This is a genomic window from Streptomyces sp. NPDC041108 (assembly GCF_055592645.1).
Genome location: NZ_JBVIYK010000009.1, coordinates 57,672 through 113,178 on the forward strand (window position 1 = coordinate 57,672; position 55,507 = coordinate 113,178).

Consider the following 55,507-nt stretch of genomic DNA (forward strand, 5'->3'; position numbering starts at 1 on the left):
GGTTGCCCTGACGGGGTTCGGGTTGCCGTGGGTCGGGCGGAACTCCTCGTTCGGGTGGTGGGGTTTTCCACAGTCGGCCGGTGATCCACAGGTCTCGGCGGGCTTCGCCGCGAGACCTCATCGTGGGACCGCCAGCCGATCTCACACAGCAGGTGGTGGTCCCTATGTCCTGTCCCTCGCCCGAGCCGTCACCCCGGCCGACTCACGTGCACGCATCCCCGCCCTCGTCGACAGCCCCGTACGTACCCGGGCGGGTTCCCTCCTGGGCCGTCGGCCCACCGGGTGCCGACGCCCCTCCCACCTGCGAGGTTCCGCACTTCGCGCCGCTCAGGGTGCGCGGTGGGGCGCACCGGCTCCGTCGTCTCGCCCGCTGCCGACGACGGGCCCTGGCCGCGGGCCTGGCGGTGACCGCGGCGGCCCTGCTGGTGACGGGAGCGGGGGCCCGGGAGCCCGGACGGGTCAGGGGCCACCCCGTGTCCGGTCCGGTCCCCGAGCGCCCCGCCTCCTCGGAGACGGTGACCGCGCCGGTACGCATCGCCGACGGCGCGACGGTACGGCTGCTGCGCCCCGGCGACCGCGTCGACGTGATCGCGGCCGAGGAGTCGGCGACGGGCGCCGGTGCCGCACGGATCGTCGCCCGCGGCGCCCGTGTGTCCAAGGTGCCGGCCGCCGACGCCGCCGAGAGCGGAGCCCTGGTCGTCCTGACCGTGCCCCGCCGCACCGCGGCCCGGCTGGCGGGCGCGGGCGCCACATCCCGGTTGGCGGTGACGCTGTGGTGACGTCGGGGCCCACGATGATGGGACCCGACTGGACACAGGTGCCGGGCCCTGCCGTAGGTTGCGGAGTCATTTGTTCCACAATCAGCGCGGAAGGGCCTCGTGGTGAGCAAGCAGAAGGAGCCGGGCGTCTGGGAGGGCTTCAAGGCCTTCCTGATGCGGGGGAACGTCGTCGACCTGGCCGTCGCCGTGGTCATCGGCGCGGCCTTCACCAACATCGTCAACGCGGTGGTGAAGGGCGTCATCAGCCCGCTGGTGGGGGCGTTCGGCACGAAGAACCTCGACCAGTACCGGTCGTGCCTGAAGGGCCCCTGCACGGTGGCGGCGGACGGGACGGTCACCGACGGCGTCGCGATCCTCTGGGGCACGGTGCTGAACGCGACGCTCACGTTCCTCATCACCGCGGCCGTCGTCTACTTCCTGATGGTGCTTCCCATGGCCAAGTACCTGGCCCGTCAGGAGGCCCGCCGCAAGGCGAAGGAGGGCACGCACGAGGTCATCGAGGTGACCGAGCTGGAGGTCCTGAAGGAGATCCGCGACGCCCTGGTGGCCCAGCGCGGTTCGGGTCACGACCGCACCTAGCGGCGGCGTTCGCAGCGCTCGGCCGACGGTGTCAGAGGTGGTGGGGCGGCTTCTCGTCGAGGAAGCGCCTCAGGTCGGCCGCGCTGTCGCCGCCGTCACCTGGCCGCTCGCCCCACCCGTGGTCCGTGTCGTCGGACGACGGCCGGCTGAACGGGTCGTCGAAGACCAGCGCGGCCTTGGGGTCACGCGGTTCAGGGGCGGGAGCGGTACTCATGCCTCCAGAGTACGGCCCCGGCCCCGGCCGACGGCCGGCCGCGGCCCCCTCCCCCGGCCCGTCCACGCGTCCGCCCGGCCCGTCCACGCGCTCGCCGAGCCCGTCCCCGCGTCCGGCCAGCCCCTCCGCGCGTCCGCCGGGCACCTCCGCGCACTCCGTCGATCCCTCCGGGAACTTGTGCGCACCCGAGCGAGAATTCCGCCGGGCCATCTGGTGTGCTTGGCCGCATGACGTCCCGTTCCACGCCCTCGACCCCCTCGGCTCCGGAACCGGCCCCGGGCTCCGGCACGGCCTCGGCCGCGCCCCGGGCCTCGTCGTCGGCCTCGGCCGCCGCCCCTTCCGGCATCGGCCGGGCTCCGGTGCGCAGGCTGGTCGCACGGGGGCGAGGGGAGGAGCACCGGGTCGCCTCACCGCTGGAGCTCCTCTTCGACCTGTGCTTCGTGGTCGCCGTCGCCCAGGCGGGCGTCCAGCTGGTGCACTCCGTCGCGGAGGCGCACGCGGCCGAGGGCATCGCCAACTACGCGATGGTGTTCTTCGCGATCTGGTGGGCCTGGATGAACTTCACCTGGTTCGCCTCGGCGTACGACAACGACGACGTGCCGTACCGGCTGGTGACCCTCGTCCAGATCGCCGGTGTGCTGGTGCTCGCCGCCGGGGTCACCCGGGCCTTCGAGGACCACGACTGGCTGCTGGTCGTGCTCGGTTACGTGATCATGCGACTGGCGATGACCGCGCAGTGGCTGCGGGCCGCGCGGACCGCGACGGGCCCCGAGCGCACCACGGCCCTGCGGTACGCGGGCGGTGTGGCGCTCTGCCAGATCGGCTGGCTGGGGCTGCTGGTCCTGCCGGAGCCGGCCAGACCGTGGCTGTTCCTGGTGATGGCGATCGCGGAACTGTGCGTCCCGGTGTTCGCGGAGAAGGGCTTCCAGACGTCCTGGCATCCGCACCACATCGCCGAGCGGTACGGCCTGTTCACCATCATCGTGCTCGGCGAGACGATCCTGGCGGCGACGGTCGCCGTGAAGTCGGCGGTGGACGACGAGGACGCGCTGGGCGAGCTCCTGCCGATCGCGGCGGGCGGACTGCTGATCGTGTTCTCGGCGTGGTGGGTCTACTTCACCGTTCCCATCCACGGCCATCTGCGCTCCGGCAAGGAGAGCTTCCTGTGGGGCTACGGCCACTACCTGATCTTCGCCTCGGCGGCCGCGATCGGTGCCGGGCTGGAGGTCGCGGTGGAGCAGGCGGTGGGCAAGGCGCACATCTCCACACTGGCCGCGTCCGCCGCGGTGACCCTGCCGACGGCGCTGTATCTCCTCTCCGTGTGGGCGCTGCACGCCCGCCACTACAAGGTGGGCACGACCCGGCAGGCCGTTCTGCCGCTCTCCGCGCTGGCCGTGGTCGGGTGCACGTTCCTGGGGCACTGGGCGGTCCCGGCCGCCGGCCTCGTGGCCGCCGCGACGGTCGCGGTCGGAGTCGCGCTCTCCGCCAGGGACCACCGCGCCGAGGAGACCCTTCAGGCCCCCGGGACGGACCCGGCCCACCGCACCGGTGACGCTCATGGCAGTTGACGCGCTCACCGACGTAGCCGGCCTGCGGGTCGGTCACGCCACCCGGATCGGCGAGGGCTGGCTGACCGGGACCACGGTCGTGCTGGCCCCGGTGGGCGGCGCGGTCGCGGCCGTGGACGTGCGCGGGGGCGGGCCCGGCACCAAGGAGACGGACGCGCTCGACCCGCGCAACCTGGTGCAGAAGGTCGAGGCGTTGGTGCTGACCGGCGGCAGCGCGTACGGGCTGGACTCGGCGTCGGGCGTGATGGCCTGGCTGGAGGAGCGGGGGCGGGGCGTGCGGGTCGGCCGCGACCCGGCGCACGTGGTGCCGGTGGTGCCGGCCGCCTGTGTCTTCGACCTGGGGCGGGGCGGGGACTTCGGGGCCAGACCGGATGCCGCGCTCGGCCGGGCCGCGGTCGAGGCGGCCGACGCGAGCGGGCCGGGCGCCCCGGTGGCGGAGGGGTGCGTGGGTGCCGGGACGGGAGCGACGGCCGGGCTGCTCAAGGGCGGCATCGGCACCGCGAGCACCGTGCTGGACTCGGGCATCACCGTGGCCGCGCTGGTGGTGGCCAACGCGGCGGGCTCGGTGACGGACCCGGAGACGGGGGTGCTCTACGGGGAACTGTTCCAGGGACGTACGGCGTATCCGGCGCCGGAGGTCCATGAGAGCGCGCGGCGCCGGCTCGCGGAGGCGTCCGCGCAGAGTCCCCCTCCCCCGATGAACACCACGCTGGCCGTGGTCGCCACCGACGCCGACCTGACCCGCGCCCAGGCCCAGAAGCTGGCCGGCACGGCCCACGACGGCATCGCCCGCGCCGTGCGTCCCGTGCATCTGCTCAACGACGGGGACACGGTGTTCACCCTGGCGACGGGCGCCCGGCCGCTGTCGCCGCAGGCCGGCCCCCTCGCCCTCAACGCCCTCCTCGCGGCGGGGGCCGACCTGGTGACGCGGGCGATCGTACGGGCGGTACGGGCCGCCGAGTCGGTGGACGGGCCGGGGGGCGCGTGGCCGTCGTACGGGGAGCTGTACGGAAACAACGGGGAGGAGTGAGGGGGAGGCGAGACGGGGGGCGAGGGAGATGAGCGGTGGGGAGGGTGGGGGGAGGGAGGGGGCGAGGGGGACCAAGGGGGTCAAAAGGGTCTGAGGGGTCGGTAGTTCCAGCGTTCAGCGGGTGCCGCCGGGGGCGATTGTCCCGGTTCTGTCACGTGATGCCGTCAGGCGGGAGTCAGCGGGAACCCGCCCGGCCGCCGCTCGCTCTCTCTCCACGTAACGGAGCGGAGCACGTAGATCACGCGGATCACGCGGACGCGAAGAAGCTGGAGCAGATCGTGACAAGGCCGAAGATTGCTGTACGGCGGGCACTGGGGACCTGTGCCGTGCTGGTGGTCGGTGCGCTGACCCTCACCGGTTGCGGCGGGGACGCCCAGGCCGACAACAAGAGTGGCGGCAAGGGGACTTCGGCCGAGGACGCGGTGGCGCGGATCACGATCTCGGCGAAGGACGGGTCGACGGGCGCGTCCATCAACGCGACCGGGGTGAAGGTCAGCGGCGGCAAGCTGACCCAGGTGAAGATGACCGCCGTCGAGGGCGGCGCCGCCGTGGCGGGCGAGATAGCGGCGGACGGGCGGTCCTGGAAGCCGAAGGAGCAGTTGGAGCGCGGCACGAAGTACCGGATCTCCGCCACCGCGAAGAGCGCCACCGGGAAGACGGCGGCGGCCAACTCCATCTTCACGACCGTGTCGACGGCCAACAGCTTCATCGGGACGTACACCCCGGACAACGGCACCACGGTCGGGGTCGGGATGCCGGTGTCGTTCACCTTCGACAAGGCCATCACGGACAAGAAGGCCGTGCAGTCGCACATCAAGGTGACGTCGAGCAGCGGGCAGGAGGTGGTCGGGCACTGGTTCGGGGCGCAGCGTCTGGACTTCCGGCCCGAGGAGTACTGGAAGGCCGGTTCCAAGGTCACGATGAAGCTGGACCTGGACGGCGTGGAGGGCGCGAACGGCCTCTACGGCGTGCAGGACAAGACGGTCACCTTCACGGTCGGGCGCGCACAGGTCTCCACGGTGGACGTGAACACGCAGACGATGACGGTCGAGCGGGACGGGAAGACGCTGAAGACCGTGCCGATCTCGGCGGGCGCCGCCGCGAACCCGACGTACAACGGCCAGATGGTGATCTCGGAGAAGTTCCGGCAGACGCGGATGAACGGGTCGACGGTGGGCTTCGGCGGTGAGTACGACATCGCGGACGTGCCGAACGCGATGCGGCTGACCACGTCGGGCACCTTCGTCCACGGCAACTACTGGTACAACCGGGGCAACCCGCCCTTCGGGCGCGAGGGCACCAGCCACGGCTGCATCGGCCTCGCGGACGCCCAGGGCGCGAACGCCGACACGCTCGGCAAGTGGTTCTTCGACAACTCCCTGGTCGGTGACGTGGTGATCGTGAAGAACTCCCCGGACAGGACGGTCGCGCCGGACAACGGCCTCAACGGCTGGAACATGCCGTGGAGCGAGTGGACGGCCGGAGACGGTATCTGACCACTCTGCTCAGCTGGTTCGTGGGGCCGCGCGGGAACAGACCGCGCGGCTCCGTCGTTCAACGGGCGTACGTTTTCTCGGTTCCCGGACATGATGTCCGACCGAGGGGCTACGGTATGCACCCACAAGGTGACATGCAGCAACGCCGGGAGAAACCTTGAGCGTTCCGTACGAGACGGCAGCGTACGAACCACCCGAGTCGCCCGAGTCTCCTGAGGAGCACCTCGCGCGGCTCCTCGGCCGCGCCCTGAACTCCTTCGAGCTGCCCGACGAGACGATCCGGCAGCTGGACTGTGCCCTCGCCCACGACAGCTCGCTGCACTCCGCGCACTACAGTTCGGGGCTGCACCGGACGACGTACCGGCACACCTGGCTGCTGGCCGACGGCTCCGCCGTCACTCTGTGGGAACTGGTGCACAACACGGCGCTCGGCAGTGACATCCAGCACGAGGTGTACACGGACGAGGAGGAGCTGCGGGCCGCCACCGCGCGCCTGCCGCTGCCGCCGGACGCCGCCGACTTCGAACTGCCCGCCGTCGTGGAGCTGGCGGCGTTCCCCGAGCCCCGCCACGAGTACGTGCCGGACGACTCGGCGGACCACGCCCGTCGCCTGCTGCGGCGCGCGGAGAACCCGGATCCGCCCGGGGACGAGATCGCCACGCTGTTGCTGCGCACCGCGTTCGCGCACGAGATCACCCAGGCCTTCGGCCGCCCGCACCGCCCCGCGCGGCACGGCCGGCCCGGCTTCAGCTTCTCGCTCTACGAGCACGCGTTCCTGCTCACGGACGGGCAGGAGATCTCCCTGTGGGAGGTCGAGCACACGGCCACGGCGGACGGACGCCATATGTGCGAGGTGTACGCGACGGAGGACGCGGCCCGGGACGCGATGGAACGGCGGGCGGGGACGCTCGGCTAGACGCCACCGCCGCTCGGACGGCGTAGGGGCGCCCGAGCGGCGGTGAAAGGCCCGGGCGGCGGCGAAAGGCCCCGGCGGCAGTGAAAGGCCCGGTCGGTGACGGCTCAGGCGAGGCGGTCGTCGCTGAACTGGCGGGCCAGGAACGCGAAGGCGTCCTGCTCCGCCGGGGTCAGCTCCACGTGCTCCACGTACGGGCCCCTGCGGCGCTGGTGCGGCAGGCCCCACCCGCGCTGCCCGCGCCGGCCGTTCAGGGTGGCGAAGCGGCCTCGGTGGACCTGGTGGTCCCGGTTCAGTACGCGGACCAGCAGGGCGACCCAGATGACCGACGCGAGGGCGAGGGCGGCCAGGCCCAACGGCTGGAGGATCGACACGTGCTCAGGCATGCCGTCCAGTAGACACCACAGGATGGGACTTCGGGCCCGGACCGTGACGTATCTCGCAGGTGTGGCGTACACATCATACGCACGGCAAAGCGGCGCAAAGGGGCGCGTGGAGTGAGGGGGCGGGGGCGGCCCTCCGGGACGCGTGAGGCCGCGGCCCCCCGTCGGAGGGGGCCGCGGCCTGCGTACGGTCACGGGTTCAGGCCGCGACCGGCTCCTTCGTCCGCTCCTCGGCCGCCGCGGATGTGGAGTCGGCCGCCGTGCCCGCCGGGGCCTTGCGCATGCCCTTCAGGAGGATGACCAGGCCGGCCGTGACGACCGTGCCGACCGCGATGGCCAGCAGGTAGAGGAGCGGCTTGCCGATCAGCGGGGTGACCCAGATGCCGCCGTGCGGTGCCCGCAGGGTCGAGCCGAAGGCCATGGCCAGCGCGCCGGTGACCGCGCCGCCCGCCATGGACGCCGGGATCACGCGCAGCGGGTCGGCGGCCGCGAAGGGGATCGCGCCCTCGGAGATGAACGAGGCGCCGAGCACCCATGCCGCCTTGCCGTTCTCGCGCTCGGCGGTGGTGAACAGCTTCTTGCGGATGGTGGTGGCGAGCGCCATGCCCAGCGGCGGGACCATGCCGGCCGCCATGACGGCCGCCATGATCTTCATCGCGGAGTCGCTGGGGTCCTGCACGGCGATGCCGGCGGTGGCGAAGGCGTAGGCGACCTTGTTGACCGGGCCGCCCAGGTCGAAGCACATCATCAGGCCGAGCAGGACACCGAGCAGGACGGCGTTGCTGCCGGAGAGGCCGCTCAACCAGTCCGTCATGCCCTTCTGGGCCTGGGCGATGGGCTTGCCGATCACCACCAGCATCAGGAAGCCGACGACCAGCGACGAGATCAGCGGAATCACGACCACCGGCATGATGCCCCGCATCACCGGTGGGATCTTGACCCGCTGGATGCCGAGGACGACCGCGCCGGCGATCAGACCGGCGACCAGGCCGCCGAGGAAACCGGCGTTGATGTCGGCGGCGATCATGCCGCCGACGAAGCCCGGCACGAGACCCGGCCGGTCCGCCATGCCGTAGGCGATGTATCCGGCGAGGACCGGGATCAGGAAGCCGAAGGCGACGGCACCGATCTGGAACAGCAGGGCCGCCCAGCTGTCGATCTGGAGCCAGTCGAAGTGCTCGGTGACCGGCTTGGCCTGGTTGATCTCCCAGCCGCCGATCGCGAAGCCGAGGGCGATCAGCAGACCGCCGGCGGCGACGAAGGGGACCATGTAACTCACGCCGGACATCAGCCACTTGCGCAGCTTGGTGCCGTAGCCGTCGCCGGACTCGCCCGCGCGGTCGACGGGGGTGCCGGGCCGGGCGGCGGCCGTGACCTCGCCGCGCTCGGCCTTCTCCCGGACCTCGGCGATCAGTGCGCCGGGGCGGCTGATGCCCGCCTTCACGCCGACGTCGACGGTGGGCTTCCCGGCGAACCGGTCCTTCTCCCGTACGGGCACGTCGTGGGCGAAGATCACGCCGTCGGCGGCGGCGATGACCGCCGGGTCGAGGCGGGAGAAGCCGGCCGAGCCCTGCGTCTCGACGACGAGCTCGACGTCACCGGCGTCCCGGCCCGCGTTCTCCAGCGACTCGGCGGCCATGTAGGTGTGCGCGATGCCGGTGGGGCAGGAGGTGACGGCGACGATACGGAAGGGGCGGGCTTCGGCGGGGGCGGTCGCCGCCGGGGCGGCCTCGGCCGGAGCGGTCCCGGTCGCGGAAGTCCCGGTCGGAGCAGTCCCGGTCGCGGAAGTCCCGGTCGGAGCAGTCCCGGCAGCGGAGGTCGCCGCCGGGGTGGCCTTCTCGGGGGTGGTCGCCGCTGGGGTGGTGCTGACCGCGGCGGCGTCGGGGGAGGCCGTTCCGCCCGACGCCGCCGCGGAGTCTTCGGTGCCCTCGGCCGCGTCGTCGCCGGTGGCGTCGCCCCGGATGAGCGCGGCGGCGTGGGCCGCGTCGTCCACGGCGCGCAGCGCGTCCGTGAACTCGGTGTTCATCAGCTGGCGGGCGAGGGAGGAGAGGATCGTGAGGTGGGCGTCGTCGGCGCCCGCGGGCGCGGCGATCAGGAAGATCAGGTCGGCGGGGCCGTCGGGCGCGCCGAAGTCGACGCCGGCCGCGCTGCGGCCGAAGGCTAGGGTCGGCTCGGTGACATGCTCGCTGCGGCAGTGCGGGATGCCGATGCCGCCGTCGAGGCCGGTCGGCATCTGCGCCTCGCGGGCGGCCACGTCGGCGAGGAAACCGTCCAGGTCGGTGACCCGGCCCTTCGCGACCATGCGCTCGGCGAGGGCACGCGCCGCCGCTTCCTTCGTCTCGGCGGACAGGTCGAGGTCGACCAGGTCCGCGGTGATCATCTCGCTCATCGCGGGCTCCTTCGCACGCGTATCGCCCGGGGGATGTGGTGGGCGGGGGTGGGGACGGAAGAGTGGGGGGCGGCATGGGCCAGGAGGTGTGGCCGGGGGTCGTGTCGGTGTGCGGCGGCGGGTAACGCAGAACGAAGGTTCGTTCGCGGGCCGTCGACGGCGGCGGTGGCGCGAGGAGCGGGGAGGCCCCCTCGGCCAAAATGAACGTTCGTTCGCGATTCCCGCATCATGACACCGGCTCCCTCAGCACCCGGTCCGCCGGCACCTCGGCCGTGACCGTCACCGCCGCCGGGTCCAGGTCGCGCGGTGTCGGCATGACGCTGCCCGGGAGCTGGACGGCCGCTGCGCCGTGGGCGACGGCCGAGGCGAGCGCCTCGGGGCCCTGCCCGCCGGCGATCAGGAAACCGGCGAGGGAGGAGTCGCCGGCGCCGACGTTGCTGCGGACGACGGCGACACGGGCGGTGCCGAACCAGGCGCCCGAGGCGTCGACGAGGAGCTGACCGTCGGCGCCGAGGCTGGCCAGCACCACGCCGGCCCCCATCTCGCGGAGTTCCTCCGCGGCCTTGACGGCGTCGCCGACCGTGGCGAGGGGGCGTCCCACGGCCTCGGCCAGTTCCTCGGCGTTGGGCTTGACGACGTCGGGGCGTTCGCGGAGCGCGGCGAGCAGGGCCGGGCCGGAGGTGTCCAGGGCGATGCGGGCGCCGGCCGCGTGGGCGCGGGCGACGAGTTCGGCGTACCAGGACGGGTCGAGGCCGCGCGGGAGGCTGCCGCAGCAGGCGATCCAGGAGGCATCGGCGGACTGGGCGCGGACCGCTTCCAGGAGGAGTTCGCGCTCGGCGGCGGACAGTTCGGGGCCGGGTGCGTTGATCTTCGTCAGGACGCCGTCGGCCTCCGCGAGGGCGATGTTGGAGCGGGTCGCCCCCGCGACCGGCACTCGGGCGACCTCGATGCCCTGGGCGTCGAGCAGGTCGGCGACCAGCGCGCCCGGCGCTCCGCCGAGGGGCAGCACGGCCACGGTGCGGCGGCCCGCGGCGGCGACCGCCCGGGAGACGTTGACGCCCTTGCCGCCCGGGTCCATACGCTCACCGGTGGCCCGGATGACCTCGCCTCGGTCGAGGGAGGGGACCTCGTAGGTGCGGTCGAGGGACGGGTTCGGGGTGACGGTGAGGATCATGAGCGGTCTTTCCGGCCCGTGGTGGAGCCGCCCGCGGGTTCGGCGCCCGGGACGCGCAGCACCTCGGTGCCCTTGCGTTCGATGGTGAGGGCGTCGTCGTGGTTCAGCCCGCTGTCGGTGATGAGCAGGTCCACGTCGGTCAGGTCGCCGAAGCGGGCGAAGTGCTCCTGGCCGTGCTTGGAGGAGTCGGCGAGCAGCACCACGCGCCGGGCGGCGGCGACGGCCGCGCGCTTCACGGCGGCCTCGGCGAGGTCGGGCGTGGTCAGGCCGCGGTCGACGGAGAAGCCGTTGGCGGCCACGAAGAGCACGTCCGCGCGGATCTCGCCGTAGGCCCTGAGCGCCCAGGCGTCCACGGCGGCGCGGGTCCGGTGGCGGACACGGCCGCCGACCAGATGGAGCTGGATGCCCGGGTGGTCGGCGAGGCGGGCGGCGATGGGCAGGCTGTGCGTGACCGCGGTGAGCGCGGCCTCCAGCGGGATGGCGGCGGCGAGGCGCGCGATGGTCGTACCGGCGTCGAGGACGATCGTGCCGTCGTTCGGCAGTTCGGCGAGGGCCGCCTGGGCGATGCGGTCCTTCTGGTCGGCGGCGGTGCCCTCGCGTTCGGTGAGGTCGGGCTCGAAGTCCAGGCGGCCGGCGGGGATCGCACCGCCGTGCACGCGCTGCACGAGGCCGGCGCGGTCGAGGGCCTTGAGATCCCGGCGGATCGTCTCGGCCGTGACCTGGAACTGCTCGGCCAGCGCCATCACGTCCACCCGGCCACCGTCACGCGCGAGCCGGAGAATCTCCTGCTGCCGCTCGGGTGCGTACATGTCCGTTCGCCTCCGACTGATGCCCGACTCTGTGGTTTCGCTCGGATGCTACGCCGGGATGTCCGGAAAGTAAACAGGTTCGTGCGTGATACGGGCACGGACGGACATGGACGGGCATGATCGGGCAGAGGCAGGCGGAGGCGTGCGGGGTGGTGTGGGTGCAGGGGCACGGCGCGCGTGGCCAGGCGCGGGAGCGCAGGACGCGCTGATCGGGCGGGCGCCGTGCGATGGGAGCGGGGGTACGACAAGGGGCGAGGGCCTACGACGGGAGCGGGCGTACGACGGGAGCGGGGCGGGCGCCCCGTAAGGCCCCGCCCCGCTCCCGTCACCGCCCGGCCGAGCAGCCCCGCTGCTCGGCCGGTCAGCGCACCGGCTCACCGTCCTCCGCCGCCACCTCGGTCTCCGCCGCCCGCCTCGGCAGCGCGAACATCAGCAGGAAGATCGCGAACAGGACCGCGGCCACCCAGCCGAGGGCGTACTCGAAGGCGTCGACGAAGGCGGGGCCGATGTCGGCCGGGGCGAGGTGGTCGTCCATGACACCGAAGAAGACGACGGCGACCAGGCCGAGCCCCAGCGCGTTGCCCATCTGCTGGACCGTGCTGATCAGCCCGGACGCGGACCCGGCGTGCTCACGCGGCACCCCGGAGAGGATCGCGTCGGTCAGCGGGGCCACGATGAGCCCCATGCCCGCCCCCATCACGACCAGCGGGAGGGCCATCTGCCAGGGGGTGATGGCGAGGCCGTAGTGCGCGGAGGCGCCCAGGTACAGCAGGACTCCGGCCGCCATCAGCAGCGCGCCCGCCTGGAGGACCTTGCGCCCGAAGCGCGGGACGAGCTTCTGGACCGAGACGCCGGCCGCGACCGACACGGCGAGGGAGAACGGGACACCGGTGAGACCGGCCCGCAGGACGCTCCAGCCGAGGCCGGTCTGCAGGTAGAGCGTCCAGACGAGGAAGAACACACCGAGGGCGATGCCGAAGACGGTCTGCACGGCGATGCCCGCCGCGAAGCTCTTCACCCGGAACAGCGACAGTTCGATGAGCGGGGATCCGTCACGCGCGGTCTTGCGCCGCTCGTACGCCACCAGCGCCGCGAGCACGACCAGCGAGCCGGCCATCGAGACGTACCCCCACAGCGGCCAGCCCAGCTCCCGGCCCCGGGTGAGGGGGTAGAGCAGCATCAGCAGACCGGCGGTGACCAGCGCGACGCCCACGAGGTCCAGCTTCAGGGCGTGCGGGGCCCTGGACTCGGCGATGAAACGGCGGCCCAGGATCAGGCCCGCGACACCGACCGGAAGGTTGATGAGGAAGATCGCCCGCCATTCCAGGCCGAGCGGGTTCCACTCGATGAGCAGGGCGCCGAGCAGCGGGCCGGAGACCGCACCCAGGCCCACGATCGCCCCGAACAGGCCGAACACCTTGCCGCGTTCGTGCGCCGGGAAGGTCGCGTGCACGATCGACAGCACCTGCGGCACCATCAGCGCGGCGGTCGCGCCCTGCGCGATCCTCGCCGCCACCAGCATCTCCGGGTTCGCGGCGAGGCCGCACAGCGCGGAGGCGAGCGTGAAGCCGCCGATGCCGAGGAGGAAGATCCGCCGACGGCCGTGGATGTCGCCGAGCCTGCCGCCGGTGACGAGACCCGCGGCGAAGGCGAGGGCGTACCCGGCGGTGATCCACTGGATCTGGCTGAACGAGGCGTGCTCGCCGCGCTGGATGGAGGGGATGGCGATGTTGACGATGGTGACGTCGACGAGGTCCATGAAGGCGGCCGTCATGACGACGGCGAGGGCGATCCAGCGCCGTCGGTCGGCGTCGGGGGGTGAGGGGAGCCCCGTTTCGGTGGCGGTGGTCGGGTCACCGGCGGTTGATCGGGGCTGGTCGCGCAGTTCCCCGCGCCCCTTCAGGGCGCTCGTTGTCGAGGTCATGGTGTGAAGGTAGAGGTCGAGTAGGTCAGATCGTGTCCTAGTTCTCCGGCATGCTCGGGGCATGACTACGGACACCCCGGCGCGGCTCCTTCAGCTCCTCTCCCTCCTCCAGACGCCCCGTGAGTGGCCGGGCGGTGAACTCGCCGACCGGCTGCGGGTCTCGCGGCGGACCGTCCGGCGGGACATCGACCGGCTGCGCGAGCTGGGCTATCCGGTACAGGCGACCATGGGCGCCGAGGGCGGCTACCGGCTGGTGGCGGGGAAGGCGATGCCCCCGCTCGTCCTGGACGACGAGGAGGCCGTGGCGATCGCGGTCGGACTGCGGGCCGGGGCCGGGCACGCGGTGGAGGGCGTGGACGAGGCGTCCGTACGGGCGCTCGCCAAGATCGAACAGGTCCTGCCGTCGCGGCTGCGCCACCGGGTCTCCACGCTGCAGGCCGCCACCACTCCCCTGACCAGCGGCGACGGAGCGACGGTCACCCCCGAGACGCTGACCGTGATGGCCTCGGCGGTGGCCGGCCGGGAGCGGCTGCGCTTCGCCTACCGTTCCGGTGACGGCACGGACTCACGGCGCCACTGCGAGCCGTACCGGCTCGTGTCGACCGGCCGCCGCTGGTATCTCGTCGCGTACGACCTCGACCGCGCCGACTGGCGCACCTTCCGGGTCGACCGGGTCGAGGAACCCTTCGCCACCGGGGCCCGGTTCGCGCCGCGCGAGCTGCCGACGGGGAGCGCGGAGGAGTATCTGCGGCAGTCGATGTACCGGCGGCAGGAGACCTACGCGTTCGACGTCACCTTCGCCGCGCCCGCCGAGTTCATCGCGGCCCGGCTGCCCCGCTGGCTGGGTACGCCCGAACCCGTCGACGAGCACAGCTGCCGGCTGCGGGCCTCCGTCGGCGATTCCGTGGAGTGGCTGGCCGTACGGGTGGCCATGGTCGACTGCGAGTTCACCGTGCATGAGCCGCCCGAACTGATCGGGTATGTAAGGGAGTTGGGTGCGCGACTGACCCGGGCGGCGGGCGGCGCCGAGGAGTGAGGCGCGCGGCGAGGGTTCCTCGGGCGCTATGACGTGCGGGCTTGGCCTTCGCGACGCCTCCGGCGGAGAAGGCCCGCTGTGGCACAATCTGCCGTTCGGGTCACCCCGGGGTTCAGGTCCGGGGTGGCCCTTCGTTCTGCCCGGCCCGGCGAACGGAAGGAAGCCGGGCCTCGGCGCCAGGGGGGGGAGGCGCCGAAGCCCGGCTCTCGGAAAGTCCCGGCGCTGGGGGGAGAGCGTCGGGACTTGGCTTCGGATGGTCTCGGGGCGGTGCGGTGCGGTCGGGGCGCGGCGATGGCGGTGAGGGCGTGCGAGGAACGGCCGCGCGGGGCGTCTCGGTGCGTGGTGTGCGGTGTGCGGTGTGCCTCCGACTCCCTCGAACTCCGGGTCCCGGGCCTGACGGCTCCGGGCCCGGTGAAGTCGTGGGCCCGGAAGTCTTGTGCCCCGGGATCGGGGAGTTGAAGCGGCGCACTACGGCCAACCGGCGGTACAGAAATGGCCAAGTCCCGGCCGGGGCACGGCGATGGGCGGACCGCACGGTGGACCAAGCCCCGCTGCGGCCCCAGGGGTTGGGCCGTACGGGGCCTTTGGTCCGTACCGGGCGACGGTCGCCGTACCGCTCCTCGAACGGGTCGGGAACGGGTGGAGCAACGGACCCTGGAGACGGGTCGGGTCCATCCGTTCAGGTGGTCCGTTCAGGCGGTCCGTTCAGGCGGTCCGTTCAGGCGGTCCGTTTCAGGCGGTCCGTTTCAGGCGGTCCATTCAGGCGACCGCGTCGAAGCCCGTGTCGCGGGCGAGCTTCTTCAGTTCGAGCAGGGCGTGCTTCTCGATCTGGCGGATCCGCTCGCGGGTGAGCCCGTGCTCCTTGCCGACCTCGGTGAGGGTGCGCTCGCGGCCGTCCTCGATGCCGTACCGCATCTTGATGATGGACGCGGTGCGCTGGTCGAGGCGCCCGATGAGGCCGTCCAGCTCCTCACTGCGCAGCAGCGTGAGCACGGACTGCTCGGGCGAGACCGCGGAGGTGTCCTCCAAGAGGTCGCCGAACTGGGTGTCGCCGTCGTCGTCCACCGACATGTTCAGCGAGACCGGGTCGCGGGCCCAGTCGAGGACGTCGGTGACACGGTCCGCGTTGGAACCCAGCTCGGCGGCGATCTCGGCGGGCTCGGGGTCGCGCCCGTGCTCGCGGTTGAACTCGCGCTGCACACGGCGGATCCGGCCCAGCTCCTCGACGAGGTGGACGGGCAGCCGGATGGTGCGCGACTGGTCCGCGATCGACCGGGTGATGGCCTGACGGATCCACCAGGTGGCGTACGTCGAGAACTTGAAGCCCTTGCGGTAGTCGAACTTCTCCACCGCGCGGACCAGACCCGCGTTGCCCTCCTGGATCAGGTCGAGCAGTGGCAGGCCGCTGCGCGGATAGCGTCGGGCGACGGCCACGACGAGGCGCAGGTTCGACCGTATGAAGATGTCCTTGGCCCGCTCGCTGTCGGCGACGAGGGCTTCGAGCTCTTCGCGGGTCGCCTCCGCCTTGGCCTCCTCATCGCCGTCGAGGATCTGCTGGGCGAACACGCCCGCCTCGATGACCTGGGACAGCTCGACTTCCTTGGCGGCGTCGAGCAGCGGTGTACGCGCGATCTCGTCGAGGTACATGCCGACCAGGTCGCGGTCGGCGATCTCGCCGCCAGAGGCGCGAACGCTGCGAGCCGCGTCGGTCCGGCCGGAGGCGGACGAACGACGAGCGGCGACGGCACGGGTTGCCATGCGTGCTCCCTTGCGATGGTGGGCTGGCAGGGTCGTATCTGTTCCTACATGTGTCTTGATGCGGCCGCTCGGACACTCTCCCGAGTGCCCTGCTTCCGAAGGAAACAACGACTGGAATCAGGACAGAATTCCCAACCCGTCCCACTATTTTTCTGATCTTGCAGTACCCTGTGCCGCCACAAGGGGAGGCGAGATGTCCGGTGAGTCCGCAGAGGTGCAGGTCAGGCCAGGAGTCGAGACCGACCTCGCTGCTCTCACCGACATCTACAACCACTACGTCCGTGAGACGCCCATCACATTCGATACCGCTGTCCTCACTCCGGAAGAGCGCCGTCCTTGGCTGCTCTCCCACCCTGAAGACGGCCCGCACCGCCTGATGGTTGCCACCGCGAAGGACTCACAGCGGATTCTCGGGTACGCCACGAGCAGCGCGTTCCGCCCGAAAGCGGCGTACGGGACCTCGGTGGAGGTGTCGGTGTACCTCGCCCCGGACGCGGGCGGCCGGGGCGTGGGCACACTGCTGTACCGGGCCCTTTTCGCGGCGCTAGCCACTGAGGACGTCCACCGCGCCTACGCCGGCATCGCCCAGCCGAACGAGGCGTCGACACGGCTGCACGAGGGGTTCGGGTTCCGGTACGTCGGCACGTATCGGGAGGTCGGGCGGAAGTTCGGGCGGTACTGGGACGTGGCCTGGTACGAGAAGGGGCTCTGAAGGCTGCGGGCCGGGCTACCGCTCGACGGGCGACGGCTCGACGGACGGCGGCTCGGTGGGCAGAGACTCCCTCATGGTCTTCGCGGTGGCGGTGGGGTCATAGCCCTCGGGTACCCCCTCGACCAGGATGATGTCGCCCGTGATGTGCCGTGACCGCAGCGGGGCGATCTCCTGGTACGCGGGCGAGTCCCACCAGTTCCGCGCCTCGGCGATCCCGGGGAAGCCGATCACCACGACGGCGCCCGGCCAGCTGCCCTCCTTCACCTCGTGCTGGGCGACATGCACGAGAAAGCGGCCGCCGTACGGCTCGAAGGTGGCGGGGATGCGCTCGATGTACTCGGCGATCTCCGGGTGCGGGGCGGCGTCCCTCAGGTGGGCGATGGCGTAGGCAGGCATGAGGTGGAGTCCTTCCGGTCGGCCGGGCTCGGGTGGGCGGGCGGGCGACGGGACTCGAACGAGCCTCACCGCTCCGACTCCGACGAGCCTGGCAGGCGGACGGGCCGGGGTCGATGACCTCTCGGGTAAGGGACCCCACCGGCCCGTACGCCGGTGAGCCGCCCGGGCGGACCAGAGGGAGGGGCCAGATGGACCGGCCAGATGGACGGGCCAGATGGACGAACGCCCGACGCGCCATCTAGAGGAGTTGCCTGCACCGACCGCTTGAGCCGACCGCTTGAGCCACTGACTATCCGAACTGCACCGACCGCTTCGCCAGGCCCAGCCAGAAGCCGTCGATCACCGACCTCTGGGCGTCCAGCTCGCCGGCGGCCTCGGCCGCGCCCATCGTGACGAAGAGGGGGGCGAAGTGCTCCGTGCGGGGGTGGGCCAGCTGCCCGGCCGGGGACTTGTGCAGGAAGTCGAGAAGGGAGTCCCAGTCGCGGGATTCGAGGGCCCGGTGGCCCCAGTCGTCGAACTCGGCGGACCAGGCGGGGGTGCCGGCCTGGCGGAGGGCGGCGAGGTTGTGGGTGAAGAAGCCGGAGCCGATGATCAGTACGCCCTCGTCACGGAGGGGCGCGAGCTTGCGGCCGACGTCCATCAGCTTCACCGGGTCGAGGGTCGGCATGGAGATCTGCAGGACCGGGATGTCGGCCTCCGGGTACATCTCCACCAGGGGGACGTACGCGCCGTGGTCCAGGCCCCGGTCGGGGATGTCCTGGACGGGGATGCCGGGGGCCTGGAGCAGCTTGCGGACCGAGGCGGCCAGCTCCGGGGCGCCCGGGGCGGCGTACTGGACCTGGTAGTAGTGCTGGGGGAAGCCCCAGAAGTCGTAGACCAGGGGGATGGTGCTGACCGCACCGAGGGCGAGGGGGGCCTCCTCCCAGTGGGCGGAGATCATGAGCACGGCCTTGGGGCGGGGCAGGGTCGCGGACCAGGCGGCGAGTTCGCCGGGCCAGATCGGGTCGTCGGCGAGCGGCGGGGCCCCGTGGCTCAGGTACAGGGCGGGCATGCGCTCGACGGTGGCGGCGGACATAGGGGTGACTCCCTCAACACACGCGACGCACCACGACACACGCGCCTCGGCGGGGCCCGGTGGTCGCTTCTGTCTCCTTGGATGCGCCTGGCTCACCAGGCGCTTGAGACTCCTACTAACTCCCCAGTAGTTGAAGTCTCAATATTTGTGGTTTCACCTTACATCTCTATAGTTCAAAATTCAAGAAGGGGCCTCGTACAGTGGGGGCATGAAGACCGCATCCACTGAGGAAGAACCCCGCTGGCTCACCGCCGAGGAGCGGCGCACCTGGCTCGCCTATGTGCACGCTACGACCTTGCTGGAGGACCACCTCGACCGCCAGCTGCAGCGTGACGCGGGCATGCCACACCTTTATTACCACCTGCTCGTAGTCCTGTCCGAGGCTCCGCAACGGCGGCTGCGGATGACCGAGCTGGCGATGCAGACGAAGATCACGCGATCGCGGCTGTCCCACGCCGTGGCCCGGCTGGAGAAGAACGGGTGGGTGCGGCGCGAGGACTGCCCGTCGGACAAGCGGGGCCAGTTCACGGTACTGACGGACGGCGGCCAGGAGATGCTCGGCCAGAGCGCGCCCGGGCATGTGGGCGCGGTGCGGCAGGCGCTGTTCAACCGCCTCTCGGACGAACAGGTGAAAGCACTCGGCGAGATCATGGGGATCGTCGCGGAGGGGCTGCAGCCGAGCGAGGCGGGGGCGGACCTGCCGTGGCTCCGGTAGCACTGCGCCGGGTTTAGCGACGGGGTCGCTGCCACGTCCGTGGGAGGGCTCGGGGGCTTGAGGGCTCGGGGGCTTGGGGGCGCACAGGGGGGCGTGGGGGTGTTGGGGCTCGTGCGGTGCCTGAGGGTCCGCGGGGTCTTGGAAGTCCGTAGGGTGCCTGGCTGCCTTGGGGGTGCCTGAAGGTCTGCGGGGTCGTGGAGGTTCGTGGGGTCCGTGGGGTCGCGGGCCCGGGACGTGCCTGGAGGTCCGGGAGGTCCGGGAGGTCCGTGGGGTCGCGGGCCTCTGGGGCTGACTGTGCGTCGTGGCCGAGAGGGCTTGAGGCGCCGACGCTGCAGGGCTTCCGCAGGGCTGCGCCCATCGGCGGCTGTGCGTCGCGTTTGAGGGGTTGTCGGCGTCGGGCGCCGTCAGCGGCGCCGGGGGCGCGAGGCGGCCGCACGGCGAGGGTTGGGTCGTCGGCGCGGGGTCGGGCTCGTGACAGTGGGAGGGGCGGGGCAGGGGGATCGCCCCTGCCCCGCCCCTCCCTTTCCGTCAGTCCGGCGCCGTACTCAGTGGGCGATCACCGGGACCTTCAGCTCGTCCGTCGCGTCCTCGTCCGATCCCGTCGCCGTCATGTCGGGCTTGCCCGTCGTGACGAAGGTGAAGGCGATGGTGGCGGAGACCACCAGGATGGCCACGGCGAACCAGATGGCGTTGGTGTAGCCGTGGACCATGCCCTGGAGCTGGACCAGCTGGGCGGCCGGCTTCGAGGTGGCCGAACCGATGTGGTCCGCGACGTAGGACGTGGTCGCGGAGGCGGCGATCGTGTTCAGCAGCGCCGTACCGATGGCGCCGCCGACCTGCTGCGAGGTGTTGACCATGGCGGAGGCCACGCCCGCGTCACGCGGTTCGACCCCGTACGTCGCCAGGGACATCGCCGGCATGAACGCCGTACCCATACCGAGGCCGAGCAGGAGCTGGGCCGGCAGGAGCAGACCCGCGTACGAGGAGTCGACCTCCATCTGCGTCAGCAGGAGCATGCCGAGGCCGGCGACCAGGAAGCCGGGGGCCATCAGCAGGCGCGGCGCGACCCGGGTCATGAGGCGGGTGCCGATCTGGGTCGAGCCGGTGATCATGCCCACGATCATGGGCAGGAAGGCGAAACCGGTCTTGACCGGCGAGTACCCCTTCACGATCTGCAGGTAGTAGGTCAGGAAGAGGAACAGGCCGAACATCGCGATGATCGCGAGGCCGAGGGAGAGGTAGACACCGCCGCGGTTGCGCTCGGTGATCACGCGCAGCGGCAGCAGCGGGGCCTTGACCTTGGACTCGACGAACACGAAGGCCGCGAGGAGCACCACCGAGGCGACGAACAGGGTGATCGTCATCGAGTCGCCCCAGCCGTCGGACTCGGCGCGGGTGAAGCCGTAGACCAGGGAGACCAGGCCCAGGGTGGACAGGACCACGCCGGGGATGTCGAGCGGGGAGCGGTTGCGGCCGCCCGCCGGCTCACGGATGACGAAGTACGCGCCGACCGCCGCGATCACCGCGAACGGGATGTTGACGAAGAACGTCCAGCGCCAGTCCAGGTACTCGGTGAGGAAGCCGCCGAGGATCAGGCCCACGGCGCCGCCACCACCGGCGATCGCGCCGTAGATGCCGAACGCCTTGGCGCGCTCCTTGGCGTCGGTGAACATCACGGCGAGGAGGGAGAGCGCGGCGGGCGCGAGCAGCGCGCCGAAGGCGCCCTGGAGCGCGCGGGCGCCCAGCATCATCGCCTCACCGGTGGCCGCGCCGCCCAGCGCGGAGGCGCCGGCGAAGCCGATCAGACCGGTGACGAAGGTGCGCTTGCGGCCCCACAGGTCGGAGATGCGGCCGCCGAAGAGGAGCAGACCGCCGAAGGCCAGCGCGTAGGCGGTGATGACCCACTGACGGTTGCCGTCGGATATCCCGAGGTCCTGCTGGGCGGACGGAAGGGCGATGTTCACGATGGTCGCGTCGAGCACGACCATCAGCTGGGCGAGGGCGATGAAGACGAGCGCTTTCCAGCGGCTGGCGTGCGCGTCGTCCTGCTGATTCTGCCGATTCTGCTTCTGCTGATCGGCGGCCGGTCCGGATGCTCCGGAGGCGCTGCGGACTGATTCGGACATGGGGGTACCCACTTCGGGACTTCGTGACGGAAAGATCGGTATCGGTGACGGATAAGGGCGTCGAGGGGGAGCGGCTTGTCGTCGTCGACAGCCTCGGGGTCAGCGAGTCAGGACGGGTGGCTCCCGCTCTCTCGGACGGATGACTCAGGTCGGATGACTCAGGACGGATGACTCAGGACGGATAGGTCGGCCGGGTCGGCTGGGTCGGCTGGGTCAGGAGAAATGTTCCGGGTCAGGACGGGCAGGGCCTCCGTAGGTCCTCCACGGTCACCGGGGCGCCGGGCAGTTCGGAGGGGGCCGGGGCACGCAGGCCGTCCAGGAACAGTTGCAGATGCCGGTGCAGGAACCGGTCGACGCCCGCGCACTGGGTGCCGGCCGGGGGCCTGCTGAGCTGGCTGACGGCGATCATCAGGTCGCCGACGCCCACGTCGGATCGGAGCTGCCCGGCGTCCCGGGCGCGCTTCATGATCCCTTCGATCTGTTCCTCCAGCCGCTCGCGCGCCGCCTCCAGGTCGGGGTGGTGCCGGTCGAACGCGTTCTGGATCATCGGGCAGAGCGCACTGATCCGCTCGTCGGCCGAGATGTGCACGAAGCGCGAGAGCGCCTCGAACGCGTCACCGGTCTCGGTGAGCGCGGCCTCGGCCGCCAGGGCCGTACGGTCCATGACGGAGCAGACGACCTCGCGGACCAGCGCGTCCCGGTCCGGGAAGTTGCGGTACAGCGTGGCGTTGCCGACGCCGGCCCGGCGGGCGATCTCGTCGAGCGGCACATCGGCGCCGAACTCCACGAACATCTCCCGGGCGGCGCCGACGATCCGCTCCCGGTTGCGCAGGGCGTCGGCCCGGGGGCGGGACACCTTGCGACGTACGGCGGTGGCGGTCTCCACGGCGTACTCCTCTGCTGCTGATCCAGTGGTGTGGGGGGCACCCGGTGACTATCCGGGGATGGAGTCCCCGTTTCGCTCGGACACAAGGCTAAACGGGGAGACGATCCCCGGTTATTTCCCCTCACCGAAGACTTTCCCTGTGACCTGAGTCACACAGGGATCGCGGAGGGAGCGCGCGTGGACGACGCCTCCTCCCGGCGCGGATCAACAGCCGCGCATCCGTGCGCCGATGCCCACGTTCGGCCCTTCCAGCGCGCGCCCGCGCACCCCTCGCCAGAGGGTGATCGGAAGAGGACAGCCTCGTCACGGACGGCTGCCGTGGAGCGAAGGGCGCGTGGATGCAGCAGCCGTTCCGCAGAGACGGGATACCCGCGCGCCGGGTGCGTCCGCACCGGACACGTTCGCGCCGGATACGTCCGCGCCGGGTCGTCGCGCTCGCCTCCGTCACCGCCCTCACGCTCGCGGTCACCACCTCCGCAGGCACCGGGCAGCTGGTGGCGAAGGGGACGACGAGGGCCGCGGGCGCCACGGCCCTGGTGCGCGGCTCGGCGCTCGGCCCCTGCATGATCCGCGGCCCGCTCAGCACCCAGATGTCCGAGGGCATCCCCACCCCGCCCGGCTACGCCCGCTCCACCGGCACGGTCCGCGCGCTCAACCTGATGATCGACTTCTCCGACGCGCCCGGCGAGGGCAGCGCGATGGACCGCTTCGCGGAGTTCGCCCCGCAGACCCAGAAGTGGTTCAGGACCAGCAGTTACGGCCGTATCGACTACCGCCCCGAGGCGCCGCTCACCGAGTGGCTGCGGATGCCGAAGTCCTTCCGCTCGTACGGCATAGAGCGCGGCGCCCCCTTCGACCCCGGCTACCGCCGGCTGGTCCAGGACATGGTGCGGGCCGCCGATCCACTCGTGGACTTCCAGTCGTACGACCTGATCAACGTCCTCGTCACCCCGAACGCGGGCCCCTCCGCCCTCGACACGGTCCTTTCGGTGACCTTCGCCGGCAACCGGGAGGCGCCGATCGCGGACGGCGTGCCGGTCGCCAACGCGTCGTTCGTCTACAGCAGGCAGGACGACGGCTCGGGTTCGTACGGGGAGACCGGGTACCGGGTGCTGCCCCACGAGAACGGCCATGTGTTCGGGCTGCCCGACCTCTACACCCACGAGGGCGGGGGTGCGGTCGGGCACTGGGACATCATGAGCGAGGACTGGGGCGTCGAGAACGATCTGCTCGGCTGGCACAAGTGGAAGCTCGGGTGGCTCGACGAGACGCAGGTCGGCTGTGTGGCGTCGGTCGGCGCGTCCGAGTACACGCTGGCCCCGCTCGCCACCGCCGGCGGCGTGAAGCTGGTCGTCGTCCCGCTCAGCTCCCGGACGGCGTACGTCGCCGAGGTGCGGACGCGGGCGGGCAACGACGCGGCGGTGTGCCGGCCGGGGGTGCTCATGTACCGGGTCGACGCGACGGTCGACACCGGGAACGGGCCCATCAAGGTGCACGACGCCCGCCGGGACAGCGGGGGGTGCACCCGCAGCCCCAACGTCCACGCGGAGCTGTCCGACGCGCCGCTGGTCCCCGGTGAGACGTTCAGGGACACGCGGGCGAGGGTGGAGATCGCCGTGAAGGAGGTGGATGCCGAGGGGAGCCATCGGGTGGTGGTCAGGCGGCGGTGAGGGGTGCGGACGGGTCGCGTAAGTGGGTGTGTGTTGTGCGGGGAGGCTGATCGCACACGCACCCGCACCCACACCCACCCGCATATCCGCACCCGCACCCGCCCCCACCCCCACCCGCGTAACCGCACCCCCTCCCGCCCACGCCGAACGGCGCCCCGCGCAGCCCCGCGACCCACCCGCATTACCGTGAACCCATGCTCCCGAACGCCCCGAGCCCGGCCGCGGCCCCCGACCTCGCGCCAGCGCCCACGCCCGCGCCCGCGCCCGCGCCCGCCGAAGCCGTCGCACCGCTGATGCGGGGCATCGCCGTGCTGCGCCGGCTCACCGAGGCGGACGGGACGCTGAGTCCGAGCGCACTGGAGAAGGCCACCGGACTCGCGCGCTCCACGGTCGACCGGATCACGGCGACGCTGGCCCGCATGGGCTACGTACGGCTGGACGGCCGCGACGCGGTCCTCGCCCCCCGCCTGATGGAGCTGGGCAACGCCTATCTGGCCGCCCTGCGCCTCCCCCGCCTCCTCGACGCCCACGCCGACGCCCTCGCCGACGAACTGGACGAGTCGGTGTCCCTCGCGGTCCGCGACCGGGACGGCGTCCGCTTCATCCACCAGGCCACCCGCCGCCGCGCGATGTCCCTCAGCTTCCGCATCGGTGACCTCCTCCCCGCCGAACGCACCGCCCCCGGCCCGCTGTTCGCCACCGAGTGGGACCCGGCCGACTGGGCCCGGTGGCGGACCCGCCGTACGGCCGACCCGGAGGGCCACGGCTTCCCCGCGGTGCCTCCACGAGCCGGGGCGTACGACGACTTCGAGGACCGTACGGCCCGGGCGGGCGCCCAAGGATGGGCGCTGGACGACCAGTTGATCGAACCGGGGCTGGTCGCGGTGTCCGTGCCCGTGCGGGACCCCCGTACGGGACGCATCGCGTGCGTGGCGAACGTCGTCAGCCACACCAGCCGGCACACGGCGGAGTCCCTGCGGTCGACGCTGCTGCCGCGGCTGCGGACGGCCGTGGCGGCGATGGAACAGGAACTGCTGCGCGAGCAGGGCGACTTGCGGAAGCCTCCGCCGCCGGCCACCGCGCCCCGGGGTCTCGCCCAGGCCCCGGGCGTCGCTCCCGCCCCCTCCGGTCTCGCCGCCTGGACGGGCGCCTCCAAGCAGGAACTGGGCCGGGAGTTCGTCGAGTCCCTCGCCCGGGGGCTCACCGTGATCACCTCGTTCGGCGAGGGACGCGCCGAGCTGACCCTCACCGAGGTCGCCCGGACCACGGGGCTCGCCCGGGCGACGGCCCGGCGCGCGCTGATCACCCTCGAACACCTGGGGTACGTCGAGTCGTACGACCGTGTCTTCCGGCTCACCCCCCGTGTCCTGGGCCTGGGTTTCCCGCCCCTGTCGATGCTCCCCCTCCCCCGCATCGCCGCGCCGCACCTGGCCGAACTCTCCGCGCGCGTCCACGACTCGGCGTCCCTCGCGGTCCTCACCGAGGGCGGGGACGAGGTGCAGTACACGGCACGGGTCGCCACGAGCCGCATCATGAGCGTCAACATCACCCTCGGCACCCGGCTGCCGGCGTACGCGACCTCCCTGGGCCGCGTCATGCTCGCCGACCTGCTCCCGCGGGCCCCCCTGCCGGACCGTCTCGCCGCACTGACCCCGCACACGGTCACCGGCCGGCAGCAACTGGGGGCCGTGCTGGAGCGCGTACGGGAGTCCGGATACGCCCTCGTCGACGGGGAGTTGGAGGAGGGCCTGCGGTCCGTCGCCGTGCCGGTGCGGGAGCGGGGCGGACGGGTCGTCGCCGCCGTGAACGTCGCCATGCACAGCAGCCGCCGTTCGGTGGAGGAGTGCGTGGAGGAGGTCCTGCCCGCACTGCGGGACGCGGTGGGGCGGATCGAGGCCGAGCTGGCGGTGGCGGGGATGTTCCGCCGCGTCCCCGAGGTCTGACCCCCGTCGAGCGCCGGAGTCCGACGCGCGAGAGGGGGCGCTGGTCGCGCGGGAGCCGCGCACCGGCGTACGACCCCTGCCGCGAACACCGTTCGCGAGCCGCGTCAGACGTACGCCGGTCACGTCAGCCGTACGCCGATCGCGTGAGTCGTACGCCGGCCGCGTCAGCCGTACGCTATGCGCGTCAGGCGTACGCAGCAGAGGAGAGGCTCCCCCATGGCACCTGAGAAGCCGGCCAGGAAGCAGGACGGGTTCCAGTCCGTGTGGACCCGGCCCCGGACCGCACGGGAGCAGCCCGTGCTGAGCCGGGAGCACATCGTGGCCGAGGCGCTGCGACTGCTCGACGAGGAGGGGATCGACGCGCTCAGCATGCGCAAGCTCGGCGGCCGTCTCGGCGCCGGCGCGACCTCGCTCTACCGCCATGTGGCCAACAAGGACGAGCTGCTGGAGCTGGCCGTCGACGAGATCTACGGCGAGATCGAGGTCGAGACCGCCCCCGTCCCGGCGAACTGGCGCACCGACACGGCCCGATGCGCCCACAGCCTGCGCGCCACGATCCTGCGCCACCCGTGGCTGGCCTCGGTGCTCGGTGAGCTGGGCATGTCCTACCTCGGCCCGAACTGGATGCGGAGCTCCGAGGCCATGCTGAAGCTGCTCACCACCGCCGGGTTCCCGGCCGACGAGGCCGACCTGGCCCTCTCGACACTCGTCGCGTACGTCATCGGCACGGCCACCAGCGAGGCCGCCTGGCTCAACGTCCTCGCCCGCAGCGGCGAGGACGAGCAGAGCATGGTCGAACGGCTGTGGCCGGCCGCCGAGCAGGCCGCCCAGGACTTCCCCCTGCTGCGCGAGGGCTACGCCGACCAGCGGGGCGCGGACCCCCGGGAGGCACGGGAGGAGGGGTTCCGGTACGGGCTCGACCGGGTGCTGGACGGGCTGGAGACACGGCTGAAGTGAGCAGGCCCGCGCCCGCTTTCGGGAGGCACTACTTCAACTCGCGCCGCCCGCTCACCCGTTGACGCCCGTGTACCTGCTCAGACTCCAGTTCCACAGCAGCCGCGACAGGACGAACGCGGTGAGGCCGATGAAGGGGGACGCGACCGCCAGCGCCTCCGGTACGCCCATCGCGTCGCCGTGACCGGTCAGCACCCCGGCCGGGAAGTACGCGATGAAGGCGAGCGGGACGACGAAGGTGAACGCGGCGGACACGGCCTTCGGGAGGATGCTGAGGGGGTAGCTGCCGAAGGTCCCCATCAGCTCCTCCAGCCACTGGCTCCAGTACGCGGTGGCCGGGAAGTGCAGCGCGGCGGCGGCCAGGGCGGTGAAGAGCGCGGCCTCGACCAGCATGCCGCCGAGCACCCCGGCCAGCACGTACGCGATCCGGCCCGCCGTCCAGTCCAGGGAACTGCGCTGCAGCGCGGCGGCGAACAGTCCGGCCGCGACGACCAGGTCGCCGATGGCGTTGACCGGGAAGAAGGCGAGCTGGACCTGCCGGTAGACCGGCATCGGACGGATCAGGCAGGGATCGACGACTCCCTCCTGGACGAGGATCTGCATGTACTGGACGCGGCCGAGGAAGAGCACGTACAGCCCGTGGGCCAGCATGCGCATGCTGGCGATGAGCAGCACGTCGGAGCTGGACCAGCCGCCGAGTCCGGGGAACCGCGTGAGCAGGACCGAGGCGAAGACGACGATGGAGACCTGCCAGATCGCCCCGACGGCGACGTTCATCAGGAACTCGCCCCGGTACTCCAGCCGGGCCTTGAAGTTGAGCCTGGTGATCCGCCAGACGACGCGCCACGCGTGCGCGGGGCCGTGGGGAGGGGTCCTGGGGGCGGCAGCCCCGTGGGGAGCGGTTCCGTGGGGGGCGGTTCCGTGGGTCGTCGTCATGGTCATCCTCCCTGGGCCACGACGCGTCGGCCGGCCCGTTCCCAGAGCCGGCGGGTGAGCAGCGCGAGCAGCACGATCCAGACGGCCTGCACCGCCAGCTGCCCGAAGGCGTCGCCGACGGCGATCCGCCCGACGTAGATGGACAGCGGTACGCCGAGGGTCGCCTGGAACGGCAGGAACGCGCTGAGCGTGATGAACCAGTCGGGGAAGTACCAGAGCGGGGCGTACACACCGGAGAGCAGGTTCTGCGCGAAGACGAGGATCAGCAGGGCCGCCTCGTTGCGCAGGGTCCAGAAGCACAGCAGGTCGACCAGCATCATCACGTAGTACAGGACCAGTTGGCCGAGCAGCATGCTCACCGCGAAGACCCCGGCGACGGCGGCGGAGGCGGGCGGGGCGACGACTCCGACGGCGAGGGACAGCACGTATCCGGCGAGCACCCAGCCGAAGCCGTACAGCTGGTCGCCGAGGGCGCGCAGCGCGTAGTAGCGCTGGGGCTTCATCGGCCGCAGATACCAGTAGACGATCGTCCCGAAGTGCAGGTGCTGGATCACCGTGTCGCGGCCCGCGCGCCGGTCGAGGCCCCGGATGCGGTTCGCTAGCACGGCGAGGACGGCGTAGCCGACGGCCTGGGTCTCGTCGAGCCCGGCGCTGGAGTCCGTGTTGGCGTACAGCCCGCGCCAGAGGTAGACGACCAGGCAGACCTGGACGAGGAGCCGTACGGCGGTGGCGGTCATCCGGGGCGGTGCGAGCAGCTCGCCGCGGGGGGTGATCCAGGAGACGCGGCGGGCACGGGAGAGGGCGGACGTGACGGCCATGGGTCAGCCGCCCTGGGAGGTGGCGGCCGAGGCGGAGGCGGGTGTGGCGGGCGCCCGGTCTTCGGTCGGCGTGCCGGCCGACGCGTCGGCCGGTGGCAGGTCGCTGAGGTAGGCGGCGCGCATGACGTCCTCCAGGTCGTTCTCCTCCAGTGCGAGGTCCGCGACCCGGAACCGTCCGATGATCACCTTCAGCGCCTCGTGCACGCCGGGCGCGTCCTCCCCGACCGGCCCGAACACGACGCGCGGCCCGTCCCGGCGCAGCACCCCGATCCCGGCGAACCCGGGCAGCGGAACCGGCGCGCCCACCCCTTCGCCCTGCTCGACGGCCCCGATGCCCCCGACTGCCCCGACCGTCCCGACTGCCCCGACGACCTCGACGTCGGCCGGATCGGCGAGGGTGGCCCGGACCTGCCAGGTACCGCCGAAGCGCCGCCGGATCTCGTGGAGCGAGCCGTCGAGGACGATCCGGCCGTGGTTGATGAGCACGACGCGCTCGGCGAGCCGTTCCACCTCGGTCATGTCGTGCGTGGTGAGCAGGACGGTACGGTCGCGCTGCTCGACCTGGTGCCGCAGGAACCGCCGCACCTGCTCCTTCACCACCACGTCCATGCCGATGGTGGGCTCGTCGAGGAAGACGACGGGCGGGTCGTGCAGCAGGGAGGCGGCGAGATCGCACCGGACCCGCTGCCCCAGCGACAGATGCCGGACGCGCGTGTCCCAGAACTCGGAGAGTTCGAGCAGCCCGTCGAACTCCTCGATACGGTCCCGGAACTGCCCCTCGGGGACCCCGTAGATGTCCCGGAGGATCTCGAAGGAGTCCCGCGCGGGCAGGTCCCACCACAACTGCGTCCGCTGCCCGAACACGGCCCCGATGTTGTGGGCGTTGCGCTCCCGGTCGCGGTGCGGGACGACCCCGGCGACGACCGCCTCGCCGGAGGTGGGTGTCAGGATGCCGGTGAGCATCTTGATGGTGGTGGACTTCCCGGCCCCGTTGGGGCCGAGCAGGGCGAGCAACTCCCCCCGCCCCACACTGAATTCGACGTCCCGCACCGCGACCTTGGCCACGCGCTGCGGACTGACGAGCGATCTGAGCGCCCCCGCGAGGCCGGGCCGCCGCACAGTCGTCTGGAACACCTTGGACAGCCCGCGCGCCTCGATCACCGCAGACAACGGCACCACATCCCCTCAGCCGGCTCGGTCGAGCCCCACCACACCGTCCGAAATACCGAACAGCATCCGAAGCAACGGCAGGCATGCTAGGCCCGCCCTCCGCCCGGGAAAACCGATTTGTTGCCCACCCCACCCAGTTCCGGGCGACCCCACCCCCACCCCGGACACCAACCCCCACCCACCCACCCCACCACCCGCTACACTGACCGGGCACCTTGCCTTCGTAGCTCAGGGGATAGAGCACCGCTCTCCTAAAGCGGGTGTCGCAGGTTCGAATCCTGCCGGGGGCACAGAGAGAAGGGCCAGCTCAGGAGGGGTTTCCTCCCTAGCTGGCCCTTAGCCGTTTCAGGCGCCGTGCCACACGCGTGCCACTACGTCCGCACCACCGCCCCAGGCGGCCCGCCTACATACGGACGGACACACAGCAGATCGACCGCCACGCACTCAGGTCGAGTTCCGGACGGACTGCAGAAGCCCGCCGGATCCGTCATCGAGCATCCAAAACGACCAGCCGTTGCGGTTGGGGTTGACGTCCGGTTTGTAGTGCGTCACCACCGCCCGGGCCGCTCCAGTAGGCGTCTTGAAGCTTTGCCCGGCGAGGGGCCCCGACGTGATGTCGATTTGGGCGTCAGTCTTGGTCGCATACGTCGTCTCGGCCGGACGAAGTTGCCCCGTCTCGGGGTCGCGGTAGCGATCCTGCCAGCGACCGGACTTGAGCTGTCGGACCGACCCGAAACTTCTGCGCTGCCCCTTCTTGTTGGCCATCAGGCAGCCCTCCGCAACGAGCCTCGCCGATGGCCGATCGGCAGCACTGTGTTGGCGTCGATGAACGCGCTCAGCTCACGTTCTGGGATGCGTACGTGGCGGCCGACCTTGACGAACGCGATGCGTCGCTCGGCGATCAGTCGGCGCGGGAAGCGTTCCGAAGTGCCGAGGAGTTCGGCCACCTGCGCCACGGTGAGGTAGCGGTCAGCCACGGGTGGGTTCTCCTTCCGTTCCGGGTGCGGGGGCGAGGGATTCGGCGAGCCAGGCTTCGGTGTCGGACAGTCCGGTTCCGTCGAAGACCCAGTGCGCGAGGACGTACGTCGTATCCGGAGCCGGTCCGTTGGCTGTCGCGGCTTGGGCACGGCGCCATTCGGCGCGGGCGTCGCGGAGTGCGCCGAGGGTGGTGGAGTAGCAGCGGGACTTGGTGGAGAAGTGGCCGCGGAAGCCGAGCATGTGGGCCCAGGCGCGGAGGCGGAGGTGTTCGAGATCCTTGCGTGCGCCGAGGGTCCAGGCGGTTCGGATGAGGCGGCGGGCGTGGTCGCTGATGTCGAGCTGGGCGAGTTGCACCCGACGAGCCCTCCTGAGCTCCGAGCCCTGCACCGTGTCGGTCACCTTCTACACCACCCGCATCACCTGGACAATCCGACCAGTGATCTTCCTGCCCCTCGCACACCACCAAGGCACGGAACTCCCAGGCTGCTCATACGACTTCAAACCTCACACCAGCCGCTCGAACCGGTCGCCGAGGTGGGGTTGAGATGACGGATCGGCGCCGGGTGACTTCTCGGCGCCTGCTCTAGACGATCTCTTGCCATACGATCGCCGAAATCGTTTGGCGAGCTACCACCCGAGCTCAGAGGGCCCGACAACTCGGGCGTTGACCTGTGCCGCCAGCCAAGCGGCACGATCGTCATGGCCGGGTCGCGCATGGACGAAGAGCGTGTGGTCGGCCGCCCACTCCTCGCAGTGAATATCGTGGCTGTTGCACGCGACCTGCAACTCGGCGTACTTGTACTCCTCGTCCAGCCCGAGTTCAGGCACGGCCGGCCACTTCAGGTCATGCCATAGGACGTAACACCTGGTGATGGAAGCCCAAGTTTCCATGCCCTCACGCGCCTGCTCGAAGCTCTCCACGCCCAGGCACACACTCGCGGGCCAGCCGGTACGGCCCTCCCCGTACCACTCAACCTTCGCTCCAGGCGAAGCCTCGGTCAGACGCCGCAACACATCCTCATCGCGTGCCCAGGCGTCGAGGTAGCAGCCACTCGATCTGTACCAGGACGCGACCGATAGCAACTTCTCCGCGAGCCCCAACGCCTCATCCAGATCCACGGTATGCAGCACAGGCCACGCACATGCGTTCCCCATGTCGGCATCCTGCCAGAACGATCATTCTTCCTGGCGGGCCCACACGGCCAACCCGAGGCAAGCGGTGTCAAGCATCAGGTGAAGCCGCAGCGTCAAGCATCTCCCGGGACCGGACAGCCCCAGCAGACCGACTGAGTTACAACTTTCTCCACTGGCTCGAGCTATCGAAGCGCATCACCTAAAGGGCAGCAAACTGCACGTCCTGTCCGACGCCCAGGGCATCCCGCTGGCCGTTGCGGTGTCCGGGGCGAACCTGCACGACAGCCAGGCGTTCAAGCCGCTGATCCTGGCGATACCCGCCGTCCGCTCCAGGCTCGGACCGCGGCGGCGGCGACCGGTCAAGGTACGCGCTGACAAGGCGTATTTCTCCGCCGACCACGTCGCCTGGCTCCGCAGTCGAGGCTTGATCCCGCGGATCGCCCGCCCAGGAATCGAGTCCGGCGAGCGGCTCGGGCGGCACCGCTGGAAGATCGAACGGTCGATCGCCTGGCTGTTCGGCTACCGCCGACTCACCCTGCGATACGAGCGAAAGGACTCCCACTTCCTTGCCTTCCTCGGCCTCGCAGCTGCCCTGACCTGCTACAAGAAGCTCGCAAAACTCGCCACGTGAGACAGCCTCTACGTACCATTCCCGGGCTTCTCTATCGGAGTTCGCTAGCCCCGCCACCAGCAAGGCTGCCAGCGAGGCGCTTGTGGTTCTGTCGCGCATTCAGCTTGCCTGCCCGGGGACCTGCTTGGTGGCGTCGACGACCGCGCGCTCGGTGATCGCGCTGGTGTGCGTGACGGTACCGACCTTGAGGGGACTGTCAGCCGTGGCCTTGACCACCACGCTGCGCTCGCCGAGGAACCGCAGCGTCTTCTTGTCGAAGATCCACTCGGTGCGCTCGCCGTCTACGGGGTTCTCCCGCGCGATCGCGATCCCGTGCCTGCCCGTGGCGTCGACCGTGTCATTCACCGCGACGACGCCGGGGATCTTGGCCGCGGCCTTGTAGAGGGCGGCGCCGACCTCGGCGGGCGGGTAGCTCTCGAACAGCAGATCGCCGATCGCGACGAAGGCCGCCTGGTCGCGGGGGACTTCGGGGTCCCGGGCGGCGTCCGAAGCGCGGTAGATCCGCTGCAGCAGCGCGTCGGGGTCGGTCGGCAGCTCGGCCAGGGCGTTGTAGGCGCCGCTGTCCGGGGTGTCGCTCTGCAGGGTGATGCCCTTGTCGCTGGTCTCACCGGCCTCGATCAGCCAGCCGTCCCTGCCGTCGAGGGATTTCCAGACCTGGCGGGAGTGCAGCTCGGTGCTGACCGCCTCGCTCTTGTTGTCGCCGTCGACCGCGATGTAGGTGTCGGCCACCTTCGAGGCGATGTAGATGTACTGGCCCTTGCGCGGGGTGGGCTCGGAGGTGTCGGCGGCGGCCAGGGAGATGCGTTCGAGGAGCTGGGGGGCGCCCTTGGCGTCGGCGACGCCAATCCTGGTGGTCAGTGCGGGGCCGGTGCCCAGGGTGGTCGTGCCGCCGTGGGCCCCGCCGCCGGTGAGGGCGAGGCCGGCCGCGACCGCGCCGGCCAGGGCGAAGGCCGCGGCGGGCAGGAGGATCGTACGGAGCAGGAACGGGTTGGAGCGCTTCACGGGCGCGACCGGAGAGGTGGCGGACGTACGGGAGGGGGTGCGGAGGTCTTCGTGGATCCGGGCCATCATCTGCTCCTTGTGGAACTGGTGGCGGCCCGCCGGCAGATCCCGCTCGGCGGAGGGCAGCAGACTCTGCGTCTCCGTCCACTCGGCCGGGTGGGGCCGGCGGGAGGGGCTGGCGTTCATCGGTTTCCTTCCTGTGCGGACCGGACCGCGTATCCGCGATCACCTGTTATCTGCCGGTTCGTGCGAGTGGGTTCCCTTTTTTCTCCGAGCAGTTGCGCGTCGGCGAGCTTGCGCAGCTTGGCGCGGGCGCGGGAGAGGCGGGAGCGGACGGTGCCGACCGGGATACCCAGGGCGCGGGCCGCCTCGGCGTACTCCAGCCCCTCCCACAGGCACAGCGTCAGGACCTCACGCTCGGGGCGCTTGAGCAGGCTGAGGGCGGCGAGCGTGGCGTTGATACGGCGCCGGTCGTCCAGGCGTCCGGCGGTCTCCTCGGCGTGGTCCTCGACCCGTTCCTCGGCGGCGTGCGCGGCGGCCGCGGCGCTCGCCGCGTTGCGATAGCGGCGGTTGCTGCGGTGGTGGGAGCGGGCGACGTTGGTGGCGATGCCCAGCAGCCACGGCCGCAGCGAGCCGCCTTCGGCCTCGACCGAGGCCCGGCGCCGCCACGCCTCCATGAAGGTCGTCGACATCACGTCCTCGGCCAGCGACCAGTCGGCGGTCAGCCGGAAGGCGTGGTTGTACACCGCGCGGGCGCACGCGTCGAAGAGTTCCGCGAAGGCGTCCGGATCTCCGTTTCGCACCCGGGTTCGCATATCTGTGGTCACGTCTTGAGCTGACGTACGGTGCGGGCGAGTTCCAGTGAGACACGTCACAGCCGTCGTACAGGTCACCGGGGCGGTGACCGCACGAGGACTCGGTGGACAGGGCAGCCGCTCAGCCGCGCACCGCTCAGGCTGCGAGGCTCGAAAACAAGGGGGCCGATCTGATGCGGGACACGGTCCGGGGGTGCGCAGGCTGGTCGAGTAGCTGTTGGAGGTGTCGAGGCCGAGCGCGGGCGCGGAGCAGGCTGATCCGGCAACGCCCACCGGCACGGGCGGTCACCGGTCTCACCGACGGTGAGCGGCGCCGTTGTCGTCGTACGCAAACCAGGCCGGGCTTCGGCAGAGCTGCTCGCCCACGGGCCGCAACACTTACGGCCCGGAGCGGCCGAGAACCGACGGGGCCCGGGCCTCGGGCTGACGATCGCGCCGGTCCAGGCACAAGCCATCCAGGCGCGCCCGGAATAGATCTCCCTTGCCCGACGATGCTCCGCCCTGTCCCGAGTGCAACAGCCCCTGTTGTCGCGCGGCCTGGTGCTCGCCGGGCAGGACGACGGCGGCCGACGGACCTGCCGGACTTCGTGGCGGTGCACATGTAGTGGCAGTAGGCGGACCGACCAGGCGATCCGTTGGAGGTCTGCCCAGCATCGGAGCTGTTCCGCTGACATCCAACTCTGACATCAACAGGGCCGGACGGCGGCATACAGCAACATCTTCGGACGACCGTCGGACCTACCGACGACGGCCCAAGGGGTGGGCGTTGATCGAACTCCTAAAGCGGGTGTCGCAGGTTCGAATCCTGCCGGGGGCACCAGATCGGATGGGGGCCACCTCCGACATCTCGGAGGTGGCCCCCATCCGACATCCCGATCTTGCCCCTACCTGGTGGGCATGGGTGCGACCGGGCGGACCGCGGTGAAGTCCTGGGACGCGTCGCGGGTGGCGGACAGCAAGAGCAGCCACTCGTCGCAGCCCTGCCACGGAGAGAGGTCGCCGCCACCTCCTCGCACCACCCGCGGTCCGTCGCCGGTGCGGGGGCGTGCGTCCGCCGGTGCGTCCGTGAAATGCGGGATCCACACATCGGCGCAGATCTCGTTCGCCGACCCCATCGCCGCCAACCCGAAGGCGTTCTCAGCCGAGGCAGTGCGCTCCTCGTCGGCGAAGTCGTCGAGCACCTGGTCCTCGTCCGGCCTCCCGTCCCCGCGGAAGGTCAGGGTGGTCGTACCTGCCCGTGCCGCATACTCCCACTCCGCCTCGCTGGGCAGCCGGAAGGGCAACGCCCCGAGCAGGTCGTCCAAATCGTCCTCGAAGCGGGCCGTGTTCGAATCCGACTCGGCGAAGCTGTCCTCGTACTCGGGCAGCCAGTGCCGCGCTTGCGCCACCGTGAGCGGATGCCGGGCGATCAAGAACGGCTCCACCCGCACTTCTCGTACCGGCCGGGCATGGACAGCACCGGCGAAGAACGCTTCGAGGTCGTCATCGGCGCCCTCGGACCGCTCAATGGCACGAACCGCGTCCAGTTCCGCGTCGGACAGACCCATCAGGAACGTCCCGCCGGGGACAGCCCGGAAGACCACTCCGGAAGGGGTGTGCCGCCACGCCGGTCGACCGGCCACTATCTCGTGAGCCCACATGGTGCCGGACGCTAGCAGCCGGGCATCCCGGACGAGGGAAGAGGTCCGGGGAGGGAATGTGGCCAGCTGAGCGCCTCCTGGACGCCGCAGCTCCGCAGCACTACCGCACCAGATCGAGGGGCGAACAGCGGGGAACCACGGTGAAAGCCGACAGCACCTGCGAGCGTGCAGGTCAGCCATCAACGCAGGTCAGCGCCCCGATTCAGCCTCGAATGATCGCAGCTTCCCAAGCAGATGGCCCGACAGCTCAGTACGGCCGCGGAATCTCGTGCTCGCCCAAAGCAGCCTCGTACCGCATCAACAGCGCATCCAGGTCCGCCAGAAGAAGGCCGGCGGAGTCCCGAGCTTCCTCCAGATCGCCTCGCTCACACGCCTCCGCCACCTCGGCCACGGCGCTGCGGAGGATGTGAAGGGAGTCGCCCTGCACCAGGACCCCCGGGAACTGTCTGCCGGGCATGCGCACCACGGCGTCGTTGCCGCCATCTGTGAACAGCTCGGCCTCAATGCGCTTCATCGGACCATTCAACGTGACATCGCCAGCTGACATCAACGACCTTGGACGCAGGCGGCCTTGAGCGATCACACAGGCCAGGCCGGTAGGACCGCGAGGGCCCCAGGAGAGCCTCTCGATCGAACTCCCAAAGCGGTGTCGCAGTTTCGAATCCTGCCGGGGGCGCAGAGAAGCGGCTGGTCAGAGGCTGTTTCGTCCGTTGGGCGGGAGGGAGGGCCTCCGCGTTTGCAGCACACAGTGAGCCGACCCGGCGCCGGTACGAGAAGCTGGTCGAGCGTCTTGAGTTGCTGATGCGGGTGGCCGCTCCGAAGCCGCAGGACGAGGGGTACCACGGGCAGCTGATTCCGAACGAGGACGATCTGGCGGAGTCGGGCGAGCTCAGGCACATCCGGTGTGCCGCTCGGGAGGCGGGGCGCCGTCTGGGGCGGAAGGCGAGCACTTACCTCACGCGTGGTCGGCCCTTCGTGCTCGACGAGCGGGAGGTGTCCAAGGAGATCGAGCAACTGGCCTGGGATGCGGCCGCAGTTGTGATGGACCGAGCCTGGCAGGAGGGCAGCCGACCGCGCGGCTGACCTGATCCGAGGGGGGCCACACATCACGCGGCATCCTCCTCCAGGACGTCGCCGACGCGACCCGAACGGCCAGTTGTGCCGAGGTCGCAGACCTGAGGCTCTGACCTCGGCTTCGTCTGTGGGTGTGGCTGTGCGTGCGGGTTGCGGGTGTGGGATCGAGAGGACGAGGCGAGCGTCCAGCGCGCTGCCCACCCTGCTCATTTGTCAGGAATCCTGAGAAAGATTTACGCCCGTCGAGCGGGCCGGGTCAAGGCCGTCGCGACAACTTCTCCATGTCCACGACGCCGGGCGGATGGCCCCCGAAGTGCGCGTCCGATACACGTCGGCAACACCCTTGCCATCCGGCATCGCCGCGTGCATCATCATGGAAATCATCAGGGTTCCTGATATCGGGCAGACTGCCCGGCCCTACCGGGACGCACAGGAACCCGCCACCACTTCTGCCGCCGGCCCTGGCTTCCCCCAGCGGCTTCAGCCGCCCATTCCGGCCTCCCCCAGCGGCTTCAGCCGCCCATTCCGGCCTCCCCCAGCGGCTTCAGCCACCCATTCCGGCCTCCCCCAGCGGCTTCAGCCACCCGTTCGGCTCCCCCCAGCGGCTTCAGCCACCCGTTCGGCTCCCCCCCCCAGCGGCTTCAGCCACCCATTTCCGACTCCCCCCGGTAGCCCCACCACCCTCAGTCCTGCTCCCTCGACGTGCCCGGAGGCATGCATGAGCGCACCCATGAGCACACCCGCGAACGGCAATTTGTCCCGAAGGTCTCTTCTCCGGGGGACGGCCGGAGCCGCCGGGCTGTTCACCGCCAGCGGTCTGCTGACCGCCTGCGGCGGCATCAAGGAGTCCTCGGCGCAGACCGACGCGGTCCTCCGGATCGGCTATGTCTCCCCGAGCACGGGACCTGCCGCGGGCTTCGGCGAGCCGAACGCGTACCTGATGAAGAAGATGCGCGCCACCCTCAAGGACGGGCTGAAGATCGGCGGCAAGAAGTACGCGGCCGAGATCGTCGACCGGGACAGTCAGTCGAATCCGCAGACCGCCGCGCAGGTCGCGACCGATCTGATCAACAGCGAGAAGATCGATCTGATGCTCGTCACCTCCACGCCGGAGACGGTCAATCCCGTCGCCGACGCGTGCGAGGCGGCCAAAATCCCGTGCCTGTCGACCGCCGTGCCATGGGAGGCCTGGTACTTCGGCCGCGGTGCCACCCCCGAGAAGCCCTTCACGTACACCTACCACTTCTTCATCGGCGTCGCGGAGATCCATGCCGCGTACCTCTCCCTGTGGACGAAGGGCGGGGTGGAGACCAACAGGCGGGTCGGCGTCATGTGGCCCAACGACCCCGACGGCAAGGCGATCCGGCAGGGGCTCGGGCCCCAGCTGAGGAAGAGCGGGTTCAGGATCGTCGATCCGGGGGCGTACGAGGACGGGACGAACGACTACTCGGCGCAGATAGCGGCGTTCAAGAAGGCGGACGCGGAGATCTTCAACACCTTCCCGCTGCCGCCCGACTTCGCCACGTTCTGGAAGCAGGCCCGGCAGCAGGGCTATCGGCCGCGCATCGCGTCCATCGCCAAGACCGGTCTCCTCCCCTCCCAGATCGAGGCGCTCGGCTCCCTCGGCCACGGCCTCAGCGCCGGCTTCTGGTGGACGCCCGAGTTCCCGTACACCTCCACCCTCACCGACCAGACCGCCCGGCAACTGGCCGACGACTACGAGAAGTCGACGGGCAAGCAGTGGAACCAGGTCATCGGGTCCAACATGGCGCTCTTCGAGGTCGCGGTCCACGCGCTCAGAGCGACCTCCGACCCCAAGGACCGGGGCGAACTCGCGGCGGCCCTCGGCAAGGTCCAGCTCACCACCGTCGCCGGGCCACTGGACTTCACGTCCGGACCGGTGAAGAACGTGTCCACGGAACCGCTGGTCATGGCGCAGTGGCGCAAGGCCACCGGGGGAAGCAGGTTCGCCGTCGAGCCGGTCATCGTCGACAACGGCGCCTTCGCCGACATTCCGCTCGGAGGCCACCTTGAGCCCCTCCGCTGAGTCGGTGACCGCGGAGACGGAGAAGGCGGGGCCGGTCGACCGGGCCGCCCCGCCGGTCCTCTCGGCGAACGGCATTCACCGACGCTTCGGCAGCCTGGTCGTCCTCGACGGCATCGACATCACGCTGGCCCCCGGCGAGGCCCTGGGCATCGTCGGCCCGAACGGCGCCGGAAAGACGACCCTGCTCGACATCCTCTCCGGGGCCCAGTCCCCCTCCGAGGGCAGCGTCACGTTCCAGGGGCAGGACGTGACCCGCTGGAAGGTCGACCGGCGATGCCGCAGCGGCATCGGGCGCTCCCATCAGGTGCCGCGCCCCTTCACCGGCATGACGGCCTACGAGAACGTACTGGTCGCGTCGGTGCAGGGCGGTTCGCACCGGCGCCGGGCCGCGCAGCAGCACGCGCTCGGCGTACTCGAGCGCTGCGGCATGCTCGGCCAGGCCAACCGGCCCGCGGCCGCGCTCACCCTGCTGGAGCGCAAGCGGCTGGAGATGGCGCGGGCGCTGGCGACCGATCCGCAGGTGCTGCTGCTGGACGAGATCGCCGGCGGCCTCACCGACGCCGAGACGGACGAACTGATCGCCACCATCGAGCAGTTGCGTGCCGACGGCCTCGCCATCGTCTGGATCGAGCACGTCATCCACGCGCTTCTGCGGGTGATCGACCGGCTGGTCTGTCTCGCGCAGGGCCGGATCCTGGCCGAGGGCGAACCGGACGCCGTCATGTCCGATCCCCGGGTCGTCGAGGCCTATCTCGGGAGCGCGGCATGAGTCTGCTGACGGTCGAGAATCTCGAAGTACGGCACGGTCTGCTGCGCGCCGTCCGCGACGTCTCCTTCGCCGTGGACGAAGGCGAGGTCGTGGCGGTGGTCGGGGCCAACGGTGCCGGAAAGTCCACCCTCATGCGGGCCGTCGCCGGAGCGCACCAACCGGCCGGGGGCCGTATCGGCCTGGACGGTGTGGATATGACGGCCCGCCGCGCCCACGACCGTGTCGCGGCCGGAATCGCGCTGGTCCCGGAGGGGCGGCGGCTCTTCGCCGACCTCACCGTCGAGGAGAATCTGCTGGTCGCGTCCCGGGTGCGGCGCCCCGGACCGTGGGACCTGGCAGCCGTCGTCTCCGCCTTCCCTCTGCTCGACGGGCTGCTGAAGCGCCGCGCCGGCAACCTCTCGGGCGGCGAGCAGCAGGCCGTGGCCATCGGCAGGGCGCTGATGACCAACCCCCGGCTGCTGCTGCTCGACGAGGTCTCGCTGGGCCTCGCGCCCATCGTGGTCGACACCCTCTACGACTCGCTCGGCACGATCCTCTCCGGCGGTACGACGGTGCTGCTGGTGGAGCAGGAGCTCGGCCGCGCCCTGGGGGTGGCCCGGCGCGTGCTGTGCATGCTCGAAGGGCGCGTCGTCCTGGACGAACCCGCCGACGACGTCACCCGCGAACAGGTCGTCGAGGCGTACTTCGGGCTGAGCCGCGCCACGACCGCGACCGTGCAGGAGGAGTCGGCATGAACTGGATCAACGCCATCGTGCAGGGCGTCATGCTCGGCGGCCTCTACGCGCTCTTCGCCTGCGGCCTCTCCCTGATGTTCGGCGTGATGCGAACCGTCAACCTGAGCCACGGCGACCTCGCGGTCCTCGGAGCATTCCTCGTCGCGACGCTGGCCGCCGCCGTCGGCATCAGCCCGTTCTTCGCGGTACTGCTGGTCCTGCCCGTGATGGGCCTGGTCGGAGTGGCGCTGCAGCGAGGCATCCTCAGCAGGGCGCTGCGCACCGGCGAGATGTCGTCGATGCTGGCCACGTTCGGTCTCGCCATCGTGCTGCAGAACGTACTGCTGGAGATCTTCAGCGCCGACTCCCGTTCCCTGGACGTCGGTTCACTGTCCACCTCCGGTCTCCAGCTCGGGTCGTCGGTGAGCATCCCGTACCTCGGTGTACTGACCGTGGTGGTGGCGGTCGCGCTGCTGGGCGGGCTGCAGCTGTTGCTGACCCGTACGGGTATCGGCCAGGCGATCCGCGCCACCGCCGCCGACGCGGACACCGCCGAGCTGGTCGGGATCGACAGTCGCCGGGTGTACGCCTGGGCCGCCGCCATCGCCGTCGCCACCGCCGGTCTGGCGGGCGCGTTCTTCGCGATGCGGTCGTCGTTCAGCCCGTCCATGGGGCCGAGCCAGCTGCTGTTCGCCTTCGAGGTCGTCGTGATCGGAGGGCTCGGTTCGCTGTGGGGGACGCTCGTCGGGGGCATGGTCCTCGGCGTCGCCCAGACCGTCGGCGCGCAGATGGATCCGCGCTTCTCCATCGTGGCCGGACACGCGGTGTTCCTCGCGGTCCTGGCCTTCCGTCCGCAGGGACTGCTCGGCATGAGAAGGAGCCGTACATGACCACCGCGTCACCGGTGGCCCCCGCCACCGCCACCATCCACCGGTGGACCCCCGTCTCCCGTACGGCGTCCGGCGCCCTGACCGCCCTGTTGCTCGCCCTGGGGTTCGCGCCCTTCGTCTTCACGCCCGAGGCCACCGCGAAGCTGACGACCTTGTTCGTCCTCGTCATCGTCGCGGCCATGTGGAACGCGCTGTCGGGCTACGCCGGTCTGGTCTCCGTCGGCCAGCAGGGCTTCATCGGTCTCGGCGCGTACGGTGTCTTCCTCTTCGTCGACCGGGGAGTCAGCCCCTTTCTCGCGGTCGTCCTGGCTGCCCTGCTCGCGGGTGCCGTCGCCGTACCCACTTCGCTGCTCGCGTTCCGGCTCACCGGCGGGCAGTTCGCCATCGGCATGTGGGCGATCGCCGAGTTCTTCCGACTGGTGGTGGTGAACACCCCTTCGCTGGGCGGCGGCTCCGGCCGCTCACTCACCGATCTGTCGGCCGCCGATCCGGCGGTGCGGCAGGCCCAGGTGTACTGGCTCGCCCTGGCACTGATGAGTGTGCTGCTGCTCGCCGTGTTCGTACTGCTGCGCAGCAGGCTGGGGGCTTCGCTGGAGGCGATCCGCGACGACCCGGTGGGCGCGGCGTCCGTCGGGATACGGGTCACCTCGGCGAAGCGGCTGGTCTTCGTCCTCGCGGCGGTGGGGTGCGCGGCGGCCGGCGGGCTCACCCTCGCGAACACCCTGCGGGTGCAGCCGGACTCCATCTTCGGGGTCCACTGGTCCGCGTACATGATCTTCATGGTGGTCATCGGCGGCCTCGGCACCTTCGAGGGACCGATCATCGGAGCGATCGTGTTCTTCCTGGTGCAGGACTGGTTCGGGGACAGCGGAGGCACCTGGTACCTGATCGGGCTCGGCGCCCTGGCCATCGGGATGACGCTGTGGATGCCCCACGGCCTGTGGGGTACCGTGGCACGCCGACGTGACCTGGAACTGCTACCTGTCGGCTATCGGGTGAGGACACCGGTCGTCCGACCGCGCTGACGGCCTCGCCCGACCTCCCAGACGAACGACCAAGAGGTGCGCACGATGGCGGAGGCAGCCGACCGGGATCCGGGTCCGGCTCCGGGTGCGGGTGCGGGTCCCGATCCGGACCCGGAGGGCCACAAGGGTCCGCTGACCATCTATCTCGTCAAGCAACTCGAACTGGCCATCCGGTCCTTCATGGACGAGGCCCTACGGTCGTACGGGCTCACCACCTTCCAGTACACGGCCCTGACCGTGCTACAGCACCGGGACGGGCTCTCCTCCGCCCAGTTGGCCCGCCGCTCCTTCGTCAGACCTCAGACGATGCACGAGATCGTGCGCTCGCTGGAGGAGCGTGGGCTGATCGAGCGCTCCCATGCCCCGGGGAACCGGCGGACCATGGAGGCCCGGCTGACGCGGGAGGGGGAGGAACTGCTCGCGGCGTGCGCGCCGGCGGTGCAGAAGCTGGAGGACCGGTTGCTGCTCGACATACCCGAGGGACGGCGGTCCGCGTTCCGTCAGAGCCTGGCGGACGGGCTCGCCTCCTTGACGGGGCGGCACCACGGCTGACGACCCGGATCGGCGGGCCGCCGCCCCGGCCCGCCCCGCTCCCGCGCATCAGCGGTCCCGGAACTCCGGCGCCTGTTGAGGATCTGCGAGCGCAGGACGTGAAGCGGGTACGGATCTCGCCGCCGCAGGAGCCCGGGACGGCACACGGTGGCAGTTCTGGAAGGCCGGGGCGCCCCGAAGTGGCGTTCCCGGGCTGCAGCGGATCGCGTCGCTGGACAGGGCTCGTAGCAGGACGGGCCGGCCGAGGGGGTCAGTCGTCGAAGCCGTCGCGCAGCAGGCGGCGGGCCATCTCCGTGCGGACCTGGGCGAGTTCTGCGGCGATCCGCTCGGTCCGGTGTGCCTGCGGCACCACTGCGGCGGGCTCGGGTTTCCCGGCGAGCAGACAGGCACGCCGCAGATGGGTCGGCGGGTGGGTGGCGTCGACCTGGTGCCCACGAAGGGCCCCGGCTCGCCTCTGCCGTTCGTACTCGTGCTCCGGGACGGACGCGGCGTACGCGGTGAGCCGCTCCCACACATCGCCGGCCCGGGCAGCGGCCTCTCGGGCGGACCTCGTCCCGCCGAGGGCGGCCCGACTGGCCTCGGCGCGCAGGAGGACACCGAGCGCCCTGGTGATGAGCAACCGGTCCATGAGGTTCACGGCCTCCTGCGTGGAGGCCGTCTGGGCTGCCAGCCGGTCGGCGAGGTACTCGGCACGTACTCCGGCCCTCGACGTCAGCCGGACGAGCAGCACGAGCACCGCCCGGACCAGTAGGCGTGGCACCACGTACAGGGCGTTGACGGCCATCTCGATCGCGGACGGGTTCGGAAGCGGCTGGAGGGTGTGGTGCCAGAGGGCCAGGGACCGCACCGCGGTGCCCACGACCAGGCCGTTGCGGGTGTCGCCGTTGGCGTAATGGGCCAGCTCGTGGCCGAGCAGCGCGATCCGCTCCCCGGGCGTGAGGACCTCCCACAGCGGCATGCCCAGCACCAGCAGCCGGCGGCCGCGCACACCATACGTCGTGACGCCGGCGTTGATGCTCGCGTCCACGGCGATCGCGTGCACGCTGCGGGTACCGACCGACCGAGCAACCTCGTCCACCAAGGCGAAGAGTTCGGGGGCATCCGACCGGAACAGCACGGTCCGGTCGTCGGGCAGGCGGCCGACTCTCGGGGCGAGCCCCCAGGCCGGCACGAGAAGCAGCAGACCCGCCACGACGCCTACGCCGCCCCAGCCCGCTACCACACACCAGACACCGCTGACGGCCAGCGTGAGAGTGACACCGTGCACGGTCAGGGCGAGCACGGTGCCGATCAGTGCCGAGGCGTCACGCCTCGGACGCGGATCCCGCCCGCTCCGCATCTCGGCGAGGAGCTGCTCACCGTGCCGTCGGGCCAGGGCGCGCTCGGCTCGTTCCAGCCGACCCGCGTCAGGCCCCGGTCCCTCGGGGTCCACGTTCCAGTCACAGGCGGCGCACCAGACGGTGAACCGATCGTCGACGCGGATCTCGACGCCGCATTGCGGGCACGGCCGTGTGGTCTCTCCGGCGATGGCGGGCATCACTGTTCCCCTCCTCCGCGGCTCCTCCCCGAGCCGCTGCCTGCTGATACCGGCCGATCTGATCACACAGCGGGTGCACGGCAAGACCCGCTCGTACTTATCGGCTGAACCGTGATCCCTCCGCAATCCTCCCGGAGGGTCGGCGACCGGGGCGCTCCTGTGGCCGTGCACCTGTCGCCATGGGGTGGGTGGCCGTGAGCGGGTCATCGAAGAGAGCGGACGCGCCGGGGGCAGACATCCGGTGCGGGCGGGCGGGCGCCGAGACAGCAGGTGTACGTGCGTATGTGTCTTGATCGGATCGAGTACGGCAGCCTGGGCCGCCGAACGACTCCGTGTCGCGGGAGAATCGCCGCACCAACGGCTTCCACCGACGAAGAGGGCAGTGGTGAGTGACGCGGAACCGCCCGCGCCCCGGCGCAGCGAGGCCAAGCGGCTGCAGGATCGGCGGCGGCGTGAGCGGATGCGGGCGAATGGCCGGGTCGAGCGCTACGACGTGGCGGAGATCGGTGCGCGGGACGGCTGGGTGTGCGGTCTGTGTGGTGATCCGGTGGATCGGGCCCGGCGGCACCCGGATCCTCGGTCCCCGAGCGTCGACCACATCCGTACCGTCGCGGCCGGCGGCACGGACACCCGTGACAACGTGCGTCTCACCCACTGGGGTTGCAACCATGAGCGCAACGACCGCACCCCGCTGAGGACCGTCGGGGAAGCGGAAGCGCAGCGCGCCGTCCTCCGTCGGATTCCCGCTCTTCGGGAGTACGCCGAGAGCCTCGACGCGGAGGAGATGGTCCGGCGCTCCCTGGCCTCGCACGCACCCGAGCGGTACCGGGCCAAGTTGGTCCGCAGGGTGGAACGTTACGAGCAGGAGGGGCGCTGATCGCGCGGGTACTGGCGCCCCGTACCGGCACCCACTCGCACCAGCACAAGCACAAGCACAGGTGCACGGACAGGCACAGGCACAGGCACAGGCACTCGTGGGGCCTGTGTTCTTTCTGTGAAACTTGAAGTTTCAGGGTTTCAGGCGTCCACGTGTGGATGACAGGGTCGAAACGCACAACTCGACTGCTATGGGCGGTCGTTGGACTCCTCACCCCCCACGAGGCGTGACATGGCGAAAGCCTCCTCGCAGAGAACGCGAGCGACCATATTCACCGCGACGGCCGGTCTGGCGCTGGCCGTCGCCCTTCTGCCCGGTTCCGCGAACGCGGTACCGGACGACCCGACCGGCCGCCCCGCCCCGGGCACCGGGTCCCCGGCGGCCGAAGGCGAGCCGCCCACCCCGTCGCAGCAGACGCTGGTACGGCGCGACGCGCGGCTGGCGAAGGCCGAGCAGCGGCCCGGCGTGCAGCGGCTGCGGGAGCGGCTCGGCGCTCAGGGCGTGCTCGAACTCGACCCGGCCACGGGCACCGCGCGCCAGGTCGCCCGGCTGGACGGGTATCTGACGGCGCGCAGCGAAGCCGACCCGGAGGGCATCGTCCGTGCGTACCTGCGGGCCCATCCCGATGTGTTCGGCCTCTTGGCCGGCCAGGTACGCGGTCTGACGCTGCGCAAGCAGTACACCGACGTCGCCGGCACCCGCCATCTGTCCTTCGTGCAGTCGGTCGAAGGTGTCCCGGTGTTCGGCAACGGCGTCAAGGCCCATGTCGCCCGCGACGGGCGGCTGATCAGCGTGCAGGGCTCCCCCGTACGGAACCTGCCGTCCGCGCTGTCTCCCGGACGGATCACGGACACCCAGGCGCGGCGCACCGCCGTACGGGACATCGCGGGCGCCCGGGCCGTGAGCAACGACGACACGCACGGCGACACCGCCAAGCAGGTGGTGTACGCGGCGCCCGGCGGCGAGGCCCGCCGCGCGTGGCGGACCGTCACCTCGCCGGACGGCCACACCATGTGGCTGCACGTCGTCGACGCGGAGAACGGGCGGGTCCTGTACCGGCAGAACCTGTCGTCCGACCAGGCATCCGACCAGTCCGCCACCAAGGCGTCCGGCCAGTCCGCCGGCCGTCGCTCCGACCGGTCCACGGTCTCCGCGGCGGAGACCGTCACGACGGCCCAGAAGGTCACCGAGAAGGTGACCGAGAACGCCTCCGGGAAGGCCACGACACCGCCGGCGAAGGCGCTGGCCTGGGATCACGCGCCGGGTGACATACGGGGCGGCAAGCAGCGCTCCCGCAACCTGACCGCCCGCGGATGGCTGCCCGCCGGCGCCAAGACCCTCGACGGCACCGTGGCACACGTCTACAGCGACGTGAACGACAACAACCAGCCGGACGCCGGGGAGGAGATCGCGCCGGCGAAGAAGGGGGCCTTCTCCTTCCCGTTCAAGCCCTTCACCGGTGACGGCTGCGGCACCCCGGTGCCGTGCTCCTGGGACGCGAAGACGCCGAACTCCTGGCAGACCAACCGCGCGCAGAACGCCGCGCAGGTCTTCTACTTCCTCGGCACCTTCCACGACCACCTGAAGGCCGCCCCGATCGGCTTCACCCGGGCCGCGGGCAACTTCGACAGCCGGGACGGCGACGCCCTCCAGGCACAGACCGACGACGGCGCGGCCCTCAAGGACGGGCTGCCCGACGACGACCACCTGAACAACGCCAACATGGGAACGCCGCCGGACGGCCAGCCGCCGACGATGCAGCTGTACCTCACCGCGCCGTCGGACGGCTACCCGATCGTGCAGGGCAACTGGGGCGACGACGCCGCGACCGTCTACCACGAGTACACGCACGGTCTGTCGAACCGGCTCGTCGTCGACGCGGACGGCGTCTCGACGCTCGTCAGTCAGCAGGCCGGCGCCATGGGCGAGGCGTGGAGCGACTGGTACGCCCTCGACTTCCTCGCCGATGAGCACCTGCGCAAGGACACCCGTCGTACGGACGGCGAGATGACCCTCGACCCGGCCGGCTGGGCCGACTCCGCGCCGACCCGGACCCAGGGGCTGGACTGCCCGGTGGGCTCCACCTCGCCCAGGTGCGCCGGCACGCCGGCGGCGGGCCCCGGCGGGTACACGTACGGCGACTACGGGAAGATCTCCAGCCGTGGTCCGGAGACCCACGCGGACGGCGAGATCTGGGGCGAGACCCTGTGGGACCTGCGCTCCGCACTCGGCAGCCCGCTCTCCCAGTCGCTGGTGACACGGGCGATGGAGCTGTCCCCCGCCAACCCCAGCTTCCTCGACCAGCGCAACGCCATCCTCCAGGCCGACACCGTGGTCAACGGCGGACGCGCCCACGACCGTATCTGGAAGGTCTTCGCCCACCGGGGCATGGGCTACTTCGCCGCCGCCCTCTCGGGTGACGACACCAAGCCCGACGAGGACTTCTCCCTGCCGCCCGGCCCGGACACCCCGGTGGTCACCCTCACCGGCAAGGTCACCGACGACGCGTCCGGCGCCGCCGTGGGCGGGGTCACGGTCAGCATCAGCGGGCACTCCTCCGGCTTCCCCGGCGCCGACTTCTCCGCCGTGTCCGCGGCGGACGGCACGTACACGATCCGGGACGTCCCCGAGGGCACGTACCGGAAGGTGTACGCGAGCGGCAACGGCTTCGAGCCCCAGATCCGCACCCTCGTCGTCGGACAGGCCGGTGCCGCCGACTGGCAGGTGCGCCGCGACTGGGCGGCCTCCTCCGGCGGTGCCGAGGTCGCGGACTTCAGCGGCCCCGACAACTCCGGGTTCGGCTGCGGGCCGGGCGGGCTGATCGACATGGCGGGCACCGTCTGGGGCTCGGACATCGGCGACAGCGGAGCGGACCCGCACAACACGGTCCGGCTGCCCGCGGCCGTGGACATCAGCGAGCTGCTCATCGATCCGACGGCGGGCTGCGGGGACGACACGACCGCGTCCCTCGGCGACTACCGGATCGACACCTCCGCCGACGGCACCACCTGGGCCACCGCCGCCGAAGGCCACTTCGGTCCCGCCGACACCGGCCGGGAGAACGCCGTCGCCCTCGAGGCGGGCACCGGTGACAACGTCCGGTACGTCCGGCTGACGCTGCTCGGCAACCAGGCCGCCGACAACGGTGTGGACTGCGCCCAGGACTCCGGCCCCTCGGGCTGCAAGTACCTGGACGTGACCGAACTCGTGGTCCACGGCGCCCCCCACCAGGGCTGACGGCAACGGCACCACCCGCCGTACCCCCGAGGGCGGCGTTCCGGCGACGGGACGCCGCCCTCGGCCGTGCCGTCACCGGAACCAGCCGGGCTCGACGGCCTTGACCGGCTCTTGCTCGGCCTCGACGGGCTCGACGGCCGACGGGCTTCGCGTGAGGAACATGCACACTGGAGGGGTGTGTGTGCGGCGCGTGCGGTGACTGCGGTGCGTGCGGCGCGACTACGAGCGCCCCGGGAAGGATCAGATGTTCGTCATCTTCGGCACCAAGGGATACCTGTACCAGCTCGCGATACTGACGCTGGTGTGCGGCCAGTGCGGAAACCCCGCCGCGCACACGCTCAGGAAGCGGGTCACGAAGTTCACGCTGTTCTTCGTGCCGCTGTTCCCGTTCTCGACGAAGTACCAGACCCAGTGCACGTTCTGCGGCGCGGAGCAGAAGGTGAGCGCCGAGCAGGCCGAACAGCTCCAGGCGCAGAGCACGGGCGGGCACGGCGGGCAGAGCGGCCAGCCGGACGGCCGGCCGCAGCAGCAGCGGTACCAGTCCTAGACCCGGCCCGGACCGTCTCTGCAGCGTCCTGAACCGATCCGACGGGTCACGACGTGAGCGCCGTCGACCGGCGCCGATCGGCACGCTCGTGCCGCCCCGCCGCCCACAGCGCCGAGGTCATCGCCACCGACGCACCCGCCATCACGGTCATCGCCGTGCCCGGGGACGTCAGTTGGGCGACGGCGCCCGCGAGGGCCGCGCTCAGGCCCTGCATCGTGAGCATGCCCGCCGAATGGAGTCCGAGGGCGTGGCCGGTGAGTTCGGGCGGGGTCAGGGTCAGGAGGTGGTGTTGCTGGATCAGGCTCGCGCCGAAGCCGACGGAGGCGAGGGCCGCGCAGGCCGCCGCGGCGGGGGTCGGGGGGTTGAGGGCGAAGAGGAGGTAGGGGGTGGCCAGGAGCAGCAGGAGCGGGGTGGCCAGGCGGTCCCGGGTCCGGGGCGGGAGAAGGCGGCCGACCGTCACATCGCCCGCCAGCATGCCGAGCGCGGCGCAGGCGAAGAGGAGGCCCGCGCGGTCGGGGGCGTACGCGACGAAGAGGGATTCGCAGCCGACGACCAGGCCGTTGGGGATCCACAGGCCCAGGTAGAGGCGGCGGCGCGGGGCGGAGGACCACAGGCGGGCGTTCGTGCGCCAGGTCTCGGCGACGGACGGGCGGCCGGTGGCGCGCGGGGCGTGGCGGGACAGGCCGAGGGCGGTGCACAGGGCCGCCGTCGCGTAGAGGGCGGCCGAGACCAGGAGGGTGACCGCCGGGGACAGCAGCGCGACCAGGGCGCCGCCGGTCGCGTAACCGGCGATCTGGGTGACCCCGTGGAGCATGTTGAACACCGAGCGGCCGAGGAGATAGCCGTCCTTCGGGAGGATCTCGTTCAGCAGGCCCCAGCGGACCCCGCCGCCGAGGGAGGCGACCAGGCCCTGGGCCGCGATCACCACGAAGACCGTCCACAGCGGCAGGCCGGGCAGGGCGAGGGAGGCCGTGCTCACCGCGAGGACCACGGCCAGGCCCGCCATCGTCGCCCTCGGCGGCAGGCGGTCCGCCGCCGAGAGCAGGGTCGTCGCGCCCACCACCTGCGCGAGGGACGGGCCGAACATGCTGAGGGCGGACAGGAGCGGGGAGCCCGTCGCCGTGTAGACGGAGGTGGCGAGGGCGAGGCCGCCGATCGTGGAGGCCGCGACCTGGAGGGAGGAGGAGAGGAAGAGAGGGGTGAACTCCCGGGTACGGAAGAGAGCTTGGTAGCTGTGGCTGCGCATGGGACAGGAGACTCGGGCCCCGCACCGCGCCCGCCGTAATGTTTCGCGCACACGCGAAAGCTCCGCCCGGGCAGGGGCGGGCTCGCGTCGCACTCAGGGAGGTGACCGCGTGGGCTGGTGGCAGGTCAACGCCGACACCCTCGCCGGGAGCCGGTTCGTCGTCTCCCCGCTCGCGGAGACGTTCGCGAGTCTGAAGATGCTGCACGCGGGGGTGGCCGCACATCCCGGGGAGCGGGCCTGGCTCGCGGCCCATCTGCCGTCGTATCGGAGCGAGTTGGGCCGGGAACCGGTCACCGCGCTGCTGATCCGCGCGGGGCTCGGCAGGGAGTGGATCGCCGACTTCCTGACGCCCGCGCCCCGCGAGAACGAGTCCTTCGCGGACGAGATCGCCCGCGTCCGGGACGCCGACCCCGCCGCCGCACGCGCCCACCTCACCCTCTCCCTGCGCGGCCCGCTGCCCGCCGCCCTGCACCGGGACGACCTGCCCGACCGTGCGGCCGGCCTGCTGACGTACGTGTGGGAGGAGACCGTACGGCCGTACTGGGAGCGGCGCCGGCGGGTGCTGGAGGCCGACGTGCTCGCGCGGACCGCACTGCTCGGGCAGGGCGGCTGGGCGGCGGTGCTGGACGCGATGCGGCCGGGGATGCGGTGGCTCGGCGAGAACCGGCTCCAAGTGAACGCGCACGAATATCCGCCGCGGGAGATCTCGGGGGCGCGGCTGGTCTTCGTACCGATCACGCCGCAGCGGACGGGGTGGGTGGCGTGGGAGGAGGGGGAGCGGTACGCCGTCGTGTACCCCTGCTCGGGCGTCCTCGCCGACGGCGGCGACGGCCACGGCGAGAACGGTCGGGGCGGCAACGGCCACGGCGAGAACGGTCGGGGCGGGGACGGTCGGGACGGCCACGGCGCGAGCGGCGGCACCACCGCCGTGCCCGCCGCCCTCGGCGCGCTCCTCGGCGTTGCCCGCGCCCGGATCCTCGTCCTCCTCGACTCCCCCATGAGCACCACCCAGCTGTGCGCGGTGACCGGGCAGGCCCTCGGCTCCGTCGGCCGTCATCTGCGGGTGCTGCTGGACGCGGGGCTGGTCCGGCGGGGACGGGCCGGCCGGTCGGTGCTGTACGGGCGCACTCCGGAGGGCGAGGTGCTGGTGCGGGCGCCGCACCCTCGCGGGGGCGAACATCCTTCCGGAGATAGCATCCGTTTATGACTACTGACCACGCCACCCCCTCCCCCCTCGACGTCGAGATCGGCGCCCTCAAGGGCGGCTCCGCGGACCTCGCGCAGTACGCCGGGCAGGCCGTCCTCGTCGTGAACGTCGCCTCCAAGTGCGGCCTCACCCCCCAGTACACGGGCCTGGAGGCGCTGCAGGCGCGCTATGCCGCGCAGGGCTTCACCGTGCTCGGCGTGCCGTGCAACCAGTTCCTCGGGCAGGAGCCGGGCTCGGCGGAGGAGATCGCGGAGTTCTGCTCGGCGACGTACGGCGTGACCTTCCCGCTGACCGAGAAGGTCGAGGTGAACGGCGAGGGCCGGCACGCGCTGTACGAGCGGCTGGTGGACCACGCGGACGCCGAGGGCCACACCGGCGACATCCGCTGGAACTTCGAGAAGTTCCTGATCGGCCGCGACGGCACGGTCGTCGCCCGCTTCTCGCCGCAGACCGAGCCGGAGTCCGCGGAACTGGTCGCCGCCGTGGAGAAGGCCATCGGCTGACCGCCTTCGTTTGACCTTGCCCCTGGGGCAAGGGGCACCGTCCCTGTCGCCGGGCGGAGGGCGCCCGGCGACGGAGGATGACCCAGTGCACATGGACGATCCGGACGGCCTGCTCACCATCGGCGCTTTCGCCGCCCGCGCGCGGCTGTCGGCGAAGGCGCTTCGGCTGTACGACCGGCTGGGGCTGCTCACGCCGGCGTACGTCGACGAGGTGAACGGCTACCGGTACTACCGGGCCGGCCAGACCGAACGTGCCCGTCTGGTGGCTCTGCTGCGCCAGCTCGACATGCCTCTCGCGCGGATCGCCGAGATCGTGGGCGCCGTGGAGCAGGACGGCACGCGGGCCGCCGAGCGGCTCGACGCGTACTGGGCCGGGGCCGAGGAGCGGTTCGCGTCACAGCGGACCCTCGTCGCCTACCTCCGTGGACGGTTGTCGGGAAGGGGATCCGGGATGGACGGGAAGTTCACGGTCGAGACGGTCGACATCGCTGAGCAGGTGCTGCTGACCCAGTCACGGCACACGCTCGCGGACGAGTTGCCGGCGTGGATCGGGGCGTCGCTGGGGCGGCTGGAGGCGGGCGCGGCGGCGTGCGGGGGAAGCACGGGCGCGCCGTTCGTCGTCTACCACTCCGAGGTGTCGATGGAGAGCGACGGCCCCGCGGAGGCGTGCGTTCCGGTGGCGGACGAGAGTGCCGCGCGGGCGTGGGCGGCCGAGTACGGGCGGTCCTGGGAGACGCGGGTGCGCGTGGAGCCGGCGGGACGGCTGGTGTACACGCGGATCAGCAAGGCCCAGGTGGCGCATCCGCAGATCCTCGCGGCCTTCGAGGCGGTCGAGCGGTGGATCACCGGACGCGGGCTGGAGATCACCGGTCCGTGCCGCGAGATCTACTTCGCGGACTGGGAGGCGGCGGGGCCCGAGGACCCGGTGTGCGACGTGGCGTTCCCGGTCGCATCCTGACCTTGCCGGTGCCAGGTGCCGGTGCCAGGTACCGGGTGCCGCTGTGGTCGAATGTCGAGGAGGCCGGGGCGCGGGCCGCCGTAGGGGTTTCCCTACGGCCGTAGCGGATCGCACACGTCCTGTCGGCCAACTGTCGGCGAGTGGTTAGCGTCTACCTCAACACACGGAGAACGTCAGGGACGACGTCTGTGAAGACCGCACCCGCCCGCACGAGCCGAAACGGAACGGAAGAGCCGCAGTGGCCTTTGCCGAGCTGACCCCACGACGACCCGTCTCGCGCGCAGGCAAACCGTCGCGCGAGCCGTGGCGGGAACGCCATCGGGTGCCCCTCACGGCCGCCCTGTGCGCCGTTCCGCTGTACGTCGTGTGGTGGGCGGTCTTCGCGACCGGCGGCGGCGATCTGGCGGCCCAGGTGGCGTGGGCGGAGTTCGCCAAGATGTACCCGGACTCCGCGGTCAACCTGTTCTGGTACGGGGGTCTGCACGCGGCGAACTACAGCGTGCTCTCGCCGTATCTGATGGCGGCGTGCGGGGTGGTCCCCGTGACACTGGTGTCGGGGCTCTCGGCCTCCTGGCTGGCCGGTGCCGTCGTCACTCGTACGGGTGTACGTGCGCCGGTGCCGGTCGCGCTGGCGGCGACGTTCTCGCTGTGGTGCCAGGTGGTGTCGGGGCGCTCCACGTTCATGCTGGGCACGGCCTTCGCGATGGGGGCCCTGCTCGCGGTGCTGAGCGGGCGGGGCGCACGGCAGCTGTCGGTGGCGGCGGTGTGCGCGACGCTGTCCACGCTGGGGAGCCCCGTCTCCGGGCTGTTCCTCCTCGTGGTCGGCGCCGCGTATCTGCTGTGCCGGGAGTGGGGACGGGCAGGGGTGCTGATCCTGCCGCCGGTGACCGTCGTGGCCGTGACCACGCTGCTGTTCCCGTTCGAGGGCGAGCAGCCGATGGCCTTCAGCCGGATATGGCCGCCGGTCGTGCTGTGCGCGGTGGTCGTGCTGGTCGCGCCGAGCGCCTGGCGGGTGCTGCGCCTGAGCGCCGCGATCTACGCCCTCGGCGTGGTCCTGTGCTACCTGATCCCCACGCCGATCGGCACGAACGTCGAGCGGCTCCTGGAGCTGGCGGGTCCGGCGGCGGCCCTGGCGATCTGCCTGTACCGGGGCGAGGCCCGCGCGGACGGCTCCCGGCTCCCCCTGTCCTGGTTCACGCCCCGGCGGCGGACGGTGGCCGGGGCGGTGGCCCTGGTGCTGTCGGTGACCTGGCTGACCGGCAAGACGACCGCGGACATCGTCACCAACACGAAGGTGCCGGAGTGGGCGGTGAAGACGGACGGGGTCGTGAAGGAGCTGAAGCGGCTCGGCGCGTGGAAGACCCGCGTCGAGGTGGTCCCGGCCCGCGACCACCGCGAGGCCGCCATCCTGGCGCCGTACATCAACATGGCGCGCGGCTGGAACCGGCAGGCCGACGTCGAGCGCGGCCGCCTCTTCTACGAGGGGCACGGCGGGACCGAGGTGCCCGAGGGGGCGTTCACGCCGGCCGCGTACAAGGCGTGGCTCTCGCAGTGGGCCGTCGGGTTCGTCGTCCTCGTCAACGGTGAGCCGGACGGGCCCGCGGAGCTGGAACACGCGCTGGTGACCAGTGGGCCGGACTATCTGCAGCCCGTCTGGCAGGACGCCAACTGGAAGATCTACCGGGTGAAGAACGCCACCCCGCTGGTCGACAGGCCGGCCACGGTCGTCAGCGCGGACGGCGCGAACCTCGTCGTCCACATGCCGAGGGCCGGCGAGGTCACCGTGCGCGTCGCCTACTCCCCCTGGCTCTGGGCCGACAACGGCTGCCTCACCGCCGACCGCGAGTCCGACGGCGACCTCACCGAGTTCACCCGTCTGACGGTGCACGAACCCGGCGATGTCCGCATCAGCTCCCAGTACGGCGGCCCGTCGCGCACGACGGCCCTGGAGTGCGAGAAGGAAGCGGACGAGAAGGGGACCGGCGCGCAGGGGTGAGGGGGCGCGCGGCTTCGCCGGGAGCCGGGCACTCACGTGCGCGGGCGCCGTGCGGCGAGACGGGGGCCTGAGTGCCGGCACCGGACGCCGGGGTCTGCGGAGGCGGTGCCGGGCGAGTCGGCAACGGTGACGTGGCCCGCCCGGCTGAGCAGCAGCGCGTAGCGGCGCGGGCTCTTGGCCGTCGGGCAGGGCAGCTCGGGCCCGCTGTCTCGGTCAAGACGATCTCCCCGTGGCGATGGTCGGGCGGATGGTCGGTCCGGGCTGTGATCCTGAGCGATCACAGCGATCCCACAGGGATCAAAGCATTGCGAACCGAGTCCCGTCCATGGCGCTCGATCGCCAGGAAGAAGCACCCCATCACCTTGGAAACAAGCCCCAGACGTGCGGAAGCGCCCCTGTCCGTCCGTACGGTCGGAAGGGGCGCCTCGGCCTCGTGTCACGGGCGGCCGGCCCGCGCGGGGCAGCTCACCCGGGTCGGCTCACGCCGGTCAGCTCACTCGGGTCAGCTTGGTGAGGAAGCCGGGTTCGGTGAGGGTTTCCTGGAGGGCGACCGGTACCTCCACGCCGTCGCCGGTGCCGTTGCCGACGATCAGTGACCCGACCACGGTGCCCGGCTTCGCCTCGTGCGGGATGGTCGCGCTCGGGTCGAGTTCGAGCTTCACGGTCTTGCCGGCCC

50 protein-coding genes, 1 tRNA gene and 2 pseudogenes (1 of these 53 running past the window's edge) are annotated in these 55,507 nt (G+C 71.4%); 28 read left to right on the forward strand and 25 right to left on the reverse strand.

The genetic code is table 11. The features are described from left to right. The first annotated feature begins 164 nt into the window (after positions 1–164). Together ACZ6BB_RS25015 and mscL are read left to right on the forward strand one after the other, a co-directional pair. Positions 165–779: a hypothetical protein gene (locus tag ACZ6BB_RS25015; RefSeq protein ID WP_471617402.1), complete on the forward strand. Its 615-nt coding sequence runs from the start codon at positions 165–167 to the stop codon at positions 777–779. A 102-nt stretch (positions 780–881) separates the two neighbouring features. After that, the gene (gene mscL, locus ACZ6BB_RS25020; RefSeq protein WP_471617403.1) at positions 882–1,358 is read left to right on the forward strand and encodes a large conductance mechanosensitive channel protein MscL; all 477 of its coding nucleotides are present in this window, start codon (positions 882–884) and stop codon (positions 1,356–1,358) included. A 31-nt stretch (positions 1,359–1,389) separates the two neighbouring features. Here mscL and ACZ6BB_RS25025 read toward each other — a convergent pair whose 3' ends face one another. Continuing rightward, positions 1,390–1,572: a hypothetical protein gene (locus ACZ6BB_RS25025; RefSeq protein ID WP_471617404.1), complete on the reverse strand. Its 183-nt coding sequence runs from the start codon at positions 1,570–1,572 to the stop codon at positions 1,390–1,392. A 227-nt stretch (positions 1,573–1,799) separates the two neighbouring features. Here ACZ6BB_RS25025 and ACZ6BB_RS25030 point away from each other — a divergent pair, with 227 nt between their 5' ends. The 4 genes from ACZ6BB_RS25030 (at position 1,800) to ACZ6BB_RS25045 (ending at position 6,582) form a co-directional block, all read left to right on the forward strand. Continuing rightward, the gene (locus tag ACZ6BB_RS25030; RefSeq protein ID WP_471617405.1) at positions 1,800–3,140 is read left to right on the forward strand and encodes a low temperature requirement protein A; all 1,341 of its coding nucleotides are present in this window, start codon (positions 1,800–1,802) and stop codon (positions 3,138–3,140) included. After that, the gene (locus ACZ6BB_RS25035; protein ID WP_471617406.1) at positions 3,130–4,170 is read left to right on the forward strand and encodes a P1 family peptidase; all 1,041 of its coding nucleotides are present in this window, start codon (positions 3,130–3,132) and stop codon (positions 4,168–4,170) included. Before ACZ6BB_RS25030 ends, ACZ6BB_RS25035 begins: the two co-directional genes overlap by 11 nt. Before the next feature lie 278 nt (positions 4,171–4,448). After that, entirely contained in the window at positions 4,449–5,666 is a 1,218-nt protein-coding gene (locus ACZ6BB_RS25040; RefSeq protein WP_471617407.1) for a L,D-transpeptidase, read from the forward strand. Positions 5,667–5,823: 157 nt separating this feature from the next. Beyond that, the gene (locus ACZ6BB_RS25045) at positions 5,824–6,582 is read left to right on the forward strand and encodes a DUF6227 family protein (RefSeq protein ID WP_471617408.1); all 759 of its coding nucleotides are present in this window, start codon (positions 5,824–5,826) and stop codon (positions 6,580–6,582) included. 104 nt (positions 6,583–6,686) lie between these two features. Here the strand turns inward: ACZ6BB_RS25045 and ACZ6BB_RS25050 are convergent, their stop codons facing one another. The 5 genes from ACZ6BB_RS25050 to ACZ6BB_RS25070 form a co-directional block, all read right to left on the reverse strand. Beyond that, positions 6,687–6,965 carry a hypothetical protein gene (locus tag ACZ6BB_RS25050; RefSeq protein ID WP_471617409.1) on the reverse strand — a complete coding sequence of 93 codons (279 nt, stop codon included), beginning with the start codon at positions 6,963–6,965 and terminating at the stop codon, positions 6,687–6,689. A gap of 196 nt (positions 6,966–7,161) precedes the next feature. Continuing rightward, positions 7,162–9,351: a fructose-specific PTS transporter subunit EIIC gene (locus ACZ6BB_RS25055; RefSeq protein WP_471617410.1), complete on the reverse strand. Its 2,190-nt coding sequence runs from the start codon at positions 9,349–9,351 to the stop codon at positions 7,162–7,164. 226 nt (positions 9,352–9,577) lie between these two features. Then, the gene (pfkB, locus tag ACZ6BB_RS25060; RefSeq protein WP_471617411.1) at positions 9,578–10,525 is read right to left on the reverse strand and encodes a 1-phosphofructokinase; all 948 of its coding nucleotides are present in this window, start codon (positions 10,523–10,525) and stop codon (positions 9,578–9,580) included. Then, positions 10,522–11,334: a DeoR/GlpR family DNA-binding transcription regulator gene (locus ACZ6BB_RS25065; protein WP_471617412.1), complete on the reverse strand. Its 813-nt coding sequence runs from the start codon at positions 11,332–11,334 to the stop codon at positions 10,522–10,524. Before ACZ6BB_RS25065 ends, pfkB begins: the two co-directional genes overlap by 4 nt. A 361-nt stretch (positions 11,335–11,695) precedes the next feature. After that, entirely contained in the window at positions 11,696–13,258 is a 1,563-nt protein-coding gene (locus ACZ6BB_RS25070) for an MFS transporter (RefSeq protein WP_471617413.1), read from the reverse strand. Between the two features lie 61 nt (positions 13,259–13,319). On the opposite strand from ACZ6BB_RS25070, the gene ACZ6BB_RS25075 reads away from it, so the two are divergent. Then, on the forward strand, positions 13,320–14,294 hold the full coding sequence (locus ACZ6BB_RS25075; RefSeq protein ID WP_471617414.1) for a helix-turn-helix transcriptional regulator: 975 nt from the start codon (positions 13,320–13,322) through the stop codon (positions 14,292–14,294). A 759-nt stretch (positions 14,295–15,053) separates the two neighbouring features. Here ACZ6BB_RS25075 and ACZ6BB_RS25080 read toward each other — a convergent pair. Then, a complete protein-coding gene (locus ACZ6BB_RS25080; RefSeq protein ID WP_471617415.1) occupies positions 15,054–16,052 on the reverse strand; it encodes a sigma-70 family RNA polymerase sigma factor in 999 nt (332 codons plus the stop codon). Between the two features lie 193 nt (positions 16,053–16,245). Here ACZ6BB_RS25080 and ACZ6BB_RS25085 point away from each other — a divergent pair, with 193 nt between their 5' ends. Then, on the forward strand, positions 16,246–16,764 hold the full coding sequence (locus ACZ6BB_RS25085) for a GNAT family N-acetyltransferase (RefSeq protein WP_471617416.1): 519 nt from the start codon (positions 16,246–16,248) through the stop codon (positions 16,762–16,764). A 15-nt stretch (positions 16,765–16,779) separates the two neighbouring features. Here the strand turns inward: ACZ6BB_RS25085 and ACZ6BB_RS25090 are convergent, their stop codons facing one another. Beyond that, positions 16,780–17,160 (reverse strand): DUF1330 domain-containing protein, encoded by a 381-nt coding sequence (locus tag ACZ6BB_RS25090; RefSeq protein WP_471617417.1) that lies wholly within the window; start codon positions 17,158–17,160, stop codon positions 16,780–16,782. Positions 17,161–17,449: 289 nt separating this feature from the next. Then, the gene (locus tag ACZ6BB_RS25095; RefSeq protein ID WP_471617418.1) at positions 17,450–18,235 is read right to left on the reverse strand and encodes a dioxygenase family protein; all 786 of its coding nucleotides are present in this window, start codon (positions 18,233–18,235) and stop codon (positions 17,450–17,452) included. Between the two features lie 208 nt (positions 18,236–18,443). Here ACZ6BB_RS25095 and ACZ6BB_RS25100 point away from each other — a divergent pair, with 208 nt between their 5' ends. Next, the gene (locus ACZ6BB_RS25100; RefSeq protein WP_471617419.1) at positions 18,444–18,950 is read left to right on the forward strand and encodes a MarR family winged helix-turn-helix transcriptional regulator; all 507 of its coding nucleotides are present in this window, start codon (positions 18,444–18,446) and stop codon (positions 18,948–18,950) included. 545 nt (positions 18,951–19,495) lie between these two features. On the opposite strand, the gene ACZ6BB_RS25105 is transcribed toward ACZ6BB_RS25100, so the two are convergent. Both ACZ6BB_RS25105 and ACZ6BB_RS25110 read right to left on the reverse strand, forming a co-directional pair. Continuing rightward, positions 19,496–21,076 (reverse strand): MFS transporter, encoded by a 1,581-nt coding sequence (locus ACZ6BB_RS25105; RefSeq protein ID WP_471617420.1) that lies wholly within the window; start codon positions 21,074–21,076, stop codon positions 19,496–19,498. A 232-nt stretch (positions 21,077–21,308) separates the two neighbouring features. Then, positions 21,309–21,962 carry a TetR/AcrR family transcriptional regulator gene (locus ACZ6BB_RS25110; protein ID WP_471617421.1) on the reverse strand — a complete coding sequence of 218 codons (654 nt, stop codon included), beginning with the start codon at positions 21,960–21,962 and terminating at the stop codon, positions 21,309–21,311. Positions 21,963–22,300: 338 nt separating this feature from the next. On the opposite strand from ACZ6BB_RS25110, the gene ACZ6BB_RS25115 reads away from it, so the two are divergent. The 3 genes from ACZ6BB_RS25115 (at position 22,301) to ACZ6BB_RS25125 (ending at position 26,532) form a co-directional block, all read left to right on the forward strand. Continuing rightward, positions 22,301–23,632: a M6 family metalloprotease domain-containing protein gene (locus ACZ6BB_RS25115; protein WP_471617422.1), complete on the forward strand. Its 1,332-nt coding sequence runs from the start codon at positions 22,301–22,303 to the stop codon at positions 23,630–23,632. 194 nt (positions 23,633–23,826) lie between these two features. Beyond that, positions 23,827–25,575, forward strand: a complete 1,749-nt coding sequence (locus ACZ6BB_RS25120; RefSeq protein WP_471617423.1) for an IclR family transcriptional regulator domain-containing protein — start codon at positions 23,827–23,829, stop codon at positions 25,573–25,575. 216 nt (positions 25,576–25,791) lie between these two features. Continuing rightward, the gene (locus tag ACZ6BB_RS25125; protein WP_471617424.1) at positions 25,792–26,532 is read left to right on the forward strand and encodes a TetR/AcrR family transcriptional regulator; all 741 of its coding nucleotides are present in this window, start codon (positions 25,792–25,794) and stop codon (positions 26,530–26,532) included. 51 nt (positions 26,533–26,583) lie between these two features. Here the strand turns inward: ACZ6BB_RS25125 and ACZ6BB_RS25130 are convergent, their stop codons facing one another. From ACZ6BB_RS25130 to ACZ6BB_RS25140, 3 genes are read right to left on the reverse strand one after another with little or no spacing between them, the layout of a single operon-like run. Next, positions 26,584–27,465, reverse strand: coding sequence for an ABC transporter permease (locus ACZ6BB_RS25130; protein ID WP_471617425.1), 882 nt, complete (start codon positions 27,463–27,465; stop codon positions 26,584–26,586). A gap of 2 nt (positions 27,466–27,467) precedes the next feature. Beyond that, positions 27,468–28,283, reverse strand: a complete 816-nt coding sequence (locus ACZ6BB_RS25135; protein ID WP_471617426.1) for an ABC transporter permease — start codon at positions 28,281–28,283, stop codon at positions 27,468–27,470. 3 nt (positions 28,284–28,286) lie between these two features. After that, positions 28,287–29,453, reverse strand: a complete 1,167-nt coding sequence (locus tag ACZ6BB_RS25140; RefSeq protein WP_471617624.1) for an ABC transporter ATP-binding protein — start codon at positions 29,451–29,453, stop codon at positions 28,287–28,289. A gap of 217 nt (positions 29,454–29,670) precedes the next feature. Between ACZ6BB_RS25140 and ACZ6BB_RS25145 the strand changes: the two genes are divergently transcribed. After that, positions 29,671–29,743: transfer RNA gene (locus ACZ6BB_RS25145), tRNA-Arg, on the forward strand. 319 nt (positions 29,744–30,062) lie between these two features. Here the strand turns inward: ACZ6BB_RS25145 and ACZ6BB_RS25150 are convergent. From ACZ6BB_RS25150 to ACZ6BB_RS25165, 4 genes and pseudogenes are all read right to left on the reverse strand, one after another. After that, positions 30,063–30,218: pseudogene (locus ACZ6BB_RS25150) on the reverse strand (site-specific integrase); the annotation flags it as partial. Next, positions 30,218–30,430 carry an excisionase family DNA-binding protein gene (locus tag ACZ6BB_RS25155; protein WP_033531896.1) on the reverse strand — a complete coding sequence of 71 codons (213 nt, stop codon included), beginning with the start codon at positions 30,428–30,430 and terminating at the stop codon, positions 30,218–30,220. The gene ACZ6BB_RS25155 and the pseudogene ACZ6BB_RS25150, both read right to left, overlap by 1 nt. Then, a pseudogene (locus tag ACZ6BB_RS25160) lies at positions 30,423–30,782 on the reverse strand (replication initiator); the annotation flags it as partial. The gene ACZ6BB_RS25155 and the pseudogene ACZ6BB_RS25160, both read right to left, overlap by 8 nt. Positions 30,783–31,058: 276 nt before the next feature. Then, on the reverse strand, positions 31,059–31,550 hold the full coding sequence (locus ACZ6BB_RS25165) for a hypothetical protein (RefSeq protein ID WP_471617427.1): 492 nt from the start codon (positions 31,548–31,550) through the stop codon (positions 31,059–31,061). Between the two features lie 199 nt (positions 31,551–31,749). Here ACZ6BB_RS25165 and ACZ6BB_RS25170 point away from each other — a divergent pair, with 199 nt between their 5' ends. Beyond that, complete coding sequence (locus tag ACZ6BB_RS25170; protein WP_471617625.1) at positions 31,750–32,196, forward strand: IS5 family transposase; 447 nt, start codon at positions 31,750–31,752, stop codon at positions 32,194–32,196. Between the two features lie 99 nt (positions 32,197–32,295). On the opposite strand, the gene ACZ6BB_RS25175 is transcribed toward ACZ6BB_RS25170, so the two are convergent. The 4 genes from ACZ6BB_RS25175 to ACZ6BB_RS25190 form a co-directional block, all read right to left on the reverse strand. Then, on the reverse strand, positions 32,296–33,384 hold the full coding sequence (locus ACZ6BB_RS25175) for a CU044_5270 family protein (protein WP_471617428.1): 1,089 nt from the start codon (positions 33,382–33,384) through the stop codon (positions 32,296–32,298). Further along, a complete protein-coding gene (locus tag ACZ6BB_RS25180) occupies positions 33,381–34,025 on the reverse strand; it encodes an RNA polymerase sigma factor (protein ID WP_037702641.1) in 645 nt (214 codons plus the stop codon). The genes ACZ6BB_RS25175 and ACZ6BB_RS25180 overlap by 4 nt, the downstream gene beginning before the upstream one ends. An 872-nt stretch (positions 34,026–34,897) precedes the next feature. Then, the gene (locus ACZ6BB_RS25185) at positions 34,898–35,560 is read right to left on the reverse strand and encodes a formylglycine-generating enzyme family protein (RefSeq protein ID WP_471617429.1); all 663 of its coding nucleotides are present in this window, start codon (positions 35,558–35,560) and stop codon (positions 34,898–34,900) included. A 340-nt stretch (positions 35,561–35,900) separates the two neighbouring features. After that, a complete protein-coding gene (locus ACZ6BB_RS25190) occupies positions 35,901–36,200 on the reverse strand; it encodes a DUF6959 family protein (protein WP_471617430.1) in 300 nt (99 codons plus the stop codon). A gap of 254 nt (positions 36,201–36,454) precedes the next feature. Between ACZ6BB_RS25190 and ACZ6BB_RS25195 the strand changes: the two genes are divergently transcribed. The 7 genes from ACZ6BB_RS25195 (at position 36,455) to ACZ6BB_RS25225 (ending at position 42,723) form a co-directional block, all read left to right on the forward strand. Next, complete coding sequence (locus ACZ6BB_RS25195; RefSeq protein ID WP_471617626.1) at positions 36,455–36,736, forward strand: hypothetical protein; 282 nt, start codon at positions 36,455–36,457, stop codon at positions 36,734–36,736. A 721-nt stretch (positions 36,737–37,457) separates the two neighbouring features. Then, the gene (locus ACZ6BB_RS25200; RefSeq protein WP_471617431.1) at positions 37,458–38,774 is read left to right on the forward strand and encodes an ABC transporter substrate-binding protein; all 1,317 of its coding nucleotides are present in this window, start codon (positions 37,458–37,460) and stop codon (positions 38,772–38,774) included. Next, positions 38,758–39,543 (forward strand): ABC transporter ATP-binding protein, encoded by a 786-nt coding sequence (locus ACZ6BB_RS25205; RefSeq protein ID WP_471617432.1) that lies wholly within the window; start codon positions 38,758–38,760, stop codon positions 39,541–39,543. The genes ACZ6BB_RS25200 and ACZ6BB_RS25205 overlap by 17 nt, the downstream gene beginning before the upstream one ends. Then, complete coding sequence (locus ACZ6BB_RS25210) at positions 39,540–40,277, forward strand: ABC transporter ATP-binding protein (RefSeq protein ID WP_471617433.1); 738 nt, start codon at positions 39,540–39,542, stop codon at positions 40,275–40,277. Before ACZ6BB_RS25205 ends, ACZ6BB_RS25210 begins: the two co-directional genes overlap by 4 nt. Next, on the forward strand, positions 40,274–41,146 hold the full coding sequence (locus ACZ6BB_RS25215) for a branched-chain amino acid ABC transporter permease (protein ID WP_471617434.1): 873 nt from the start codon (positions 40,274–40,276) through the stop codon (positions 41,144–41,146). The genes ACZ6BB_RS25210 and ACZ6BB_RS25215 overlap by 4 nt, the downstream gene beginning before the upstream one ends. After that, on the forward strand, positions 41,143–42,171 hold the full coding sequence (locus ACZ6BB_RS25220; protein WP_471617435.1) for a branched-chain amino acid ABC transporter permease: 1,029 nt from the start codon (positions 41,143–41,145) through the stop codon (positions 42,169–42,171). Before ACZ6BB_RS25215 ends, ACZ6BB_RS25220 begins: the two co-directional genes overlap by 4 nt. A gap of 45 nt (positions 42,172–42,216) precedes the next feature. Further along, positions 42,217–42,723, forward strand: coding sequence for a MarR family winged helix-turn-helix transcriptional regulator (locus ACZ6BB_RS25225; protein WP_471617436.1), 507 nt, complete (start codon positions 42,217–42,219; stop codon positions 42,721–42,723). A 250-nt stretch (positions 42,724–42,973) separates the two neighbouring features. Here the strand turns inward: ACZ6BB_RS25225 and ACZ6BB_RS25230 are convergent, their stop codons facing one another. Beyond that, entirely contained in the window at positions 42,974–44,260 is a 1,287-nt protein-coding gene (locus ACZ6BB_RS25230; RefSeq protein WP_471617437.1) for a M48 family metallopeptidase, read from the reverse strand. A gap of 385 nt (positions 44,261–44,645) precedes the next feature. Between ACZ6BB_RS25230 and ACZ6BB_RS25235 the strand changes: the two genes are divergently transcribed. The 3 genes from ACZ6BB_RS25235 to ACZ6BB_RS25245 all read left to right on the forward strand — a co-directional run bounded on the left by ACZ6BB_RS25235 (position 44,646) and on the right by ACZ6BB_RS25245 (position 48,921). Beyond that, on the forward strand, positions 44,646–45,137 hold the full coding sequence (locus ACZ6BB_RS25235) for an HNH endonuclease (protein ID WP_471617438.1): 492 nt from the start codon (positions 44,646–44,648) through the stop codon (positions 45,135–45,137). 231 nt (positions 45,138–45,368) lie between these two features. Beyond that, entirely contained in the window at positions 45,369–48,374 is a 3,006-nt protein-coding gene (locus ACZ6BB_RS25240) for a M36 family metallopeptidase (protein WP_471617439.1), read from the forward strand. Positions 48,375–48,618: 244 nt separating this feature from the next. Beyond that, on the forward strand, positions 48,619–48,921 hold the full coding sequence (locus ACZ6BB_RS25245; RefSeq protein WP_471617440.1) for a zinc ribbon domain-containing protein: 303 nt from the start codon (positions 48,619–48,621) through the stop codon (positions 48,919–48,921). 46 nt (positions 48,922–48,967) lie between these two features. On the opposite strand, the gene ACZ6BB_RS25250 is transcribed toward ACZ6BB_RS25245, so the two are convergent. Continuing rightward, on the reverse strand, positions 48,968–50,167 hold the full coding sequence (locus tag ACZ6BB_RS25250; RefSeq protein WP_471617441.1) for an MFS transporter: 1,200 nt from the start codon (positions 50,165–50,167) through the stop codon (positions 48,968–48,970). Between the two features lie 109 nt (positions 50,168–50,276). On the opposite strand from ACZ6BB_RS25250, the gene ACZ6BB_RS25255 reads away from it, so the two are divergent. The 4 genes from ACZ6BB_RS25255 to ACZ6BB_RS25270 all read left to right on the forward strand — a co-directional run bounded on the left by ACZ6BB_RS25255 (position 50,277) and on the right by ACZ6BB_RS25270 (position 54,831). After that, positions 50,277–51,374, forward strand: a complete 1,098-nt coding sequence (locus tag ACZ6BB_RS25255; protein WP_471617442.1) for an ArsR/SmtB family transcription factor — start codon at positions 50,277–50,279, stop codon at positions 51,372–51,374. Beyond that, a complete protein-coding gene (locus ACZ6BB_RS25260) occupies positions 51,371–51,877 on the forward strand; it encodes a glutathione peroxidase (protein ID WP_471617443.1) in 507 nt (168 codons plus the stop codon). Before ACZ6BB_RS25255 ends, ACZ6BB_RS25260 begins: the two co-directional genes overlap by 4 nt. Before the next feature lie 91 nt (positions 51,878–51,968). Beyond that, a complete protein-coding gene (locus ACZ6BB_RS25265) occupies positions 51,969–52,835 on the forward strand; it encodes a MerR family transcriptional regulator (protein ID WP_471617444.1) in 867 nt (288 codons plus the stop codon). Between the two features lie 322 nt (positions 52,836–53,157). Beyond that, a complete protein-coding gene (locus ACZ6BB_RS25270) occupies positions 53,158–54,831 on the forward strand; it encodes a hypothetical protein (protein WP_471617445.1) in 1,674 nt (557 codons plus the stop codon). 488 nt (positions 54,832–55,319) lie between these two features. Here the strand turns inward: ACZ6BB_RS25270 and ACZ6BB_RS25275 are convergent, their stop codons facing one another. Beyond that, positions 55,320–55,507, reverse strand: the 3' end of a protein-coding gene (locus tag ACZ6BB_RS25275) for a D-alanyl-D-alanine carboxypeptidase (protein WP_471617446.1). The gene runs 3,085 nt beyond the window's last position; only the last 188 of its 3,273 coding nucleotides appear in the window; its start codon lies off the right edge, out of view; it ends in the stop codon at positions 55,320–55,322.

What these genes read in the sequence shown, in the direction of transcription:
- ACZ6BB_RS25015 (WP_471617402.1), top strand. Translation starts at nt 165, where the DNA reads ATGTCCTGTCCCTCGCCCGAGCCGTCACCCCGGCCGACTCACGTGCAC.
- ACZ6BB_RS25025 (WP_471617404.1), bottom strand. Translation starts at nt 1,572, where the DNA reads ATGAGTACCGCTCCCGCCCCTGAACCGCGTGACCCCAAGGCCGCGCTG.
- ACZ6BB_RS25030 (WP_471617405.1), top strand. Translation starts at nt 1,800, where the DNA reads ATGACGTCCCGTTCCACGCCCTCGACCCCCTCGGCTCCGGAACCGGCC.
- ACZ6BB_RS25035 (WP_471617406.1), top strand. Translation starts at nt 3,130, where the DNA reads ATGGCAGTTGACGCGCTCACCGACGTAGCCGGCCTGCGGGTCGGTCAC.
- ACZ6BB_RS25050 (WP_471617409.1), bottom strand. Translation starts at nt 6,965, where the DNA reads ATGCCTGAGCACGTGTCGATCCTCCAGCCGTTGGGCCTGGCCGCCCTC.
- ACZ6BB_RS25055 (WP_471617410.1), bottom strand. Translation starts at nt 9,351, where the DNA reads ATGAGCGAGATGATCACCGCGGACCTGGTCGACCTCGACCTGTCCGCC.
- pfkB (WP_471617411.1), bottom strand. Translation starts at nt 10,525, where the DNA reads ATGATCCTCACCGTCACCCCGAACCCGTCCCTCGACCGCACCTACGAG.
- ACZ6BB_RS25065 (WP_471617412.1), bottom strand. Translation starts at nt 11,334, where the DNA reads ATGTACGCACCCGAGCGGCAGCAGGAGATTCTCCGGCTCGCGCGTGAC.
- ACZ6BB_RS25070 (WP_471617413.1), bottom strand. Translation starts at nt 13,258, where the DNA reads ATGACCTCGACAACGAGCGCCCTGAAGGGGCGCGGGGAACTGCGCGAC.
- ACZ6BB_RS25075 (WP_471617414.1), top strand. Translation starts at nt 13,320, where the DNA reads ATGACTACGGACACCCCGGCGCGGCTCCTTCAGCTCCTCTCCCTCCTC.
- ACZ6BB_RS25080 (WP_471617415.1), bottom strand. Translation starts at nt 16,052, where the DNA reads ATGGCAACCCGTGCCGTCGCCGCTCGTCGTTCGTCCGCCTCCGGCCGG.
- ACZ6BB_RS25085 (WP_471617416.1), top strand. Translation starts at nt 16,246, where the DNA reads ATGTCCGGTGAGTCCGCAGAGGTGCAGGTCAGGCCAGGAGTCGAGACC.
- ACZ6BB_RS25090 (WP_471617417.1), bottom strand. Translation starts at nt 17,160, where the DNA reads ATGCCTGCCTACGCCATCGCCCACCTGAGGGACGCCGCCCCGCACCCG.
- ACZ6BB_RS25095 (WP_471617418.1), bottom strand. Translation starts at nt 18,235, where the DNA reads ATGTCCGCCGCCACCGTCGAGCGCATGCCCGCCCTGTACCTGAGCCAC.
- ACZ6BB_RS25100 (WP_471617419.1), top strand. Translation starts at nt 18,444, where the DNA reads ATGAAGACCGCATCCACTGAGGAAGAACCCCGCTGGCTCACCGCCGAG.
- ACZ6BB_RS25105 (WP_471617420.1), bottom strand. Translation starts at nt 21,076, where the DNA reads ATGTCCGAATCAGTCCGCAGCGCCTCCGGAGCATCCGGACCGGCCGCC.
- ACZ6BB_RS25115 (WP_471617422.1), top strand. Translation starts at nt 22,301, where the DNA reads ATGCAGCAGCCGTTCCGCAGAGACGGGATACCCGCGCGCCGGGTGCGT.
- ACZ6BB_RS25120 (WP_471617423.1), top strand. Translation starts at nt 23,827, where the DNA reads ATGCTCCCGAACGCCCCGAGCCCGGCCGCGGCCCCCGACCTCGCGCCA.
- ACZ6BB_RS25125 (WP_471617424.1), top strand. Translation starts at nt 25,792, where the DNA reads ATGGCACCTGAGAAGCCGGCCAGGAAGCAGGACGGGTTCCAGTCCGTG.
- ACZ6BB_RS25130 (WP_471617425.1), bottom strand. Translation starts at nt 27,465, where the DNA reads ATGACGACGACCCACGGAACCGCCCCCCACGGAACCGCTCCCCACGGG.
- ACZ6BB_RS25135 (WP_471617426.1), bottom strand. Translation starts at nt 28,283, where the DNA reads ATGGCCGTCACGTCCGCCCTCTCCCGTGCCCGCCGCGTCTCCTGGATC.
- ACZ6BB_RS25175 (WP_471617428.1), bottom strand. Translation starts at nt 33,384, where the DNA reads ATGAACGCCAGCCCCTCCCGCCGGCCCCACCCGGCCGAGTGGACGGAG.
- ACZ6BB_RS25185 (WP_471617429.1), bottom strand. Translation starts at nt 35,560, where the DNA reads ATGGGTCTGTCCGACGCGGAACTGGACGCGGTTCGTGCCATTGAGCGG.
- ACZ6BB_RS25190 (WP_471617430.1), bottom strand. Translation starts at nt 36,200, where the DNA reads ATGTCAGCTGGCGATGTCACGTTGAATGGTCCGATGAAGCGCATTGAG.
- ACZ6BB_RS25195 (WP_471617626.1), top strand. Translation starts at nt 36,455, where the DNA reads ATGCGGGTGGCCGCTCCGAAGCCGCAGGACGAGGGGTACCACGGGCAG.
- ACZ6BB_RS25200 (WP_471617431.1), top strand. Translation starts at nt 37,458, where the DNA reads ATGAGCACACCCGCGAACGGCAATTTGTCCCGAAGGTCTCTTCTCCGG.
- ACZ6BB_RS25210 (WP_471617433.1), top strand. Translation starts at nt 39,540, where the DNA reads ATGAGTCTGCTGACGGTCGAGAATCTCGAAGTACGGCACGGTCTGCTG.
- ACZ6BB_RS25215 (WP_471617434.1), top strand. Translation starts at nt 40,274, where the DNA reads ATGAACTGGATCAACGCCATCGTGCAGGGCGTCATGCTCGGCGGCCTC.
- ACZ6BB_RS25220 (WP_471617435.1), top strand. Translation starts at nt 41,143, where the DNA reads ATGACCACCGCGTCACCGGTGGCCCCCGCCACCGCCACCATCCACCGG.
- ACZ6BB_RS25225 (WP_471617436.1), top strand. Translation starts at nt 42,217, where the DNA reads ATGGCGGAGGCAGCCGACCGGGATCCGGGTCCGGCTCCGGGTGCGGGT.
- ACZ6BB_RS25230 (WP_471617437.1), bottom strand. Translation starts at nt 44,260, where the DNA reads ATGCCCGCCATCGCCGGAGAGACCACACGGCCGTGCCCGCAATGCGGC.
- ACZ6BB_RS25240 (WP_471617439.1), top strand. Translation starts at nt 45,369, where the DNA reads ATGGCGAAAGCCTCCTCGCAGAGAACGCGAGCGACCATATTCACCGCG.
- ACZ6BB_RS25245 (WP_471617440.1), top strand. Translation starts at nt 48,619, where the DNA reads ATGTTCGTCATCTTCGGCACCAAGGGATACCTGTACCAGCTCGCGATA.
- ACZ6BB_RS25250 (WP_471617441.1), bottom strand. Translation starts at nt 50,167, where the DNA reads ATGCGCAGCCACAGCTACCAAGCTCTCTTCCGTACCCGGGAGTTCACC.
- ACZ6BB_RS25260 (WP_471617443.1), top strand. Translation starts at nt 51,371, where the DNA reads ATGACTACTGACCACGCCACCCCCTCCCCCCTCGACGTCGAGATCGGC.
- ACZ6BB_RS25265 (WP_471617444.1), top strand. Translation starts at nt 51,969, where the DNA reads ATGGACGATCCGGACGGCCTGCTCACCATCGGCGCTTTCGCCGCCCGC.